This is a genomic window from Pseudomonas sp. NBRC 111124, from assembly GCF_001320245.1.
Classification (GTDB): domain Bacteria; phylum Pseudomonadota; class Gammaproteobacteria; order Pseudomonadales; family Pseudomonadaceae; genus Aquipseudomonas.
Genome location: NZ_BCBA01000107.1, coordinates 1 through 55271, shown reverse-complemented (window position 1 = coordinate 55271; position 55271 = coordinate 1). Strand labels below are relative to the sequence as shown.

General features: G+C 65.0%; 54 protein-coding genes and 1 pseudogene (1 of these 55 running past the window's edge). 26 read left to right on the top strand and 29 right to left on the bottom strand.

What is annotated here, in order from left to right; all coding sequences use genetic code 11:
- From APH28_RS26610 to APH28_RS26570, 9 genes are all read left to right on the top strand, one after another.
- A protein-coding gene (locus APH28_RS26610) for a 3-hydroxyacyl-CoA dehydrogenase (protein ID WP_060513402.1) crosses the window boundary here: on the top strand, window positions 1–533 show its final stretch. 706 nt of this gene lie to the left of the window's left edge; only the last 533 of its 1239 coding nucleotides appear in the window; its start codon lies off the left edge, out of view; its stop codon occupies window positions 531–533.
- Window positions 530–2317, top strand: coding sequence for an acyl-CoA dehydrogenase C-terminal domain-containing protein (locus APH28_RS26605; protein ID WP_060513401.1), 1788 nt, complete (start codon window positions 530–532; stop codon window positions 2315–2317). The genes APH28_RS26610 and APH28_RS26605 overlap by 4 nt, the downstream gene beginning before the upstream one ends.
- Window positions 2318–2360: 43 nt before the next feature.
- Complete coding sequence (locus tag APH28_RS26600; RefSeq protein ID WP_060513547.1) at window positions 2361–3524, top strand: iron-containing alcohol dehydrogenase; 1164 nt, start codon at window positions 2361–2363, stop codon at window positions 3522–3524.
- 1 nt (window position 3525) lies between these two features.
- A complete protein-coding gene (locus APH28_RS26595) occupies window positions 3526–3960 on the top strand; it encodes a thioesterase family protein (RefSeq protein ID WP_060513400.1) in 435 nt (144 codons plus the stop codon).
- A gap of 172 nt (window positions 3961–4132) precedes the next feature.
- Window positions 4133–5986 carry a DUF1302 domain-containing protein gene (locus APH28_RS26590; protein WP_060513399.1) on the top strand — a complete coding sequence of 618 codons (1854 nt, stop codon included), beginning with the start codon at window positions 4133–4135 and terminating at the stop codon, window positions 5984–5986.
- Window positions 5987–6006: 20 nt separating this feature from the next.
- A complete protein-coding gene (locus APH28_RS26585; RefSeq protein ID WP_060513398.1) occupies window positions 6007–7326 on the top strand; it encodes a serine hydrolase in 1320 nt (439 codons plus the stop codon).
- 142 nt (window positions 7327–7468) lie between these two features.
- Window positions 7469–8602 (top strand): sensor histidine kinase KdpD, encoded by a 1134-nt coding sequence (locus tag APH28_RS26580; RefSeq protein ID WP_060513397.1) that lies wholly within the window; start codon window positions 7469–7471, stop codon window positions 8600–8602.
- 28 nt (window positions 8603–8630) lie between these two features.
- Window positions 8631–9008, top strand: coding sequence for a hypothetical protein (locus APH28_RS26575; RefSeq protein ID WP_060513396.1), 378 nt, complete (start codon window positions 8631–8633; stop codon window positions 9006–9008).
- A 115-nt stretch (window positions 9009–9123) separates the two neighbouring features.
- Window positions 9124–9618, top strand: coding sequence for a DUF1543 domain-containing protein (locus APH28_RS26570; RefSeq protein WP_060513395.1), 495 nt, complete (start codon window positions 9124–9126; stop codon window positions 9616–9618).
- A 62-nt stretch (window positions 9619–9680) separates the two neighbouring features.
- Here APH28_RS26570 and gstA read toward each other — a convergent pair whose 3' ends face one another.
- From gstA to APH28_RS26555, 3 genes are all read right to left on the bottom strand, one after another.
- Window positions 9681–10286: a glutathione transferase GstA gene (gstA, locus tag APH28_RS26565; protein ID WP_060513394.1), complete on the bottom strand. Its 606-nt coding sequence runs from the start codon at window positions 10284–10286 to the stop codon at window positions 9681–9683.
- A 130-nt stretch (window positions 10287–10416) separates the two neighbouring features.
- On the bottom strand, window positions 10417–11718 hold the full coding sequence (locus APH28_RS26560; RefSeq protein ID WP_060513393.1) for a nitrate/sulfonate/bicarbonate ABC transporter ATP-binding protein: 1302 nt from the start codon (window positions 11716–11718) through the stop codon (window positions 10417–10419).
- 9 nt (window positions 11719–11727) lie between these two features.
- Window positions 11728–13449 carry an ABC transporter permease subunit gene (locus APH28_RS26555; protein WP_060513392.1) on the bottom strand — a complete coding sequence of 574 codons (1722 nt, stop codon included), beginning with the start codon at window positions 13447–13449 and terminating at the stop codon, window positions 11728–11730.
- A 298-nt stretch (window positions 13450–13747) separates the two neighbouring features.
- Between APH28_RS26555 and APH28_RS26550 the strand changes: the two genes are divergently transcribed.
- Window positions 13748–14197 carry a GNAT family N-acetyltransferase gene (locus APH28_RS26550; protein ID WP_060513391.1) on the top strand — a complete coding sequence of 150 codons (450 nt, stop codon included), beginning with the start codon at window positions 13748–13750 and terminating at the stop codon, window positions 14195–14197.
- A gap of 18 nt (window positions 14198–14215) precedes the next feature.
- Here APH28_RS26550 and APH28_RS26545 read toward each other — a convergent pair whose 3' ends face one another.
- On the bottom strand, window positions 14216–14986 hold the full coding sequence (locus APH28_RS26545) for an SDR family NAD(P)-dependent oxidoreductase (RefSeq protein ID WP_060513390.1): 771 nt from the start codon (window positions 14984–14986) through the stop codon (window positions 14216–14218).
- A 125-nt stretch (window positions 14987–15111) separates the two neighbouring features.
- Between APH28_RS26545 and trbK the strand changes: the two genes are divergently transcribed.
- On the top strand, window positions 15112–15291 hold the full coding sequence (trbK, locus tag APH28_RS28465; protein WP_082432402.1) for an entry exclusion lipoprotein TrbK: 180 nt from the start codon (window positions 15112–15114) through the stop codon (window positions 15289–15291).
- Window positions 15292–15317: 26 nt separating this feature from the next.
- Here trbK and APH28_RS26540 read toward each other — a convergent pair whose 3' ends face one another.
- Together APH28_RS26540 and APH28_RS26535 are read right to left on the bottom strand one after the other, a co-directional pair.
- Window positions 15318–15860 (bottom strand): AAA family ATPase, encoded by a 543-nt coding sequence (locus APH28_RS26540; RefSeq protein ID WP_060513389.1) that lies wholly within the window; start codon window positions 15858–15860, stop codon window positions 15318–15320.
- Between the two features lie 62 nt (window positions 15861–15922).
- Window positions 15923–16939: a 5'-nucleotidase gene (locus APH28_RS26535; RefSeq protein WP_060513388.1), complete on the bottom strand. Its 1017-nt coding sequence runs from the start codon at window positions 16937–16939 to the stop codon at window positions 15923–15925.
- 89 nt (window positions 16940–17028) lie between these two features.
- Between APH28_RS26535 and APH28_RS26530 the strand changes: the two genes are divergently transcribed.
- Window positions 17029–17649, top strand: coding sequence for a LysE family translocator (locus APH28_RS26530; RefSeq protein ID WP_060513387.1), 621 nt, complete (start codon window positions 17029–17031; stop codon window positions 17647–17649).
- Window positions 17650–17665: 16 nt separating this feature from the next.
- Here the strand turns inward: APH28_RS26530 and APH28_RS26525 are convergent, their stop codons facing one another.
- From APH28_RS26525 to APH28_RS26510, 4 genes are read right to left on the bottom strand one after another with little or no spacing between them, the layout of a single operon-like run.
- Window positions 17666–17989, bottom strand: coding sequence for a YceK/YidQ family lipoprotein (locus tag APH28_RS26525; RefSeq protein ID WP_256250257.1), 324 nt, complete (start codon window positions 17987–17989; stop codon window positions 17666–17668).
- The gene (locus APH28_RS26520; RefSeq protein ID WP_060513386.1) at window positions 17986–20430 is read right to left on the bottom strand and encodes a PEP-utilizing enzyme; all 2445 of its coding nucleotides are present in this window, start codon (window positions 20428–20430) and stop codon (window positions 17986–17988) included. The genes APH28_RS26525 and APH28_RS26520 overlap by 4 nt, the downstream gene beginning before the upstream one ends.
- Window positions 20431–20439: 9 nt before the next feature.
- Window positions 20440–21882, bottom strand: coding sequence for a TIGR01777 family oxidoreductase (locus APH28_RS26515; RefSeq protein WP_060513385.1), 1443 nt, complete (start codon window positions 21880–21882; stop codon window positions 20440–20442).
- Window positions 21875–22357: a hypothetical protein gene (locus tag APH28_RS26510; protein ID WP_060513384.1), complete on the bottom strand. Its 483-nt coding sequence runs from the start codon at window positions 22355–22357 to the stop codon at window positions 21875–21877. Before APH28_RS26510 ends, APH28_RS26515 begins: the two co-directional genes overlap by 8 nt.
- A gap of 169 nt (window positions 22358–22526) precedes the next feature.
- Between APH28_RS26510 and APH28_RS26505 the strand changes: the two genes are divergently transcribed.
- Window positions 22527–22871: a hypothetical protein gene (locus APH28_RS26505; RefSeq protein ID WP_060513383.1), complete on the top strand. Its 345-nt coding sequence runs from the start codon at window positions 22527–22529 to the stop codon at window positions 22869–22871.
- Window positions 22872–22878: 7 nt separating this feature from the next.
- On the opposite strand, the gene APH28_RS26500 is transcribed toward APH28_RS26505, so the two are convergent.
- Window positions 22879–23307, bottom strand: coding sequence for an Rrf2 family transcriptional regulator (locus APH28_RS26500; RefSeq protein WP_060513382.1), 429 nt, complete (start codon window positions 23305–23307; stop codon window positions 22879–22881).
- Window positions 23308–23447: 140 nt separating this feature from the next.
- On the opposite strand from APH28_RS26500, the gene APH28_RS26495 reads away from it, so the two are divergent.
- Window positions 23448–24332 (top strand): NAD(P)/FAD-dependent oxidoreductase, encoded by an 885-nt coding sequence (locus tag APH28_RS26495; RefSeq protein ID WP_060513381.1) that lies wholly within the window; start codon window positions 23448–23450, stop codon window positions 24330–24332.
- Window positions 24333–24556: 224 nt separating this feature from the next.
- A complete protein-coding gene (locus APH28_RS26490; RefSeq protein ID WP_060513380.1) occupies window positions 24557–25000 on the top strand; it encodes an acetyltransferase in 444 nt (147 codons plus the stop codon).
- Between the two features lie 52 nt (window positions 25001–25052).
- On the opposite strand, the gene APH28_RS26485 is transcribed toward APH28_RS26490, so the two are convergent.
- From APH28_RS26485 to APH28_RS26465, 5 genes are all read right to left on the bottom strand, one after another.
- Window positions 25053–27542 (bottom strand): TonB-dependent receptor, encoded by a 2490-nt coding sequence (locus APH28_RS26485; protein ID WP_060513379.1) that lies wholly within the window; start codon window positions 27540–27542, stop codon window positions 25053–25055.
- A gap of 112 nt (window positions 27543–27654) precedes the next feature.
- A complete protein-coding gene (locus APH28_RS26480; RefSeq protein ID WP_060513378.1) occupies window positions 27655–28590 on the bottom strand; it encodes a FecR domain-containing protein in 936 nt (311 codons plus the stop codon).
- A 3-nt stretch (window positions 28591–28593) separates the two neighbouring features.
- Entirely contained in the window at window positions 28594–29094 is a 501-nt protein-coding gene (locus APH28_RS26475; protein ID WP_060513377.1) for a sigma-70 family RNA polymerase sigma factor, read from the bottom strand.
- A 71-nt stretch (window positions 29095–29165) separates the two neighbouring features.
- On the bottom strand, window positions 29166–30143 hold the full coding sequence (locus APH28_RS26470; RefSeq protein WP_060513545.1) for a D-2-hydroxyacid dehydrogenase family protein: 978 nt from the start codon (window positions 30141–30143) through the stop codon (window positions 29166–29168).
- Between the two features lie 59 nt (window positions 30144–30202).
- Entirely contained in the window at window positions 30203–31114 is a 912-nt protein-coding gene (locus tag APH28_RS26465; protein WP_060513376.1) for a LysR family transcriptional regulator, read from the bottom strand.
- 94 nt (window positions 31115–31208) lie between these two features.
- Between APH28_RS26465 and APH28_RS26460 the strand changes: the two genes are divergently transcribed.
- From APH28_RS26460 to APH28_RS26440, 5 genes are all read left to right on the top strand, one after another.
- Window positions 31209–32378, top strand: a complete 1170-nt coding sequence (locus APH28_RS26460; RefSeq protein WP_060513375.1) for an MFS transporter — start codon at window positions 31209–31211, stop codon at window positions 32376–32378.
- A 66-nt stretch (window positions 32379–32444) separates the two neighbouring features.
- The gene (locus APH28_RS26455; RefSeq protein WP_060513374.1) at window positions 32445–32807 is read left to right on the top strand and encodes a DUF6508 domain-containing protein; all 363 of its coding nucleotides are present in this window, start codon (window positions 32445–32447) and stop codon (window positions 32805–32807) included.
- Between the two features lie 76 nt (window positions 32808–32883).
- Window positions 32884–33393 carry a sigma-70 family RNA polymerase sigma factor gene (locus APH28_RS26450; protein ID WP_060513373.1) on the top strand — a complete coding sequence of 170 codons (510 nt, stop codon included), beginning with the start codon at window positions 32884–32886 and terminating at the stop codon, window positions 33391–33393.
- The gene (locus APH28_RS26445; RefSeq protein ID WP_060513372.1) at window positions 33393–34337 is read left to right on the top strand and encodes a FecR domain-containing protein; all 945 of its coding nucleotides are present in this window, start codon (window positions 33393–33395) and stop codon (window positions 34335–34337) included. The genes APH28_RS26450 and APH28_RS26445 overlap by 1 nt, the downstream gene beginning before the upstream one ends.
- Window positions 34338–34402: 65 nt before the next feature.
- Complete coding sequence (locus tag APH28_RS26440) at window positions 34403–36790, top strand: TonB-dependent receptor (protein WP_060513371.1); 2388 nt, start codon at window positions 34403–34405, stop codon at window positions 36788–36790.
- Window positions 36791–36808: 18 nt separating this feature from the next.
- Here the strand turns inward: APH28_RS26440 and APH28_RS26435 are convergent, their stop codons facing one another.
- On the bottom strand, window positions 36809–37432 hold the full coding sequence (locus tag APH28_RS26435; protein WP_060513370.1) for a glutathione S-transferase family protein: 624 nt from the start codon (window positions 37430–37432) through the stop codon (window positions 36809–36811).
- Between the two features lie 187 nt (window positions 37433–37619).
- Here APH28_RS26435 and APH28_RS26430 point away from each other — a divergent pair, with 187 nt between their 5' ends.
- Both APH28_RS26430 and APH28_RS26425 read left to right on the top strand, forming a co-directional pair.
- Entirely contained in the window at window positions 37620–38429 is an 810-nt protein-coding gene (locus APH28_RS26430; RefSeq protein ID WP_256250256.1) for a sulfite exporter TauE/SafE family protein, read from the top strand.
- Between the two features lie 79 nt (window positions 38430–38508).
- Window positions 38509–39234, top strand: coding sequence for a hypothetical protein (locus APH28_RS26425; RefSeq protein ID WP_060513368.1), 726 nt, complete (start codon window positions 38509–38511; stop codon window positions 39232–39234).
- Window positions 39235–39238: 4 nt separating this feature from the next.
- On the opposite strand, the gene APH28_RS26420 is transcribed toward APH28_RS26425, so the two are convergent.
- The gene (locus APH28_RS26420; protein ID WP_060513367.1) at window positions 39239–39676 is read right to left on the bottom strand and encodes a carboxymuconolactone decarboxylase family protein; all 438 of its coding nucleotides are present in this window, start codon (window positions 39674–39676) and stop codon (window positions 39239–39241) included.
- Window positions 39677–39875: 199 nt separating this feature from the next.
- On the opposite strand from APH28_RS26420, the gene APH28_RS26415 reads away from it, so the two are divergent.
- Window positions 39876–41072 (top strand): cyanate transporter, encoded by a 1197-nt coding sequence (locus APH28_RS26415; RefSeq protein WP_060513366.1) that lies wholly within the window; start codon window positions 39876–39878, stop codon window positions 41070–41072.
- Here the strand turns inward: APH28_RS26415 and APH28_RS26410 are convergent.
- Both APH28_RS26410 and APH28_RS26405 read right to left on the bottom strand, forming a co-directional pair.
- The gene (locus tag APH28_RS26410; RefSeq protein WP_060513365.1) at window positions 41065–42498 is read right to left on the bottom strand and encodes a PLP-dependent aminotransferase family protein; all 1434 of its coding nucleotides are present in this window, start codon (window positions 42496–42498) and stop codon (window positions 41065–41067) included. The genes APH28_RS26415 and APH28_RS26410 overlap by 8 nt on opposite strands.
- 39 nt (window positions 42499–42537) lie before the next feature.
- Complete coding sequence (locus tag APH28_RS26405) at window positions 42538–42876, bottom strand: hypothetical protein (RefSeq protein WP_060513364.1); 339 nt, start codon at window positions 42874–42876, stop codon at window positions 42538–42540.
- A 171-nt stretch (window positions 42877–43047) separates the two neighbouring features.
- On the opposite strand from APH28_RS26405, the gene APH28_RS26400 reads away from it, so the two are divergent.
- Window positions 43048–43629, top strand: a complete 582-nt coding sequence (locus APH28_RS26400; RefSeq protein WP_060513363.1) for a flavin reductase family protein — start codon at window positions 43048–43050, stop codon at window positions 43627–43629.
- A 45-nt stretch (window positions 43630–43674) separates the two neighbouring features.
- Here APH28_RS26400 and APH28_RS26395 read toward each other — a convergent pair whose 3' ends face one another.
- The 5 genes from APH28_RS26395 to glcD are packed head-to-tail and all read right to left on the bottom strand — an operon-like array spanning window position 43675 to window position 50069.
- Window positions 43675–45843 carry a malate synthase G gene (locus tag APH28_RS26395; protein WP_060513362.1) on the bottom strand — a complete coding sequence of 723 codons (2169 nt, stop codon included), beginning with the start codon at window positions 45841–45843 and terminating at the stop codon, window positions 43675–43677.
- A 37-nt stretch (window positions 45844–45880) separates the two neighbouring features.
- Complete coding sequence (locus tag APH28_RS26390; protein ID WP_060513361.1) at window positions 45881–46279, bottom strand: heme-binding protein; 399 nt, start codon at window positions 46277–46279, stop codon at window positions 45881–45883.
- Complete coding sequence (gene glcF / locus APH28_RS26385; RefSeq protein ID WP_060513360.1) at window positions 46272–47507, bottom strand: glycolate oxidase subunit GlcF; 1236 nt, start codon at window positions 47505–47507, stop codon at window positions 46272–46274. The genes APH28_RS26390 and glcF overlap by 8 nt, the downstream gene beginning before the upstream one ends.
- Window positions 47508–47517: 10 nt before the next feature.
- Window positions 47518–48570 (bottom strand): glycolate oxidase subunit GlcE, encoded by a 1053-nt coding sequence (glcE, locus tag APH28_RS26380; protein ID WP_060513359.1) that lies wholly within the window; start codon window positions 48568–48570, stop codon window positions 47518–47520.
- Window positions 48570–50069, bottom strand: coding sequence for a glycolate oxidase subunit GlcD (gene glcD / locus APH28_RS26375; protein WP_060513358.1), 1500 nt, complete (start codon window positions 50067–50069; stop codon window positions 48570–48572). Before glcD ends, glcE begins: the two co-directional genes overlap by 1 nt.
- 195 nt (window positions 50070–50264) lie before the next feature.
- On the opposite strand from glcD, the gene glcC reads away from it, so the two are divergent.
- Window positions 50265–51029 (top strand): transcriptional regulator GlcC, encoded by a 765-nt coding sequence (gene glcC / locus APH28_RS26370; RefSeq protein ID WP_060513357.1) that lies wholly within the window; start codon window positions 50265–50267, stop codon window positions 51027–51029.
- A 123-nt stretch (window positions 51030–51152) separates the two neighbouring features.
- On the opposite strand, the gene APH28_RS26365 is transcribed toward glcC, so the two are convergent.
- The 4 genes from APH28_RS26365 to APH28_RS26350 form a co-directional block, all read right to left on the bottom strand.
- The gene (locus APH28_RS26365; protein WP_060513356.1) at window positions 51153–52385 is read right to left on the bottom strand and encodes a M20/M25/M40 family metallo-hydrolase; all 1233 of its coding nucleotides are present in this window, start codon (window positions 52383–52385) and stop codon (window positions 51153–51155) included.
- Between the two features lie 123 nt (window positions 52386–52508).
- Window positions 52509–52826 carry a DUF2388 domain-containing protein gene (locus APH28_RS26360; protein WP_060513355.1) on the bottom strand — a complete coding sequence of 106 codons (318 nt, stop codon included), beginning with the start codon at window positions 52824–52826 and terminating at the stop codon, window positions 52509–52511.
- Between the two features lie 107 nt (window positions 52827–52933).
- On the bottom strand, window positions 52934–53533 hold the full coding sequence (locus tag APH28_RS26355; protein WP_060513354.1) for a hypothetical protein: 600 nt from the start codon (window positions 53531–53533) through the stop codon (window positions 52934–52936).
- A gap of 101 nt (window positions 53534–53634) precedes the next feature.
- Window positions 53635–54543: a LysR family transcriptional regulator gene (locus APH28_RS26350; RefSeq protein WP_060513353.1), complete on the bottom strand. Its 909-nt coding sequence runs from the start codon at window positions 54541–54543 to the stop codon at window positions 53635–53637.
- A 348-nt stretch (window positions 54544–54891) separates the two neighbouring features.
- On the opposite strand from APH28_RS26350, the pseudogene APH28_RS26345 reads away from it, so the two are divergent.
- Window positions 54892–55271 (top strand): annotated as a pseudogene (locus tag APH28_RS26345) (peroxidase family protein); the annotation flags it as partial.

Here is a 55271-nt window from a genome sequence, read left to right as displayed (position 1 = left end):
TGATCGGCATCGACCTGGAATGGCGTGCACGCCAGCTGGCCGGTAAAAGCATGGATGCGCCTTTGCTGCAGGTCGACAATGCGCTGTGCGCGCTCGGGCGTTTCGGGCAGAAAGCTGGCCAGGGTTACTACCGTTATGCGCCCGGCAGCCGCGAAGCCGTGCACGACCCCGAGGTCGATGCGTTGGTGCTCAAGGTCGCCCAGGGCCTGGGCATGCACCGGCGCGAAATCGACGACGAGGAAATCCGTGAGCGTTGCCTGCTGGCGCTGGTCAATGAGGGCGCGAAGATTCTTGAGGCGTCGGTGGCCAGCTGCAGCGCCGACATCGACCGGGTCTACCTGCATGGGTATGGCTTCCCGGCAACAGTCGGCGGGCCGATGCGCTGGGCCGACCAGCAGGGCTTGAGCCAGCTGCTGGCACGGCTGGAGCGCCTGCAGGGCCTGTTCGGTGAACAGTGGCGCCCGGCCGGGCTGCTGATGCGCCTGGTCGCGGACGGCAAACAGCTGGCCGATGTTCGCGAGGGCCGCGCATGAACTACCGAGCCCCCTTGCGCGACATGCAGTTCGTACTGCATGAAGTGTTCGATGTGACCGCGCATTGTGCCCGCCTGGGCAACGCGCTGGACCGCGAAACCATCGATGGCGTCCTTGACCAGGGTTCGCGCTTTGCCGCCGAGGTGGTTGCGCCACTCAACCGTCAGGGCGATGAGCAGGGCTGCCGCCTTGAGCAAGGCCGCGTGCGCACCCCCGATGGCTTTCGCCAGGCCTACCGGCAGTATGTGGAGCAGGGCTGGAGTGGCATGACCGGCCCACTGGAGCACGATGGCCAAGGCCTGCCACAAATGGTTGCGGCCTGCTTTCACGAAATGCTGATGGGCGCGTCGCTGTCGTTTCGTATCTACTCCGGCCTGACCGAGGGCGCCGTGCTGGCGTTGCACCGCCATGGCAGCGCGGCACTCAAGCGCGACTACCTGGGCAAGCTGGTCAGCGGCGAATGGGCCGGTACCATGTGCCTGACCGAGCCACAGGCCGGCACCGACCTGGCACTGCTGCGCACCCGCGCCGAGCCGCACGGCGATGGCAGCTACCGCATCAGCGGCAGCAAGATCTTCATCAGTGGCGGCGACCAGGACCTGACCGACAACATCGTTCACCTGGTGCTGGCGCGCCTGCCGGATGCACCGGCAGGCGTGCGGGGCATCAGCCTGTTCCTGGTACCCAAGTTCGAATGCACGGGCGAGGGTGGGGCGGGGGCGCGCAATGCGGTCGAATGTGGCGCGCTGGAGCACAAGATGGGCATCAAGGGCGCGGCAACTTGCGTGATGAACTTCGATGGCGCCCGGGGCTGGCTGGTGGGCGAGGCCAACCAGGGCCTGGCCTGCATGTTCACCATGATGAACGATGCGCGCTTTCAGGTAGGCCTGCAGGGGCTGGGTATCGCCGAGGCAGCCTTCCAGGGTGGCCTGGCCTATGCCCGCGAGCGTTTGCAGTCGCGCAGCCTGGCCGGGCCGGTGGCGCCCGAGCGCAGTGCCGACCCGATCATCTGCCACCCTGATGTGCGGCGCATGTTGCTGACCCAGAAAACCCTCAGCGAGGGCTGCCGCATGCTGGCGGCCTTTACCGCCCAGGCGCTGGACCTGGAGCACGGCGCCGCGCAGCCAGAAGTGCGAGTGGCTGCCGGGCGCAGGGCGGCGTTGCTGATCCCCATCGTCAAGGCGCTCCTCACCGATGTCGGCCAGGAGGTCGCCAGCCTGGGGGTGCAGCTTTACGGCGGGCATGGCTACATCCGCGAATGGGGCATGGAACAACTGATGCGTGACAGCCGTATCACCCAGCTGTACGAGGGCACCAACGGCATCCAGGCCCTGGACCTGATTCGCCGCAAGCTGCTTGGCGACGGCGGCGAGCAGTTGCGCCTGCTGATCGACGAGTTGCTCGATGCGGCACGCAACTGCCGCGCCGACGCGCTGGCCGGGATGGCCCAGGCGGTGGTTCAGCGCCTGCAGGAGTGGCGAAGCCTGAGTGCCGAGGTGCTCGACGCCTGCCGCTGCGACCCCCAGGAAATCGGCGCGGTGTCAGTCGATTTTCTCGCTTACTCCGGCTACGTGTTGCTCGCCGCACTGTGGCTGCGGGCTGGCGAAACGGCCAGCGCCGCCTTGGCTGCAGGCATCGGGGACAGTGCCTTCTACCAGGCCAAGTTGCACGCCGCAGATTTCTACTGGCGGCGGGTGTTGCCGCGCGCCAGTGCTCACTGCGAGGCATTGCGCGGCGGTGCCCAGTGCCTGATGAGCCTGGATGAAGCGCACTTCGCCTTCTGACCCGGCCTGGCTGTTCACCCACAAGAACAAGAGGAACATGAACATGCAGCCTTTCAGTTTTGCCACCACCCCCCATCTGCTGTGCGAACCCGGTGCTGCCGCGCGCCTGGCCCAGCTGTGCCAGCAACGCAGCGTGCGCCGCGTGCTGATCGTGACCGACCCGGGCATCGTCAACCTCGGCATGCTCGATGACCTGCTGCCAGGGTTCACCCAGGCGCACCTGAGCGTGGCGATCTACAGCGAGGTCAGTGCCGACCCCAGCCACGCCTGTGTGCTCGCGGCGGTCAGCCGGGCGCGCTATATCGGTGCCGAGCTGATCGTCGGCTTTGGGGGCGGCAGCTCGATGGACGTTGCCAAGCTGGTGGCGCTGCTGGCCCATCCGGCCTGTGATCAGACCCTGGAAGAGGTCTACGGCATCGACCAGGCCAGGGGCCAGCGCCTGCCGCTGATCCAGGTGCCGACCACCGCCGGGACAGGTTCGGAGGTCACACCGGTTGCCGTGATCACCACCGGCGAGGCAGCCAAGATGGCGGTGATTTCACCGCTGCTGCTGCCCGACCTGGCGCTGCTCGACGCCGAGCGCACCTTGGGCCTGCCACCGGCCATCACTGCCGCCACCGGTATCGATGCCATGGTCCATGCCATCGAGGCCACCACCAGCCAGTTCAAACGCAACCCGCTGTCCAGCCTGTTGGCCCGCGAAGCGTTGGCGCTGCTGGCCGGTAACCTGGATCAGGCGGTGCACAACGGGGGCAACCTGGCGGCGCGCCAGGCCATGCTGCTGGGCGCCTGCCTGGCCGGGCAGGCATTTGCCAACGCGCCGGTGGCGGCGGTGCATGCGCTGGCCTACCCGCTGGGGGCGCGCTACCACGTGCCCCACGGGTTGGCCAACGCCCTGGTGCTGCCCCACGTGATGCGCTTCAACCGGCGCGAGGCGTTCGCCGATTACGCGGCGCTGGCGCCGGCCCTGTTGGGCGAGCGGCTGGTCCCTGGCGACCCCCACCAGCTGTGCAGCCAATTCATCGATGAGCTGGAGCAGCTGGCGCCACGCTGTGGCCTGCCCAACCGGTTGCGCGATGTTGGCGTGCCGCGGCACAGCCTGCCATTGCTGGCCGAAGACGCCTTGCAACAGCAACGGTTGCTGGTCAACAACCCGCGCAAGGTGACCCTCGCCGATGCCCTGGCCCTCTATCAGGCGGCATTCTGAAATGGCCAGGGAGCGCCCGCTGCGCGGCGCCTACCGCCACTTCCAGCCGATCACCACGCGCTGGCACGACAACGACCTGTATGGGCATGTGAACAACGTCGTCTATTACGGCTATTTCGACAGTGCCGTGAATACCTGGCTGATCGAACACGCGGGCCTGGATATCCACCACGACCCGGTGGTCGCCTATGTGGCCGGGTCCGCTTGCGACTATTTCGCCGCCATTGCCTTCCCGCAACGCATCGAAGTGGGCATCGCCGTCGAGCGGTTGGGCAACAGTTCCGTGCACTACGACCTGGCCGTGTTCGTCGAAGGCGAGCCAGAGGCCTGTGCGGCCGGGCGTTTCAGTCATGTTTTCGTCGACCGCCGCAGTCATCGCCCGGTCGCCATTCCCGCCAAGCTGCGCAGCGCCTACGAACGTCTGCTGCCGTTGTGACCGCCCAGGGAGGCCATAACGAATCGGCATGGCATTGATCTGAAGACGCTATTTGTGAGCGCCGTGAAAGCTCCCTGATACTTCTCATCACCGACACCGCCGGCCTGGGCGGCCGGCGCGTCTGCGCTGAACCCATCATTTCCCTCTCTAATAAAACAACAAGAGGTAAAGCGTGAGCGCAACCCTTCTATTCTGTCGGCGCAACGCGCCGCTGGCGGCTGTGTGCTGCCTGCTTGCCACCCCGGTTGCGGGTGTGCAGTTCGACGTAGGCGCCGTGCAAGGTCGCTTCGACTCGGCCCTGTCGTTCGGTACGGCCGTGAGCACCGCCAACCCCGACGAGCAGCAGTTGCAGGCGGCCAACGGCAACGATGGGCGGCGCAACTACCGCGCGGGCGATGTGTTTTCGGCGATCTTCAAAGGCACCCACGACCTGGAGTTGCGCCGCGACAACGTCGGCGTGTTCCTGCGTGGCACCTACTGGTATGACACCGCGCAGCGTGACCACAGCCAGCGGGCCGTCGATATCGACGACCACAACCGCCAGGAGTCGGCGAAAACGGCTGGCGCAGAGCTGCTCGATGCTTTCACCTATGCCCTCTACGATATCGACGGTGAGCCCGGTTCGGCGCGCCTGGGCAAGCAGGTGGTCAATTGGGGGGAAAGCCTGTTCATCCAGGGCGGGCTGAATGTCGTCAATCCATTCAACCAGGCCGCGCTGCGCCGGCCCGGTTCGGAGGTGAAAGACGCCTTGGCGCCGGTCAACCTGGTGTATGTCACGCAGAACCTCAACCAGGCGCTGTCATTCGACGCGTTCTATCAACTGGATTGGGAGCAGACCCGGCTGGACAACTGCGCAACGTTCTTTTCCAGCAACGACTTCATGCCTGAAGGCTGCAGCGGCCTGGATGTCGGCGGGCAGATGGTGACCAACCCGGCGGTTTCGCAGGCCCTGGCCCCGTTCGGTGTGATGTTGACGGAGGAGGGCGTGCGGGTGCCGCGAGGGGCCGACCAGGATGCGCGCAACAGTGGCCAATGGGGTTTTTCGCTGCATGGGTACGTCGAGCCGCTGGATACCGAGTTCGGCCTGTTTGCAGCCAATTACCATAGCCGCTTTCCCTACGTGGGTACGGTCAGCAGCCGCTATTACGCCAACACTGGCTTCGCCAGGGCGCTGTGCGGCAATGTCGGCGTGGCGCTGGCCAACTGCGGCGCCTTTCTGGCTTCCGGCAACGGGCAGACCCTGGCCGGCGCGCTGCGCATGGGGACTTCGCAGTATCGCGCGCAATACCCCGAAGACATCCGCCTGTACGGCATCACCTTCGCCACCACCCTGCGCAACGGTACCGCAGTGCAAGGCGAGCTGAGTTACCGGCCGAACATGCCGGTACAACTCAACGGCAACGACATCTTGCAGTCGCTGCTCAATGCCCCCGGTCGCAGCCCGCTGAACGCCGATGGCCTGCGCCCTGCGACCGACGACACACCGTACGACGGTTACCGGCGCAAGGAAGTGACCCAGGCCCAGATCTCGGCCGTGCAAGCGTTCGGCCAGGTCATGGGGGCCAACCAGCTGGTGCTGATGGGCGAGGTGGGGGCGACCTATGTCGGCGGGCTGGAGGGGCGCTTCGGCCCGCGCTACGGTCGCTCCGGTGCTTATGGCAACGGTGAACTGGCTGACAACAGCCTGTGCCTGGCGATTTCGAAAAGCCCGGGAGACTGCAACGGCGAAGGCTTTGTCACGCCCTTTTCCTGGGGCTACCGACTGCGCGCGACCTGGAGCTACTCGACCCTTGTTCCTGGCCTGGATATTCGCCCCAACCTGGCCTGGGCCCATGACGTCAAAGGTTACTCACCCGCTGACGGCTCGGCCTTCAACGAAGGCTCGCGTTCGATCAGCCTGGGCGTGGACCTCAGCCTGGCCAGCCAGTACTGGGCAAGCCTAGCCTACACCGATTATCTCGACGGCGATTACGGCACACGCGGTGACCGCGATTATGTCGCGTTCAGCGTGGGTGCCAATTTCTGATGCCACCAAGGAGCAGGACCATGTCCAAACGCAACATGCAGCAGCCAACGCCCAACCTGCCCGGAATTGCCCTGATCCTGGCCGGAGCGCTCGCCCCGGGGCTCGCGGTGGGTGCGCCGCCGGTGGGCGTGATGCAAGGGTTTCCGCCAGCGCCAGCGTTGCGTGTCACCCAGGCCAATGCGTTTCAGCCACCGTACTTGCGCTGGTCGATGCGCCACGCCCGTGAGGTGTCGCCCACCCGTGGTATCGGCCGTGCTGCCACACCGCTGGCCTTGACCGAAGGCAGCGAGGCGGCGCTCGACCAGGTGGCCTTCAGTGCTGGCGACCAACCCTTGACCCTGGCCGCCTACCTGCAGCAGACCAGCACCGACGGGCTGATCGTGCTGCACCGGGGCAAGGTGGTGTACGAGCGTTATCTGGAGGGTTTCCAACCCGGGCAGCCGCATATCTGGGCATCGATGACCAAGTCGGTCACCGGCCTGATTGCCGCCCAGCTGATCGCCGAGGGGGCGCTGGACCCGCAGCGGACCTTGGCGCACTACGTGCCGGAACTGCGCGGCACGCCATTTGGCGAAGCGACCGTGCAGGCCAACCTGGACATGCAGGTGGCGGTGCAGTATCCACCCCAGATGCCGCCGGACCTCGGCCTGTTCGCCGCCACCGGCCTGATACCGCGGGGCGAGGGCATGCCAGGGGATATCTACAGCTTCCTCCAGCAGGTGCAGCAGGCATCGAGCCCCGCTGGCAAGGCGCCGTTTTTCTACCAGAACGGCTCACCGGAAGCGCTGGCCTGGGCCTTGCGGCGCATCACCGGGCTCAACTGGGCGCAACTGGTCGAGCAGCGGTTGTGGTCTCGTTTTGCCGAGGACGATGCGTATGTGCAGGTCGACCCACTCGGAACTGAGATGGCCAGCGGTGGCATCAGTTGCAACCTTCGCGACACCGCTCGCTTCGCCGAACTGGTGCGCCGCGAACTGGCCCGCGATGCCAAGGGCGACAGCTTCAACCAGGCGGTGCGCAGCACCTTCCAGCCTGCGGACCCGGCGGTGTTCGCCCAGGGCATCCTCGGCCCAGGGCGCCCTGGCTATGGCTACCGCAACTACTGGTACCAGAAGAACGACGGTGACGGTTCGGTCGAGGCCAGCGGGCGCTTCGGTCAGAAAATTTTCATCAACCCCCGCCGCGAAGTGGTGATCGTGAAGCTGTCTGCCACCGCTGATCAGGCCCGGCGCGCCACGCGTGCCGACAGCGACGTAAACGCTGCCCCTGCGCGCGTGGTTGATTCGCCGGCAGCGTTCAGCAGCATGGTGGAAGCGGTGTTGGCAGCCCTGCCGGGTTGAGGTGCTGGGGGCGTCTGACAGGTCTTGTGCCGATATCCATGGCCCCCGAAGCATCTTCCGGAACGGGCGCCCAGCGGCCCATCGCGCCGTTCGCTTATGGGCTAGGCTCTTCGAACGTCATTCAAAACAGGGTTAGGTCCCTATGCAACTGTCCAGTTTCATCGAGAGCGGCATGGAGGAGATCCTCCAGGCTTGGGAGAACTACGCGCGTTCTGTTGAAACAGAGCTGCCCAAGCAGGACGCTGTGGGCCTGCGGGATCATGCCGAGAAGATGCTACGCACGGTCGCCGCAGACATGCGAACGCCGCAGTCCTCGCACCAGCAGTCCGAAAAGGCACAAGGCAGGGCTCCCCGGAGTTCCAGCGATACCGCCGCTGAGACCCATGCGGTTGCTCGCTTGATCGCCGGGTTTTCCATGGACCAGATGGTGTCCGAGTACCGGGCACTGCGCGCCAGCGTCCTGTCACTGTGGCTTACCGAGGAAACAGTCGCAGAAGCGAACCATATCCAGGACATGATCCGTTTCAATGAGGCCATCGACCAGGCACTGGCAGAGTCCATATCGGCCTATGGATCAGCCGTCGAGGCGACGCGCAAGATGGTCCTCGCCGTGCTCGGCCATGACTTGCGCTCGCCCTTGGGCGCCATTCTCATGGCCGGCGAGCTTATCCAGCGGCAGGCGGGGCTGGACGAGAAAGGCAAGGTGCTGGCGACCCAGGTCTGTACCAGTGCACGCCGTGCAGACAGCTTGATCAGGGACCTGCTCGATCTGGCTCGCTGCAACCTGGGGACTGGCATCCCGGTGGTCTTGCAGCAGGTGGAGCTGAATGCCATTTGCCGCGCTGTGATTGACGAACAGCGTACGGCATTCCCGCAGGCCAGGATCTTCCTGGATGAGCAGGCGCACGTCGCGGGTCAATTCGACCCAGGCCGCATCTCTCAGGTTTTCAGCAACCTGATTGGCAATGCCCTTCGTCATGGTGATGCGACGGCGCCGATCAAGGTCACGGTGCGCAAGGCACAGGGTGTGATACGGGTCAGCGTGCAAAACGCGGGCGAACCTATCCCGCCTGAAGTCATGCCCTATCTGTTCAAGCCGGAGGGCCGCTACTCGAGCTATTCAGCCGGCGAACGAGGTTCTGCGGCAGGGCTTGGCCTTGGGCTGTTCATCGCATCGGAAATCGTCGCCAGCCACGGTGGCAGAATCGAGGTGGAGTCGAGCGAAGCGCAAGGGACGACATTTGAGGTCATCCTGGCCCTGGGTGATCAGTCATAATCGGCTATCAACCCAGGAATGGAATGCCATGAACCCTTACTTTCAAGAAGTCATCGACCTGCACGAACTGATCGAGGCGCTGTTCGCCAGAGGCGAAGGCCAGGTTGAGGCGATGATCGAGCGCTTCACAGTGGACTTCTCCATGATCACGCCTACCGGCCTGCAGGTAAGCCTGCAGGATGTGGCCACCCTGTTCGCAACCCGTGCAGGTGGCCAGCCGGGGTTGACCATCGAGCTTACCGAGATGGAAGCCCTGGCGCAGTGGCCAGAGGGGGCAGCGGTCCGCTACCGCGAGACACACCGGCTGCCCGGCCAGGATGCCAAGACCCGGATCTCGACCGCACTGTTCAGCCTTCAAGGCGGTCGTGTGCTATGGCGTCACCTGCATGAAACCTGGGCGGCGTGATTTTCCGCCTGAGCCTCGGCCTTGTCCGCAGGCGGCAGGCTGGCGATGACAGGGCAGTTCTCATCCTTCTGGCGGTATTGTTCGAAGGATACGATTGTGATGACAGGGGTATCGAATGCTGTTCGTAGTGCTGCTTGGCGGTAAACATCCCCGGGCAAAAATAGAGGTGCATGACGTCGCTTTCGTCGTGGCCGATACGCTGGAGCAAGCCTACCCTCAGCTTCGTGAAAGCTGGTTCGGCAGCCCCAAGGGCATGCACATCGACGCCTGGATGGCCATCGATGGCGTAGAGGGCTGGCGCGTGGAATTCAGCACGCTGGCGCCGTTACCGGACGCGCCTCGCCTTTACTTCATCAACCTGGGTGGCTACGAGTCTCAGACGTTTGGTGAAGCGCATCATTATCTGCTGGTGGTGGCCAGGAACAGCCGCGAGGCCAGGGCCAAAGGCAAGCGGCAGATCTTGTCCCATTGGGCGCAAGCCCACACCGATGCGGTGCTGGACATTGACGACTGCTTGCCAATCGATGCCGTGGGCGGGCGATATGTGCACCTGGTTGAAGGGCCTCACGCCGCGATCGTGCAGCGCAACGATTACATCGTACTTGCCTAGCCTGGACACCCGGGCAAGCGGCTCAAACCCGTGTAGGGCAGGCCGCTTGAACGTGGCGCGGGTTAGATCAGGCCTTCCGCTTTCAGCGTTTTCTGCACGGCCGGTCGGCTGGCGACGCGTTGCTGGAATTGCACCACCGCTGGCCAAGGCGACAGGTCGATTTTCAGCATTGGCGCCCAGTTGACGATGGTGAACAGGTAAGCGTCGGCCACGCTGAAGGTCTTGCCGGTCAGGTAGTCCTTGCCTTCCAACGCCTTAGCCACGAAGCCCAGGTGTTTGCCGAAAGTCTCGAGGGTCTTGCTCTTGGCCTCTGGGCTGATGGCTGGGTTGAACAGGGCGGAGAGGGTCTTGTGCACCTCGGTGCCAATGAAGTTCAGCCATTCCTGCACCCGCGCACGCTCCAGCGAACCCGCAGGGGGCAGCAGGTTGGCCTGGGGCTTTTGCTCGGCAAGGTACTGGATGATGGCCGGGCCCTCGGTGAGGACTTCGCCGTTATCCAGTTGCAGAGCCGGCACATAACCCTTGGGATTGATCGTGTAGAAGTCCGCGCCGCTGGCAGTGGTGTGGGTCTTGAGGTCGACTTTTTCGGTGGTGTACGGCAGGTCCAGCTCGTTGAGTACGATGTGTGGCGAGAGTGAACAGGCACCTGGTGAGTAGAAGAGCTTCATTTTCGTCTCCCATTGAGTGGGTCAGCCGCGTGGCGGCTGGCGAGGTGAGGCACTTGCAGCGCTCTGGTTATGACACCAAAGCGGGATTTCACGCAACCTGGCGACCAGCGGCAAGTGACGGTCGCCGGGCTCAATGCTCATCCATGATTTCCCGCGCCAGGGTCAGGCGGCGGGTGTGGAAGTCGTACTCGAACAGTTCGGCGTAGCGCCCCCATTCGATGGCCACCTTGAGCACGCGCTCGGCTTCCTCGGCGTCCATGTACTCCGTAAGGCGGTCGAGCACGGTCTTTTCCAGCAGGCCGGCGGGCTCCATGTGGAGGCTGTCGAGGATATAGCCAATCAGCGACACGCGGCCCTTGCACTGGCGTGCGAACAGGTCCTGGCGCCGCGCCTGGCGGGCGCTGACGTAATTGCGGCCTTGACGCGTGAGGCGTATGTCGCCCTCGATCACCTGAGCGAAGCCGAGCAGGCCGAGGGCCTCGTAGATCGGGAACAACACCTCGTCGGGCAGCTCGGTTTCCTCGGCCAGGTGCGGCAGGTCGGCTTCACCGTTGAACGGCTCGCCGGCGATCAGTTCGAGCACGCTCTCCATCCGAGCGATGTCGGCATCGGGCAGCCGGTAGCCGAGCTCCACGGCCGGCGGCGCACCGGCGGCGGCGATGGCTTCGGGGCGCTGGGTCATGAGCGCGTAGACCTCGTCGACCAGTGCGCGGACCTCAGCCGAGTCGGCATTGCGCGGGCGTGGCAGGTCGATGTGCAGCTCCGAGCGCACCCGGCCTGGGTCGCTGGCGAGGATGAGGATGCGGTCGGCCATCATCACCGTCTCCTCGATGTTGTGCGACACCACCAGGATGCTGCGGGTGGTGATGCGTTGTTCTTCCCAGAGCTCGAGCATGTCGTCGCGCAGGGTTTCGCCGGTGAGCACATCGAGTGCCGAGAAGGCCTCGTCCATCAGCAGCACTTCGGGGTTCATCACCAGGGCGCGGGCGATGCCTACACGCTGGCGCATGCCGCCGGACAGTTCACGCGGCAGCGCGCCGCCAAAGCCGGACAGGCCGATCAGCTCCAGCGCCGCGTTGGCCAGGCGCTCGCGCTCGGCGGGGATCACACCTTGGGCTTCCAGGCCGAGCTCGACGTTCTGCTGCACGGTCAGCCAGGGGAACAGCGCGAAGGTCTGGAATACCATGGCCACGCCGCCCACCGGGCCATGGATCGGCCGGCCGTGGTACTTGACGGTGCCGCGGTCGGCGCCGACCAGCCCGGCGATGATCCGCAGCAGGGTCGACTTGCCCGAACCGGAACGGCCGAGCAGGGCGACGATCTCACGCTCGCGCAGGTGGAAGTCGACGCCTTCGAGGACGGTGCGCGGGGTGCCGTCGGAGGCCTGGAAGGCCTTGCTCACGCCCTTGAGTTCGATCAACAGTGGTTTCATGGCAGGTCCTCAACGACGGCTTTCGGCCAGCAGGTACAGGCGGCGCCAGAAGAAGCGGTTCAACAGCATCACGTAGATGCACATCACGCCGATGCCCAAGGCAATGCGGTGGAAGTCGCCGGCGTCGGTCATCTGCTTGATGTAGCTGCCCAGCCCGTTGGCCACCAGCGAGGTGTCGCCCCAGCTGACATACTCGGCGACGATGCTGGCGTTCCACGAGCCGCCGCTGGCGGTGATGGCGCCGGTGACGAAGCTGGGGAACACCGCTGGCAGGTACACACGCTTCCATTTCAGCCAGCCGCGCAGGCCAAGGTTGTCGGCGGCCAGGCGCAGTTCGTAGGGGATGGTCGCAGCGCCCGCGACCACGTTGAACAGGATGTACCACTGGGTACCGAACACCATCAGCGGGCTCAGCCAGATGTTCGGGCTGAGCTGGAAGTGCACCAGCGCCAGGACTACCAGCGGAAACAGCAGGTTGACCGGGAAGGCGGCGAGGAACTGCGCCAGTGCCTGAACCTTCTGCGAGTAGCGTGGGCGCAGGCCGATCCAGATCGACAGCGGCACCCACACCAGCGAGGCAAGGCCGATCAGCAGCATCACCCGGCACAGGGTGATCAGGCCCAGGCCAAGCACGTGCAGCGCTTCGCCCCAGCCGACGTCCTGGTGCACGAACATCGCCAGGCGCAAGAAGGCGAAGGCGCAGGCCAGGACCAGCAGCATGTCCCAGGCCCGTGGCCACCAGGCTGGCAGATGCAGCCATTGGCGGCGCGTCGCGGTGCCATCCTTACCCAGGGCGAACCAGCCCATGGCGCTCTGGAAGGCTTTCGCCAGCCGTTCGCCGAGGGCGCTCAGCCAGCGGCTGCGGCGGCCCCAGTCAAGCACCCAGGAGCGCTGTGCAGTGTCGCCCTGGGTGTCTTCGAAGCGGAAGCGGTCGGCCCAGGCCAGCAGCGGGCGGAAGAACAGCTGGTCGTAGAGCAGGATGCCGGTGAGCATCGCGCCGATGGCCCAGCCGATGGCCCCGAGGTTGCGCTGGTCGATGGCCACGGCGATGTACGAGCCGATGCCGGGCAGCTTGATGTCCTGCCCGGCCACCGAGATGGCCTCGGCGGCGACCAGGAAGAACCAGCCGCCGGACATCGACATCATCATGTTCCACAGCAGGCCGGGCATGGCGAACGGCAGCTCCAGGCGCCAGAAGCGTTGCCAGGCCGAGAGGCGGAAGATTCGCGCAGCCTCGTTCAGCTCCGGCGGCACGGTACGAAACGACTGATACAGGCTCAGCGCCATGTTCCACGCCTGGGAGGTGAAAATGGCGAAGATCGCCGCGCATTCCACGCCCAGCAGGTTGCCCGGGAACAGCGCGATGAAGGGCGCGATGGCGATGGCCTGGAAGCCCAGGATGGGCACCGACTGAAGCACGTCCAACAGCGGGATCATGGCCTTTTCGGCGGCGCGATACTTGGCCGCCAGCGCGGCGAAGACGAAGGCGAACAGCAGCGAGAAGCCCAGCGCGATGAACATCCGCAAGATGGTGCGCATCAGGTAGTAGGGCAGATTGACCGGATCGAGGGAAATCGGCAGTGCCTCGCCGACCACGAACGGCCTGCTCATCTGCATGGCGCCGTAGGCGGCGAGCACCAGCAGCACCAGCACCAGCGGCAGGAGGATCCAGTCCCAGCGATTGGGCGCGACGTCACGCAGGCCTGGCGACGGGGTGAACAGGCGGGCCATGATCAGGTCTCGAACGTCAGGGTGTGGAAAGGGGGGATGCCGGCACGTCAGCAGTATGGTTCAGCTGAATGACAGATCAATGTGTTCAAAGCGAATGGTCAGATGGCAGTGTCCACGCTGTTCGAATAAGGTTCGTGTGTCTGCAATGGAATGTCACGTGAAGGCACGAGGGTCATGGATAACTTTTTTGATATGTACGCACGGTTGCATAACCGTGAGGATGTGAGTCCGGTGATGTCGAGTTGATCGACTAAGCGGGACAGAGAGTAGCGTTCACTTACGTTCAAGGATGACAGCCGTGTATATACGCAAACTCACCCACGCAGACTTACCCCACGCCAGTGCCCTGTGCCTGGACGCGTTCACGCTGGCGGTCGCGCCATCGCTGTCCGCGCAGGGTGCTGAGACGTTCGCCCAAGTGGCTTGCGAGCAAGCGTTCGCCGCGCGCATGGAAGGCGATAACCTGATCCTGGTCTGCGAAGCGGATGGCCTAATCTGTGGCCTGATTGAGCTTAAGGAAGGCCGTCATGTCGCGATGCTGTTCGTGGCGCCTGCATGGCAACGCCGCGGCGTGGGGGCGCAGCTGATGAATGAGGCACTGGCGCACGCCACAAGCGAGGTCATAACCGTCAGGGCTTCCTTGTCCTCCGTGGCCGCGTACCTGAGCTACGGTTTCGTCTTGGCGGGGGATGTGGGCGAGTTTGCCGGGCTGGTCTATCAGCCGATGGAGAAACAAGCGTGGCGCTGAGTGGGTTGGGCGATGGGTTCACCATTCGATCGCTCGCCCATCCCATGCCCAGAATCCGCCGCTGTCAGCAGGCCCCAACCGTCCCACCTGCTCGATGATGCATTGCGCCGCGAACGCCGGGTCAAACAGCTTGCCCGCTGGCACGTTCCCTTGAAACGGCCGTGATAGCTGCGTGTCAGTAGTTCCGGGATGCAGCGCCAGCACGCTGGCTGCCGGGTTCAGGCGCCTCAGTTCGATACTGGCCGTGTGCAGCAGCTGATTGAGCGCCGCCTTGCTGGCCCGATAGCTGTACCAGCCACCCAGGCGGTTATCGCCGATCGACCCCACTCTGGCTGACAGCGCTGCAAAGGTGGCGGGTTCCTTGCGCAGCAACGGCAACAGATGCTTGAGTAACAGTATCGGTGCGAAGGCGTTGGTCGCGAAGCTTGCCTGCAGGCCGGCCAGATCCAGCTGCGCCAATGATTTTTCTGCCTTGGCGCCGTCCTGATGGAGGATGCCCAGGGTGCTGATGACCAGGTGCAGGTGATCGCAGGCATGCCCGAGCTCGGTTGCCAATGCGGCGAGTGCCTGTTCGTCACGCATGTCGCAATTGATCAGCACCAGGCGCTTGCCGTGATGCCTGGCGAGTGTCGCGAGGTCGTCGTTGCCCCTGGCATCGCGGGAGACGCCCCATACCGTGGCCACATCATCGCGGGCCAACATTGCCTTGCACAGCGCCAGGCCGATGCCTCGGCTTGCGCCGCCTATCAGGACATTGGCGTTGCCATTGAGGTTGGGTAGCAGGCTCATGCAGTACCTCACGTGAGTGAAATGAGTTCCAGTCTGGCATTGAACTCGCTCTGTGACGCGCTACGCTTTTGGCAAGCGTCTACACTTTTGCCAAACCTCCGCCGGTCAATGGAGTGAGTGAGCAGATGATTTGCAAATGCGTTCTTGTGCTTGTCATTACTGCGTTGCTGGCGGCCTGTGGCGACGACTCTTCACATTATGCGGTGTCCGATGAGCACTGCCAGCCCGATCGTTTGAAGACACTCCCCAGCAACGCCCATCGGGATACGTTGGTCGAGAAGTGCATGCCTCGACAGTCCCCGTGAAAGCGCCCCAGTGGCCTTGAAGATGTTCAAACGCTTTTCAGCATCGATGCCCGTTCGCCGTTGGCTGCCGGCAAGCCTTCTAGAAATGCCCTGACTTGCTGTTTTCCCCGCAAGTGCAGCACAGGCACCTGCGGCCCGACCTTCAGGCGAACGGCTTCGATACCTTGCCGATAACCGCGGTCGAAGGTCCACACGAACTTTAGAAACTCAACGTCGAGCCTCTCTTCACAGCCCTGCGCACGATCAGGGCGTGGCTGGTTGCTAAGCAGGCGCAGCAGCACCCGCCTGAAACACGTCAGGCGCGGTGTGTCGAGCCAGATGACCAGTTCAGCGCGCGGCAGGCGCAGGTCGAACGTGCGGCGGGCATAGTTGCCTTCGCACACCCAGGCATCGCCGGCCACTGCCTCGCGTACCCGTTCGCGGAACTGCTCGGCGTCTGGCTCGGCCCAGCCGGGTTCCCAGAACAGTTTGTCTAGGTGGATGACCGGGACGTTAAGGCGGTCGCCGAGCAGGCGGGCGAGGGTGGACTTGCCGCTGCCGCCGTTACCGAGGATGACGATGCGTTGCATGGGGACTTCCTGTCGCAAGCAAACCGGCGATTGTATCCCCGTGCGCACTGGCCAACAATTGCTCACGCCCCTCCAGCGAAACGGTTTTCAGGTGTTGCCTTTTCGAGTGGCTCTTCATTCACGGTTTCTTTCTTCGCGGCCTGCGCTTCATAGACTCTGTTCGCTATGCCAAACGGTACATGCACCATCGGCAGATCGCCCGCAGCCGAGAACAAGTGACTGCGCTGGTCGTCGAAGAACATATGCGGTTTGAGAATCGACAGCACCCGGTCTTTCTCCATCCCGCCGAGGAAGAACGACTCATCCGGCGAAACCCCCCAATTCTTCAACGTCGTCACCACCCGTTCATGGGCAGGCGCATTGCGTGCCGTGACGATCGCGATCCGCAAGATCCGCTTGTATGTCGGGTCTTGCACCAGCTTGCGGTCTTCCAGTTTGCGAATCAGCGAAAGCTTGCGATACAGGTCTGCCAGTGGCCCCGGCTGGTGCGGGATGGCCTTGCGATCCCGCTCATGGGCCTGGAACGCATCCAGATCCAGGCGCTGCTTGTACACACTCTCTGCCTCGTCATCGGCAATCACGCCATCGAAGTCGAAGGCCACCCGCAGCTCGGTGTCGATCTCGTCGTCGTAGATCTTCGTCGGTAGCACCAGCCCGGCCGGGTAGTCGGCATCGATCGCTCGCTGCACGTCACCTTCATGGGCGCTGAGGAACAGCGAGGCATTGAACGCAGGGATGTATTCATACGGCGAGCGACCGGACATGAACGCTGCGCGGGTAATGTCCAGGTTGTAGTGGTTGATCGAGCGGAACACCCGCAGCCCGGTTTCCGGCGAGTTGCGCGAGAGCAGCACCACTTCCACCGGCAGTTGCTCGGGGAAGGCCTTGTTGATGCTCAGGAAGCGACGGATGAACGGGAAGGCCACGCCCTTGGGGAAGGGCACATCGAGGTTTTCTTCCTGGTGCAGGCGATACGCTTCGACGCCTTCTGACTGGTAGATGTTGTCGGAGACGGTCAGGTCGAACAGGGCGCTGGAGGCGACGCCGACGACGAGTTTCTGTTCGATGGGGTAGGGCATGGGCTGTCCTGGTAAGGCGGGGACCAACCACCATCATAGGCTAACGCCATGCTAATCTGCGCCCCAGTTCCATCAAGGCCCGAATCCGCATGCCCATCGCCGACAACCTGATCGCCTTCACCCTGGCAGCCACGTTGCTGACCCTGACTCCCGGGCTGGACACTGCCCTGATTCTCAGGACGGCCACGGTAGAAGGCCGTAAGCAGGGCATGCGCGCCGCCCTGGGCATCAACGCCGGCTGCCTGTTGTGGGGCGCAGCCGTGGCCTTTGGCCTGGGCGCATTGATTGCGGTGTCAGAGCTTGCCTACAACGTCCTCAAATACTGCGGCGCTGGCTACCTGGCCTGGCTGGGCATCAACATGCTCCTGCGTCCACGCCAATCGCTGGCACCCGCCGGGGCGGATGGCCAGCGCGCGGCCAGCTGGTTCCTCAAGGGCATGATGGGTAACCTGCTCAACCCCAAGGTGGGCATCTTCTACGTGTCGTTCCTGCCGCAGTTCATCCCCCAAGGCCAGCCCCTGGTGGCCTGGACATTTGGCCTGGTCAGCATCCATGTGCTGCTCGGCCTGCTGTGGGCGATGCTGCTGATTGGCGCGACACGGCCGCTGGCGGGGCTGTTGCGTCGGGACAAGGTCATCCAGTGGATGGACCGTGCGACCGGGCTGGTATTCGTGCTGTTTGCGGCTCGGCTGGCGCTGGCAAAGCGTTAAGTGGCGAGCGCATTGGCTACATCACCTTGATCGAACCCTCCAGATTGCACGCGTGGTCATCGCCACCCATGTCCTCGGGGAGGAACGCCGTCAGGTCATAAGGTAGCAGCACCGTGTCCAACGCCAGTGAGAAGGGCACGTCGATCAGGCCAATCAAGCCACTCGGAGCGTTCTCCGTGGCAAAGTTCCAGCCAAAGCGCGTGCCCGGATACACACAGCGCTCCCCATCGAGATGGATGAGCGTACTCCAGCAACCGCTCACCATCAGCGGCAGGGTGAGCACCAGGCACTGGGCGATCCTTTTCATAAGCTTTGTCACACGCTCCTTGTCGTTGATCATGGTTGCCCTTCGACCAGCCGCAGTTCTCCATCCCGATACTGCACCTCGCGCCCTAGCCACTCACTGCTCACTTGCGGCAGCACGGCCGACGGTTTGCGCAATTCGCGCAGCAACGTCGAACCATGGGACAACCGCCCACCCATCCGCGCAATCACTGCTCGCGCAGCCTGGTATTGGGCGTGGCGGCCGGGGTCGAGGCTGTCTTCGAGAAGGATGTCCTGGCCCAGAATGCCCTGCACCTGGCCGGGGTAGATCATGAAGCCGGTGGCCTGTTCGCTGCCCTGGCTGCCGTCCTGCCAGAAGCTGCCGTCGCGATTGCGCACGTCCGGGTGCGGGGCGAACCAGTCGGCACGCTGGGCCTCAGGCATGGCGTGGTGCACGCGGAAGAAGATCCGCATCAGGTTGTCCCGGTACCACTCGCGCACCTGCAGGTAGTAACCGCGCAAGCCGGGCAGACCGAGGCGGTGCGCCAGGGTGACGGCGTGGGGCCAGGCCGGCATCGGCTGAAGGGGTAGCTCGGTGGGTGCCGGGCGCGGGGTGCCGGGGTCGGTTTCCCATGGCAGGCGGTGGGGGCTGTGCTGCAGGTCGTCGTAGGCGGTCGGCGGCCGGCCAAGCCAGGCGCCACCGCTGCTGGCCAGGGTCGTGGCGATGCACAGGTTGCCTTGCACCACAAAAACGTAAAAGCGGCTGAACCAGTCCGCCAGTTGCTGGCCGTCGGCAGCGGCGGCCTGGAGCTGTGCCAGTTCTTTGTCGAAGCGTTGCAGCCCCGGGGCCAGGGCTTGCAGGTGGCTGCGCGCGGCGTGCTGCATGCGCCACAGGCGCGGCAGCGAACGCAGCAGGCGCAGCGGGCGCCAGGGCAGGGCGGGCGTGGCGCCGCCGACTTCGCCGGCATAGTTGGCGGCGCTGATGCCCCAGTCGGCCAGGCGAGCGAGGAACAGGTCGTTATTGATGTAGGAAGCACCGCCAAACACGGCGGTGAAAGGTTCGTTGTCCTGCAGCACACGGCTGTCCCAGCGCGCCATGATCGCCGGTATGCTCGCGGCGGCGCGGCGCTGGGCATATTCGACGAAGCGGCTGGGCTGGGGCGGCAGGATCTCGGCGATGTTGGCCGAGGTCAGGTGGCGGCGCCAGCCGTGTTCGCTGATCGGGCGATACTGCAGCAGCCACAGTTGTTGGCCATCCCAGGCCCATTCGATGTCGCCGGGCACATAGTGGAACACCTTCAGCACAGCTTGCAGGAAGTCCCAGACCGCTTTGGCTGTCAGGCCATGCAGGCCGGTGAACTGGCCGCTTTGCCAGGCGGTGCCCAGGCGTGACAGCGTCGCACGCTGGGGGGTGGCCTGGCCGTCGGCCAGGGCTTCCAGATGGCCTTCGAGCCACTCCAGTTCCACCGAGAGGTGGCGTACGAAGGCGATGCCGGACACGGTTGGCGTGATGAAGCGCTGCACCACTACTTCCTCGACGCCGGCGTCGCGCAGTTCGCTGACACGGCCCGCAACGGCGTGACCGGGCACGCGCAGGTAGGTGGTGCTCAGGCCGGCGTTGGCGGCATCGGCCTGGTCTTCACCGTAGCTGGAGGAACGCACCGCCCATAGGGCATTCGGGGCCGAGGCGAGCAGTCTGGCCAGGCGAGGGTCGTTGCTGTCGTCGAGGCTGAGGGCTTCGGGCACGGCTTGGCCGGCGAGCGCCGCCAGTTGCAGGCGGCCGCCCTTGGTATGGGCAACGAAACCTTGAGCGCCAGACTCCAGCCAGGCGGCGAATTCGGCGGGCGCGTCAATCCACGGGTAGTGGCCCCAGCCGGGTTGCAGGCTGATGCGCAGGTCGGCACGGGCGAGGATCGCTGACCAGGCCGCGGCCTGGGCGATGCCCAGCAGGCGGTCGTGGTCGCCCCACACCAGTTCGACCGGGTCGGTGACCCATTCCAGCAGCGGCAGCGCGGTATCGGCGCGCAACTGCTCCCAGGAAGGCACGAAGGCCCGGCAACGGGCATATCCGCCGCCCATGCGCTGGTATTGTGCGGGCGTCCAGCGCTGGCTGGAGAACTTGCCGGCAAACCAATGCGGCTTGTGACTGAGCAGCCAATGGATGGCCTTGCGCAGTGGCAGCGGCGACATCAGTGCCGGCAGGCGCCGCTGCCAGAGGAAGGCGCCGACCGGGGCCAGCAGCACGCTGCGGCTGAAGTGCCCGGGGCTGCGCTGCAGGGCATGCAGCACAATCAGCGCATTGACGCCCACGGCCATGATTGCGTGGCCGCGTTCAGTCAGGCTGAGCAGGGCATGCGCGTACTCGTCCAGGCTGGCGCAGGGCGGCGCGGGGTTATCGCCGAAGCCGGGCAGCTCCAGGGCCTGCACCCGGTAGTGCCGGAAGTGCGGCAGGGCATCGTCCCACCAGTCGACGGCGCTGCCGTTGCCGGCCAGCAGGTACAACAGGGGCTTGCTCATCGAGGCTCCTCAGGCCAGGTCGCGCAGCGCGCTGTCCAGGGTTGGGTACTGGAAGCGGTAGCCCGCTGCTTGCAGGCGGCTGGGCAGCACGTGTTGGCCGTCGAAGAACAGCTCGGCCATTTCTCCGGCCAGGGCGCGTACCGGTGCGGCCGGGATATGCAGCCATACCGGGCGCTTGAGCCGTTGGCCGGCCGTCTGGGCGAAGGTGGCCTGGCTGACCGCTTCGGGCGCGACCAGGTTGTAGGTGCCCTGCATCTCGCCGTCAGCCATGGCGCGCGCCATCACCGCCAGCACATCGTCGCGGTGCACCCAGCTCATGATCTGCCGGCCATCGCCCATGCGCCCGCCCAGGCCCAGGCGGAACGGCATCAGCAGGGGCGTCAGCGCACCGCCCGGACCAAACACCACGCCCAGGCGCAGCACCACCTGGCGGGCACCTAGGGCGCTGGCCGGGCTGGCAGAAGCTTCCCAGCGATCGCACAGTTCGGCCATGAAACCGCCGCCTTTGCTGGCGCTTTCGTCCAGCTGCTGGCTGGCGTCGCGCACGCCGTAATAACCGATGGCCGAAGCCTGGATCCACAGCGCTGGCTTGTGCCGGGCCTGGCGCATCCAGCGCAGCAAGGCCTCGGTGGTGCCGACCCGGCTGGCGAGCAGCTGGGCCTGGCGGCGCGCAGACCAGCGTGGCCCGGCGACCGGAGCGCCGGCGAGGTTGATGACCACGTCGAATCGCTCGTCATGGCCGAGCTTGTCGAGGCTGCGCAGGCAGCGGGCGCGGCCGTCGAACAGGTAGGCGGCGCGCAGCGGGTCGCGGGCCAGCACGCTGACGCTGTGGCCGGCATCGAGCAGCTGGTTGACCAGGGTCTCGCCGATGAAGCCGGTACCACCAGTGACCAGTACCTGCTTGTAAGCCCCACCGGCAAACGGGTTGGCCGGCTGCCCTTGGCGTTGCATGCGCAGCGTGGCCAGCGCATCGCGGATGCCCGACGCGGTCACGCCGAGGGCGAACACTGTCAGCAGCCAGCCGCGCCAGCCGAGGTCGATGGCCACCAGCCCGCTGGGCAGGCTCGACCACTGCAGCAACTGCAGGCCGTACAAGGCAAAGAAGGCGCCGGCGTTGATCGCCAGCACGGTGTGCATGATGCGCTCGATCGCCGGCAGCTTGCGGCTGCGGTCTTCGACCACGAAGTCCCACAGGGTGAGGCCGATTTCCAGGGTGAAGACCGCCGCCACGATGATCGCCCAGACGCCCTGGAAGGCTACATGGGCAATGCCCAGGAACAGGATGCCGTAACAGCATGAGCGCACCGCATGGATCGCCAGCTCCAGCCGTGCGCTGTAGCGCTGGGGCAGGGCCACGGTCAGTTCATGGTGGTAAATAGTGTCCAGCGCGCCCAGCAAGCCTTGGATCAGCAGCAGGTTGAGGGCCCAGGTCAGGATCGGCAGTTCAGCCACGTTCAAGTCCTTTCAAGGTGGAGGTAGGGCGGTCGTGGCGGTACAGCCACAGCAACGGCGGCAGCAGGGCGAGCAGGGCCAGGCCATCGATGATCAGGTGCGACCACATGCCGGCCTGCAGCGACACCAGCATGTCCTGCGGCGCCCACAGCACGATGCCAGACGCCAGCCAGGCCCAGGCGCTGTGGCTGCGCAGGCGGTCGCCCAAATGGATCAGGCCGAGCATGTACAGTGCGTAGCTTTGCAAGGTGGCGCCGAACAGCGCGAGCCACCAGACCTGCTGCTCGCGGGCAGGCGCTGGGGCAACCTGGCCCCAGAAGGCCTGTTCGATGCTCAGTTGGTAGTCGCCCAGCAGCGGGCTATGGCCGGCCCAGGTCAGGCCCAGGCCAATCAGCAGGTGCATCAGCGCCGCGGCTTGCAGCCAGCGCACCAGTGCGCGGCGCACAGCGGGTTGCGCTTCAGAAGAGGCGAGCATTCCTTGTCCTGTCGGCTTCCATGACGGCGGGCAGTGTACCTCGATTTGCGCAAGTGGTCGTAGGTGCTGGCTTTTTGCGCCACCTGTCGCGGCCGAGGCACTCTGGCCGATCGTTTCTTCTCTGAATAGGCAAGTGCAGATCAACTGCACCGCAGACCGGAGAAAAACCATGGCTATCGATCACAACGGCCCTGACGCTGCCTACCCAGGCCCCGTCGGAGCAAACCCGGAAGCTGGCAGCGAGCACGGTTCCGGGCTTGAGAACGCACAGTCCGAGCCCAAGCAGGGTGTGGGTGAAGCCTGGTCGCAGCAACGGCCCGAGGACTGGAACCCGCCGCCGGGTAATCCAGGCTCCGATCAGGACGCTCAGCAGGAGCGCAAGAACGGCACTGCCCGGACCAACGAGAATGTCGAAGTACCGCTGCAGGGCGACGACGAGGCGCCGGTCGAGGAAGACATGAAGGATGTGGAGGCCAACAATTCGGTGTCCAGCGAGCATCCGCAGCCGCGTTGAGCGTGGTTCACAACGCCTGATAACGCCCCTCGAAATCGCTGGCGAGCTGCTCCAGCGTTACGCTGCCCAAGCGCTCAAGCAATAACGCCTGCGCCGCATCGAAGGCATCGGTCAGTGCAGCGTTCACCGCCTGCTCCACCAGGCATTGCGGGTGGTCCGTCGACAGCCCGATAGCGAAGATCGACGCCCCTCCCAGTGCCTCATGGATATCCAGCAAGGTGATGTCGGCCAACGGCCTGGCCAGCGTCCAACCACCACGGTGCCCCTTGACCGAGCTTACGTAGCCTTGCTCCTTGAGCAGGGCCATGGTCCGGCGCACCACCACCGGGTTGGTCCCGAGCATCTGCGCGATGGTTTCCGAGGTGGCGGGTGTGTCGTGCCGGGCCATGTGGATCAGTACGTGCAGCATGCGGGACAGGCGGGTGTCGTTTCTCATGGGCAATGGGCAGCAGGGAGATAGCGGCAGCCTCACACGAAACAACAAAAGTTACAAGATCATTGACGTATCGCCATCATGTAACTTACGTTGTGTCGTGAGTTTCATGTGCGGGTCTTCGGCCCTGGGAGAGTGGGAAAATGTTTGACGTGATCATTGTAGGCGGCAGCTATGCCGGTATTTCCGCGGGTTTACAGCTGGCGCGGGCGCGTCGCAAGGTGTTGGTGATCGATGCTGGCGTGCGACGCAACCGGTTTGCCCAGCGTTCTCATGGCTTCCTCGGCCAAGATGGACGTAGCCCCGGAGCGATTGCCGAAGAGGCGCGTGGCCAACTGCTGGCTTACCCGACGGTGCAATGGCTGGCGCAGTTAGCAGTTTCGGCCGCCCAGGAGGGCGATGGATTCGTGGTGGGCACTGATGACGGAAAGTACTTCAGCGGGCGGCGCTTGATCCTTGCATCGGGCGTGGTGGACGAATTGCCCGCGATTCCCGGCCTGGCGGAGCGCTGGGGGCGAAGCGTGTTCCACTGTCCGTATTGCCATGGCTACGAGCTCGATGGCGGGCCGATTGGCGTGTTGGCGGCGTCGCCCGTCGCGATCCATCACGCCATGATGCTGCCCGACTGGGGGCCGACCACGTTCTTCCTCAATGGCGTGTTCGAGCCCGATGCCGAGCAACTGGCGCAACTGCAGCGGCGCGGTGTGCAACTGGAGCGTGAAGGCGTTGTGGCCGTGGCGGGGGAGCGCGCCGATGTAACCCTCGCCAGCGGCCGGGTGGTCGAGTTGGCAGGGCTGTTCACTCAACCGCGTACACGCATGGCCAGCCTATTACCGGCGATGCTGGGGTGTGTGTTTGAAGACGGTTCGATGGGGCAGTTCATCAAGGTCGATGCAGTGCGTGAAACCAGTGTGCCCGGGGTGTTTGCCTGCGGCGATGCGGCGGTGGCGGCAGGTAATGTGGCGATTGCGGTGGGAGAGGGGGCCAGGACAGGGGGCGCTGCTCATCATTCCCTGATCTTTCGTTAGTGTGAAGGCTGACAGGCGCAGATGCCCCCTGCGGAAGAACCCTGGCCGCCTTTACCTCGTCGTCAAGACTGGGTAGCATAGGCGGCTCCTCCCTTTCCGGCTGTTCTGCCGTGCACCGCCCAGGCGTTGATTCGCGAAGCGGGCATACATGATGCCGACATGAGTACGGTCGCCTTGCCAAGGCGCACCGATAATCCGTCATCAGAAACTATCAGGATGATTCCATGATCATTCGCCAAGCGCTTGCTGCCGATCACCCTCGGCTGCTCGATATCTGGCTGCGCGCCGTGCGCGCAACACATCACTTCCTGCAGCCGTCCGACATCGACGCACTGCTGCCACAACTGCGCGATGTCTACCTGCCTGCCGTCGAGCTGTGGGTGGCTGTTGACCCTGAAGACAAGCCGCTGGGCTTTATCGGGCTCAATGAAAACCACGTGGAAATGCTCTTCGTCGACCCCGACCTGCACGGTCAGGGTATTGGCCGGGCGCTGCTGGACTACTGCCGTAACGCGCGCGATACCCTGAGCGTCGATGTGAACGAACAGAATCCGCAGGCCGTGGGCTTCTACCTCCACTACGGCTTCGTGCAGACCGGGCGTTCGCCGCTGGACGGCGAAGGCCGGCCGTTCCCGTTGTTGCACATGGCCTTGCCTGACAAGGCTTGAGCCGCGCTCCCTCTTGCCCTGCGCGGCCACTCCTACAGAGCCTCGCAAACGCTTAGAACGTCCCCTGTAGCGTGACCATGAAGTTGCGTGGCTCGCCATAGAAGTTCCCCCACGCCGGCGCGCCAATGGTGGCGTAGTACTTCTTGTCGAACAGGTTGTTGCCATTGAGTGCGACCGTCCAGTGCGGGTCGATGCGGTACTGTACGCGGCCATTCCACAAGGTGTAGCCCGGCTGGACCACCTTGGTGCTGCCGGTCTTGCGGAAGTTCTCGCTCTGGCTGTTCAGACCCGCACCCAGCGTCCAGCGGTCCAGCGCGCCATCCAGCTGGTAATCACCCCAGACCTTGAGCATGTGGCGCGCAATGAAGCTGGAGGTGAAGGTCAGCTCGGTCGGGTCGGTGTCGTTGAGGGTCTTCAGGTACTTGGTCTGGGTATAGGTGTATCCCGCCAGCAATTGCAGGCGTTCGATCGGCGCACCGCTGACCTCGGCCTCGAAGCCCTGGGCGCGGACCTTGCCACTGTCGGTGTAGCAATAGCCGTCACCGGAGCCCAGGCAGCTGTCGGCATAGTCGGTTTCGGCACGGTGTTCCTCGACGGTGCGGAACAGGTTGAACGAGGTGTTCAGCGCGCCTTCGAGCAGTTCACCCTTGATGCCGATTTCGTAGTTGGCGCCGGTTTTCGGCTGCAACGCCTGGCCTTGGGCATCTACCAGGTTGCTTTGCGGCTGGAAGATGTCGGCGTAGCTGGCATAGGCGGTCCATTGCGGGTTGAGGTCGTAGAGCACGGCGGCGAACGGCGTGACCTGGCCGTTTTCCTCGCTGCGGTTGTGCACCCAGTAATCGTAGGCCTGGGTATAGGAGTCGCTCTTGTTGCGGTACCAGCTCACCCGTGCGCCCAGCACCAAGGTCAACGGTTCGGCCAGCTTCAGGCGCAGGTTCGCGTAGGTGCCGTACTGGGTGGTGGTGGAGTCGGTCGGCTCGCTGCCACCGCGGATCGGGTTGACCAGGTAGTCGGTCGAGGACGGGTGTGGGAAGTTCGCCGACGGGTCGAATGGGTTCTGACTGCCGCTAAGTGACATCAGGGCAAAGTAATCGTGGGTTTTCTGGCGGCTGGCGTTGGCGCCGATGATCACTTCGTGCTGCAGGCCAAAGGCCTCGAACTTGCCATCCACATAGCTATCGAAGCCGTAGTCGGTCTGGTCGTAGTCGAAGTTGCCGGCATAGCGCTTCATGCTGGCGCTGGTGGCGCCAACCGGGACCGTGCCTTCGGAATAGCCGTATTCGATGTCCTGATCATTATGGGTGTAGACCGATGCGAAGTTCAGCGACCAGTCGTCATTGAAGTCATGCTTGAGGTCGGCGAAGCCGGTGACCCGCTGGCTTTGCTGGCTGTTCCAGCGGGCGCCCAGGCAAGTGGAGCGCGACAGCTTGAGGTCGCTGCCGTCGGCGTAGCGCGGCAGGCCGTGGTAGCACGGCGCGGCATCGACATCCTCGTAGGCCAGCCCGACACCCAGGGTGGTGTCGGGTGTCACGTCCCAGTCGAGGGCGCCGTAGTACACCTGGTCCTGGCGGTCGGCATGGTCGTAGAAGTACCGGCGGTCCTGCACGGCGGCCACGGCGCGGCCGCGCACGCTGCCCGAGTCGTTCAACGGGCCGCCCACATCCACCTGGCTGCGGTAGTTGTCCCAGGTTCCGGCGGACAGGGCCAGGTGGGTGGTGGCCTTGTCCTGGCCGCGCTTGCGTACGAAGTTCACGCCGCCTGCCGATGAGCCGGAGCCTTTCATCATGCCGGCCGCTCCCTTGAGCACTTCGACACGGTCATAGAACGCCATGTCGCTGGAGAAACTGTTGGCCTGCACGTAGTTGCCGCCCACGTCCAGCGGCACGCCGTCGTACTGGTACTGGCCGTCGAGGTTGAAACCTCGGGAATAGAAGTACTTGCCGCCCATGGGCGAGTCGTACACGGTGATGCCCGGGGTCTTGTCCAACACTTGCTCAAGGGTATTGAGGTTCTGGTCGTCGAGCATCTTGCGGGTCATCACGGTGACCGACTGAGGTGTTTCCTTCAGCGTGTGCACGCCTTTGCCGATGGTCACGGCGCTGGCGGTGTACGACTGGGTGCCTTCGCTGGTTGCATCGAGCCGGTTGGCATCGATGTTCAAGGGACCCAGTACCATCGCGGCGTCATTTCTGGTCGGTAGCAGGACGTAGCCGCCGTTGCCCAGGCGCTGGGCTTGCAGTCCACTGTTGCCGAGCAGGCGAGCCAGGCCCTGGTCGACGCTGTAGCTGCCCTCCAGGCCATTGCTGTTCAGGTGACGGGTTTGTTCAGTATCGAATGAGATAGTAACGCCGGCCTGCACGCCGAACTGGGTGATCGCATTGCCCAGGGGCCCGGCGGCCACATGGTAGGTGGTCTGGCTCTGGGCCATGGCATCGCCTGGCATCAGCAGCAGGCCGGGGGCGCTGGCAAGGGTCAGGCCGAGCACCGCCCGGCGTACGGCCTGGCGCAGGGGGCTGGCGGGTGTGGGGTGAACATGGGGCATTGCGTGATCCTTCCGTGTCATGGCAGAAAGTCGCTGTCGTCGCGGCTTGTGTCAGGGACGGACGAGAATCGAAATCAGCAAGGTTCGCAGTGAAGTTTTTTCCACCGGCGATTCAGGCGGGTTCTACGCTGACCCAGTAACGGCTCAGGTAACGCACCCGTACCGGCAGGGTCTGGTCGAGGTTGGCCAGGGCAATGTCGGTATCGTCGATGCGGAATGCCCCAGAGATGCTCAGCGAGCGAATCGACGCGGCACAGCGCAGCACGCCAGGCCGGTAACGCCCCAGTTCCTCGATGAAGTCAGCCAGGCGCCAATCGTTGACGCTCAGCATGCCGTGTTGCCAGGCAGTCGAGTCGGCGGGCAGGCGCTCTGTGGGGCTGATGTGGTCCCCGTCGAAGCTGGCCTGTTGCCCCGCGTGCAATGGCAGCAGGCGCTCAAGGTGGTGCTGGGGGCGCACCTCGACGGCAGCCTGCAGCACGCCGACGCGGGTTTGCCTTGGCAGTTTGCGTACGCTGAACTCAGCTTCCCGGGCGTGGATGCTGCCGTCATCGGTGTGCACGATGAAAGGCCGCTGCCGAGGGTCGTGGGTGGCCTTGAGCAGCATCTCGCCGCTGTATAGCCTGATCGTTCGCAGTTTCTGGTCAAGGCGAACGTCGAGCGCGGTGTCCACGTTCAATTCCAGTTGCGAGCCGTCTTCCAATTGCAGCGAACGCCGTTCGCCCGTTGCGGTGCGCTGCTGGGCGAGCAGGGCGCGACCAGGCACCTGATCGACGGCCAGCCAGCTGCCGCCGCCCAGGGTCAGCAGCAGGCCCAGCACTTTCAGCACGTCGCGGCGCTGCGCCTGGGCGGCACCGAGGCCATTGAGCGCTGCCTGCGCCGGCATCAGTGCCCACTGTTGCTGAAGCTTCTCTACCCGCGCCCAGGCGGCGGTGTGCGCTGGGCTGGCCTCCAGCCATTGGCGCCAGGCGTGGGTGCGCGCCACGTCGGCGGTACCGTCGTTGAGTTGCACATACCAGGTGGCGGCGGCTTCGAGGGTCTTGAGCTCCAAGGGTCAGTCCTCGACCAGCAGCAGGCAGCGGGTCATGGCGCGGATCAGGTGGTTTTTCACCGTGGTCACCGACACCTCGAAACGTTGCGCCGCAGCCGCATAGGTCAGCCCTTCCAGTTGTACCGCAAGGAAGATATCGCGGGTGCGCGCCCCCAGTTCATCGAGCAGGCTGTCGATCGCGACCAGCATTTCGATGATGGACAGGCGGGTTTCCGGTGATACTTCGACGGGCTCCGGGCGCAATGCCAGCGCTTGCAGGTAGGCCTGCTCGATGGCGCGGCGGCGTACCTTGTCGATCAGCAGCGAGCGGGCGATGGCGCTGAGGTAGCTGCGCGGTTCACGGATCGGCAGTTGGCTGCGCGCCGTCATCACGCGCAGGAAAGTATCGTGGGCCAGGTCGGACGCATCGGCGGCGTTGCCAAGGCGCATGCGCAGCCAATGCTTCAGCCAGCCGCTGTTTTCGCTGTACAGCCGGTGAATAGCCGCGTCATCGAGCGCCGACATAGAGATCAATCCATAATCTAACTGGGAATTGTTCGCATTGTTGCGGCGCAGGCCGGCAATTGCAAGTGCTCTCAGCGGGTTACTTTCAAGGCTAGCGGGTTGGCGACGTTTTTCGGCGCACCTTCGGAAAATGCCAGCACATTGTCGAAAGCATCGCCGAAGTACAGCTCGTAGCCGTTCTTTTCCACATAGCCAAGGTGCGGCGTGCTCAGAATCCGTGGGTGAGTGAGCAGGGGGTGGTTCGGTTCGAGTATCGGCTCCTGTTCGAACACATCCACCGCAGCGAAGCCCGGCCTGCCGGCGTCGAGCGCCTGCAGCAGGGCCTCGGGGGCAATCAGCTCGGCGCGGCTGACGTTCACCAGCAAGGCATCAGGTTTCATCCGCGACAGGTCGTTCAAGGTTACGCGATGGCGCGTTGTTTCTGACAGCCGCAGGTTCAGGCTGACGATATCTGCCTCGGCAAAAAATGCTTCGCGCGATGTTGCGGCCCGGTGCCCGTCCGCTTCGGCCGCCGCCCGACTGTCTTCGCTGCCCCACACCAGCACGGGCATGTCGAACGCCTGGGCATAACGCGCTAGGCGCTGGCCAATCTTGCCGTAGCCCCAGATCCCCAGCAGCTGGCCAGCCACTGCCTGGCCCAGGTTGACCTGCCACTGGCCTTGCTTGAACGCTTCGATCGCCGGCACCAGCTGGCGTCGGGCGTTGAGCATCAGCGTCCAGGCAAGCTCCGCCGGTGCCACTGGTGAGCCGCGGCCCTCGGTGACCACGATGCCACGCGCCGTGCAGGCTTCAAGGTCCAGATGGCCGGCGACCTTGCCGGTCTGGCTGATCAGCTTGAGGTTGGGCAGCCGGTCGAGCAGGGCGGCATCGATGCGCGTGCGCTCACGGGTGAGAACCAGAGCGTCGGCCATGGCGAAGCGCGCGGCCAGTTCGTCCAGCGAGGCGGGTTGCTTGTCGTGGAACACGCTCACATCGTGCCCGGCCAGGCGCTTGAAGCAGTCGAGTGAGCGGATTACATTCTGGTAGTCATCGGGAATGGCAATGCGCATCATGTTCGGTCCTGAAGGTGAGTTGCCCCTAAGCATAACGCGCGTTCTGAGCGGCGGTGTCAGGCTGAAGTCACTGGCCAGCCTTGGTGATGCTCCACCAGAAAATCCACAAACACCCGCACCCGCGCCGGCATGGCCGGCCCGCCGACGAACACCGCATGCAGCGGCTCGCGGTCGCCCGGGTTGTAGTCCTCCAGCAGCGCCACCAGCTGCCCGTTTTTCAGCTCATCGGCCACGGTAAAGGTCCCTATCCGTGCAATTCCCGCCCCCAGCCTGGCCAGTTGCGCCAGTGCCTCTCCACTGCTGCACTCGATATTCCCCGTTACCTTGAGTGAAAAATCCTCCCCCGCCCGGCGAAACGGCCAGTCCGGTGCTGCCCGCCGGAAGTTGAAGCGCAGGCAGTTGTGCTGCGCCAGATCCTCCGGCACCTGCGGCGTACCACAGCGTGCAAGGTATTCGGGCGAGGCCACCACCACCTGGCCGGTATGGCCGATGCAGCGCGCGCTCAGCGAGCTGTCCGGCAACAGGCCAAAGCGCAGCGCCACATCGGCCTGGCCACCATGGATATCGGCGATTTCGTCGCTCAGCGTCAGGTCGACCAGCACCTGCGGATACCGCGCGCTGAACGCCGTTAGCAACGGCACCACCGTCAACCGCCCATGCCCGAGCGCTGCACTGACCCGCAACCGACCGCGCGGTACGCCCTGATCGGTGATCGCCTCTTCCACTTCCAGCATGTCGGCCAAGATGCGCCGCGCCCCGCGCAGGTAAGCCTCGCCCTCGGTGGTGAGGTTGATTGCACGGGTGGTGCGCAGCAACAGGCGTGTGCCCAGGCGCTGTTCGGCGCGGGCGATGATGCGGCTCACCGCCGAGGGCGTCAGGCCCAGTTCGCGCGCAGCGGCAGACAGGCTGCCGGCATCCACCACCCTGGCAAACACCTCCATTTCCCCGGATCGCCCGTTGTAGTCCATCTGTGCCTCCAGCGCAAAGGTGGTTGCCGTAAAACCGGTCTAGTGGGTTTGAAAGCTTGATCGTAGCATTCTCGTCATAGATAAGGAGCCTTGTATGCGTATCAATCCCCCTCTCGTGGCACTCGCCATCGGCGCCTTCGGCATCGGTGTCACCGAGTTCGCCCCCATGGGCATGCTGCCCGGTATCGCCGCCGACCTCGGCGTGTCGATCCCGGCGGCAGGCCTGCTGGTCAGTGCCTACGCGCTAGGCGTGCTGATCGGTGCCCCACTGATGACCCTGGCCACCGGCAGAGTCCCGCGGCGTTACCTGCTGATCGGGCTGATGGCCATCTTTACCCTGGGCAACTTGTTGTCGGCCCTGGCCACCGATTATCAGAGCCTGCTCATTGCACGGGTGGTGACCTCGCTGAACCATGGCGCGTTCTTTGGCGTCGGCTCGGTGGTGGCGGCCAGCGTGGTACCGCCCGAGAAGCGGGCAGGGGCGGTGGCCGCCATGTTCATGGGCCTCACCTTGGCCACCATTGGCGGAGTGCCGCTGGCCACCTGGTTCGGTGAGCTGCTTGGCTGGCGCACGGCGTTCTGGGGCATCGCCGGCCTGGGCCTGGTGGCGATGGCTTCGCTGTGGTTCGCGCTGCCTGATATGCCGCTGCCGAAAAGCGCCGGGTTGATGGCCGAGATTCGCGTGCTGGGGCGTGGGCCAGTGCTGGCGGCGTTGACGCTGACCGTGGTCGGCTCCAGCGCGATGTTCACCGTGTTCACCTACATTGCGCCGATCCTGCACGCCCAGGCACAGGCGTCGACGACCTTCATCACGGCCATGCTGGTGCTGTTCGGCATCGGTTTGACCTTGGGTAACATGTGGGGTGGCAAGGCGGCGGACCGCTCGATCGAGCGGACCTTGATGGTGTCGCTGGCGGTACTGATTGCCGTGCTGCTGTTGTTCCCGGCCACGTTGGGCTGGTCGCTGCCGACCGCGGTGGCGATTCTGGTGTGGGGTATCGCCAGCTTCGCCCTGGTACCGCCGCTGCAGATGCGCGTGATGGAAGCCGCCAAGGACGCGCCAAACCTGGCGTCGGCGGTGAACATCGGTGCGTTCAACCTGGGCAACGCGATCGGTGCGGCGTTGGGGGGGGCGGTGATCAATGCGGGGCTGGGGTATCCGGCGGTGTCGTATGCCGGGGCAGGGATGGCGGTGCTGGGGCTGGTGCTGACCATCGCCTGGCGGGCGCGGCCAGTGGTGCCGGTGCAGCACACGGCGGTATAACTGACAGTGGGCTGCAAGGCAGCCCGTTTCTGTAGACTTGCCCAGCCCCGCGATAAGGAAATCACCATGCATCCCTCTCCGGCCGACATCGAAGCCCTGCTGTCATACCAACCCCAGCTCTACCCCAATGGCGTGGCGATCAAGACTTACACCCTCCAGCAAGGCAGCCGTTGGCCCGACTATGAAACAGTGGTCAGTGCCTTTTATGAAGAGGCCGGAAAGGACTGCTGGACCGACATCAACTACCGGCCTGTCGCCGACCACCTGCTCAGCGCCCCCGACACCATCGCCCAGGCCACCTTGCCCCAACTGCAGAGCCTGCTGACCTACTGCGTGCGTGGTGAACGCTTCTGTGACGGCCATTGGGCGGCAATGATCGAAAAGGGCCACGTGCTGCACATCCTCACCCGTTTGGCCGCGTTTGCCTGAGCGCACACAAATGGCTTGGCTCGACGCCTTGGCGTAAATTAGAATCGGTCGCATTTACGCCTTTCCAGAGCCTCCCATGATCGACATCGCGCCGCCCCCGGAGCCCAGCCTGCCTACCCTCTACCGCGAACACCGCGGCTGGCTGGAAGCCTGGCTGCGCCGGCGCCTGGGCAACGCCTGGGATGCCGCTGACCTCAGCCAGGACACCTTCCTGCGCGTGCTTGCCAGCGCCCAGCCGCTGGCGGACATTCGCGAACCGCGTGCTTACCTGCTGACCGTGGGCAAGCGCCTGCTGAGCAACTTCCATCAGCGCCGCAACCTCGAACAGGCCTACATCGACGCGCTGGCACAACTGCCCGAACAGAGCCTGCCATCCCTCGAGCAGCGTTGGATCCTGCTGGAAACCCTACAAGCCCTGGATGAGTTGCTCGAGGGCCTCAAAGCGCCCGTGCGCAGGGCCTTTCTCTGGAGCCAACTGGAGGGCCTGGGCTACGCCGAAATCGCCGTGCGTCTCAATATTTCCGAGCGCACGGTCAAACGCTACATGGCCCAAGCATACGAGCACTGTCTGTTGGCGGAGTTGTAATGGCCGCGCATTGCGCCGAAGCCCGCGAAGTGGTGCGCGCCGCCGCCCGCTGGCTGGCACTGCTCGAGTCTGGCGAGGCGAGCCAGGCCGACCTCCAGCGCCTGGCGCGCTGGCGCGCCAGCGATGGCCTGCACGAGAGCGCCTGGCAAAAGGCCCAGCTGCTGCGCCAACGGTTCTCGCAATTGCCCGCTGAACTGGCCATGGCCACCCTTGACCGCCCGGAAGCTAGTCGACGGGCGTTGCTCAAGCAAGCCCTGGGCATCGCCGCACTGATGCCGACGGCCTGGTTGTTAAGCCGTCAGTTGCCGTTGGAAGCCTGGACCGCCGATGTGCACACTGCCGTTGGCGAACGCAGGCAGCTGACCTTGAGCGACGGCACCACGTTGCAGCTGAACACCGACAGTGCCGTCAACATCAACCTCAAGGCGGGGCGCATCAGGCTCGTGCGCGGGGAGGTGGCGGTCAACGTACCCGAAGCAGTCAACCTGAGCCTTCAAGTACCGTTTGGCCAGGTCGGTATCAGCGGTGCCGAGGTCTGCGTGCGCCTGTTCGATAAGGCTTGCCGCGTGCTGGTCTCCCGCGGGGTTGCGACCTTGCAGCCGTTGCGCGGCACTGCCATCACCCTGCAGGCCGGCCACCAGGCCAGCCTGCAGGCAACCGGCCTGGGGCCGATCTCGGCCGTTGACGACCTGCTGCTGGGTTGGCGCGACGGCATGTTGCGCCTGGACGACCGGCCTTTGGGCGACCTGCTGCACGAACTGCGCAGGTACCGCGCCGGCCTGCTGCGTTGGGCGCCGGAGCTGGAACGCCTGCGGGTCACCGGCACCTTTCGCCTCGACGACACCGACCGAGTGCTGGCGCTGCTCGCCGCCAGCCTGCCCCTGGTTGTGCATGCCCGCACCCGTTACTGGGTGACGCTGGCCCCGCGAGAAAATCGTGCCTGAGGCTGTCCCCTTTTTTTCCCTCGCCGGTCATTACCGGTAAGAGAACGCAAAGGGAGCCTGTTTCAATGCCAGCCGTAACGCCATACCGCCTCATTCCGCTGGGGTTCGCCATGAGCCTGTTGCTGAACGTGCCTGCCTGGGCCGACGAGCCCGCCCGCCGCAGCTACCAAGTGCCTGCCGGCAACCTGGGCGCCGCGCTGACCCGCTTCGCCGACCAAGCCGGCATCAGCCTGTCGCTCGACCCTGGGCTGGTCAGTGGCCGCCAGAGCGGCGGCCTGTCCGGCAGCTACAGCGTCGACGAAGGCTTCCTGCAACTGCTGCGCGGCAGCGGCCTGCGTTTGCAGCCGGTGGGCGAGGGCGCCTTCACCCTGGTGCCCGCACCCCAGGGCGCCGATGCCCTGGAGATCGCCCCCACCACCATCGTCGGCGGCCAGGCTGCGCCCAGCGACGGCCAGCCTTATGCTGGCGGCCAGGTCGCGCGCAAGGGCTCGCAAGGCCTGCTCGGCTCGCGGGACTTCATGGAAACACCGTTCAGCATCACTACCTATACCAGCGACCTGGTGAAAAACCAGCAGGCCCGCACTCTGGGCGACCTGGTGGCCAGCGACCCGTCGGTGCGTGCCACCAACCCGGCAGGCGGGCGTTTCGAGCAGTTCACCATTCGCGGCTTTAGCCTGTTCAACAGCGATGTGTCTTACAACGGCCTGTACGGCATCTTGCCGACCTATTCCATCGACATGGAAATGGCCGACCGTGTCGATATCATCAAGGGCCCCAGCCAGCTGATCAACGGCATCTCGCCGCGGGGCAGTGTCGGCGGCGGCATCAACGTGGTGCCCAAGCGCGCCGGCGACAAGCCGATCACCGAGTTCACCGGCAGCTACGCCTCGGGCAGCCAGGCCGGTGGCGCAGTGGATGTCGGCCGCCGCTTCGGCGAAGGCGAGCAATTCGGCCTGCGTTTCAATGGCGTGAAGCAATCCGGCGACACCGAATGGGACCACCAGAGCGTCGACCGCGAAATGGCCGTGCTCGGCCTGGACTTTCGTGGCGAGCGCCTGCGCCTGTCGGCCGACTTCGGCCACACCGAGCGCGACACCGACGCCCCGCAGGAGCGCGTACTGGTCGGCGCCAATGCCCAGGTGCCGAGTGCCAACCACGTGCGCCACAACTATGCCCAGGCCTGGAGCAAAGCGCGTACCGAAGACACCTTCGGCGCGCTGAATGCCGAGTACGACATCAGCGATTCGCTCATGGCCTATGGCGCGGTCGGCGCGCGCAAGAGCAACCATGACTTCCTTCGCCACAACGTGTCGATCATCAACGACGCCGGTGACTTCACCGTACAGCCGCGCGACTTCACCCGCGACGAGTCGGTGCGCACCGCCATGGCCGGGCTGCGCAGCTGGTTCCACACCGGTCCCGTCAGCCACGAACTCAACCTCGCCGCCAGCTACTTCTACATGGACTTCACCAACGGCGGCGCGCGCTATGCATCGGCGCCAAGCAACCTGTACAACCCTGTCGCCACGCCAACGCCCAGCACGCCGACCCGCACCGACGCCGAGGTGTACACCGAGAACCGCTTTTCCGGCGTCGCCCTTGCCGACACCCTGGGCTTTTTCGACGATCGCCTGCTGCTGACCCTCGGCGCCCGCTGGCAACGGGTCCAGGTCGATGACTGGAGCGATGGCGTGAAGGGTGACACCGCCTATGACGAGGAAAAGGTCTCGCCCTCGGGCGGTGTGCTGCTCAAGGTCACCGACCAGCTGTCGCTGTACGCCAACTATATGGAAGGCCTGAGCCAAGGCAAGATCGCGCCGTCGACCTCGATCAACGAAGACCAGATCTTCCCACCGTTCACCAGCCGTCAGGTCGAGGTCGGCGCCAAGTACGACTTCGGTCGCGTCGCGGTCACCGCCAGCGCCTTCCGCATCCGCCAACCGGCCTACGAGACCAACGCCACTTCACGGGTGTTCGGCCTCAATGGCAAACGCGACAATCGTGGCATTGAACTCAGCGTGTTCGGCGAGCCACTCGACGGCGTGCGGGTACTGGGCGGAGTGATGTACATCGACAGCGAACTGACTGACACCGTGAATGGCACCTTCGACGGCAACCGCGCCCCGGCGACACCCGAATACAACGTCAATCTCGGCGCGGAATGGGATGTGCCCGGGGTGAGCGGGCTGACGCTGACGGCGCGGGGTATTCATTCCAGCTCGCAGTACCTGGATCAGGACAACAGCAAGCAGATCGATGGCTGGGAGCGTTTCGACCTAGGCGCGCGCTATGCCTTCCAGGTCGACACCACCGAGGTTACCTTGCGCGCCAGTGTCGAGAACGTGATGGACGAGCGCTACTGGGCATCGGCGGGAGCGTCGGATGACAGCGAGCCAGGGCTCACCCTCTCCACGCCGCGCACTTACCTGCTATCCGCTACCCTCGGGTTCTGACCTGTGGGAGCGGGCTGCTCAAGGCAGGCCGTTGCGCCCGTGGGCGAGGTAGCCAGGGCGCTGACTGAGGCGCTTGTAATAGGCACTCACGGCGGGCAGTTCAGGGTGTGCCAGCGGCGTGGAAAACCAGCGCTGCACCGACAGGCCGATGGGGATGTCGGCCAGGGTGAAGTGCTCGCCGGCAACGAAGGCGCCAGTGTTGGCCAGCTGCTGTTCGAGGATGCCCATGTATCGGGCCCATTCGGCACAGCCGGCGGCCAAGGCCTTGGCATCCTGGTGCGCGGGCGACTGGCGCACCAGTGACATGAACGGGTAGCTCCAGGCGCGGTTCAGGTCCGAGGCCTGCCAGTCTATCCACTGATCGACACGGGCCCGTGCCTGCGCTTCGGTGGGGTAAAGGACCGCATCGCCGTAACGGTTTGCCAGGTAGCGGATGATGCTGTTGGATTCCCACAGCGTGAAGTCGCCGTCCTGGATCACCGGGACCATGGCGTTGGGGTTGAGCGCGAGGAACTCGGGCGCGCCAGTGGGCTGAAAACCGCTGCCCCAATCCTCGCGGGCGAAAGGGATGTTGAATTCGGCGCAGGCCCACAGCACCTTGCGCACGTTGATCGAAGAGGCTCTGCCGAGTATCCGTAACATGCCGTCATCCTTGATGGAGGGAGCGCTGATCGTCGATCAGCCGGCGCCCTGCGGTCAAGCGGGGTGAAGGCATCACCAGCACCCCGGCCTCACGCAGCCAAGTGCAGGAGGGCCTTGACGGCATACCTTGGAACTCGGCGCTGCGGCGGCATAGCGGGTGTGACGAAGGTTCATGGTTCAGGCGCTCATGGCAGACATTCGCCCCCGGTTCTGGCAAGGTGGAACGCCGATCAAACCAGGCTTGCATTGCCCCATGGATGCCTTCTACCTCATCGCCCTCGGCGCCATCGTCGCCGGTTTCGTTCAAGGCCTTTCCGGCTTTGCCTTCGGCATGGTCGCCATGTCGTTCTGGGCCTGGGGCCTGGAACCGCGGCTGGCGGCGTCGCTGACCGTGTTTGGCAGCCTGACCGGGCAGCTCATCGCCGTGTTCAGCGTACGCCGCGGTTTCAGCTGGTCACTGCTGTGGCCGTTCGTGCTCGGTGGCCTGGCCGGCATCCCGCTGGGCGTGTGGGTGTTGCCTTACCTGGACATGCTCTGGTTCAAGGCGGTGTTCGGCACGCTGCTGGTGCTGTGGTGCCCGCTGATGCTGGTGGCGCCACGCCTGCCACGGCTGCCGGGCAACCGCCTGGCCGATGGCGCGGTGGGCCTGGTGGGCGGGGCGTTGGGCGGGATCGGTGGCTTTACCGGCACAGTGCCTACACTGTGGTGTACCTTGCGTGGCTTCGAGCGCGATACCCAGCGGGCGGTGATTCAGAACTTCAACCTGTCGATGCTGCTGGTGACCCTGCTCACCTATCTCGGTACCGGGGTGGTGACCCGCGACATGCTGCCGGCGTTCGGCGTGGTGCTGCTGGCCATGGCGCTGCCGGCGCTGCTGGGCACGCGGGTATACCTGGGCATCAGCGAACTGGCGTTTCGCCGCGTGGTACTGGGTTTGCTGACGGCCTCCGGGGTGGCCATGCTGATGGCGTCGTTACCGGCCTTGTTGAGCCGTTGAGCGCTTGCCTGGCGGCGCTGATCTTGGCACCCTTTGCGCCGCATCGATCTTGCGCACCGTAACAGAAGGAACCGCACCGTTGAGTTGGGACAAAGTCGGCAAACTCCTGGTCGCCATGTTGCTTGGCCTGATGGTCATGCTGGTGACTTATGTGCTGTTCAAGGACCAGCCACGGCTCGAGGCGACGCTGACTTACGCCTACCTTACCTATCCCAGCCAGTTCAGCGAGCGTATCAGCAAGGCCAACGAGCAGCTCAAGTACGAGCAGTTGCAGCCGCGCATCAACACCATCAGTGACGGTGCGTTGAACCCGTACCAGGTCGACAAGCTGATCGAACTGGCCCAGGCGCCCTATGCGCAGCTGTTCGCCAAACCTTTCGAAGCCGGGTTGGTGGACCACCGCACCGGTTTGCTCATCGACCTGCACAACCGTGGCGACAGCGATGTGCGTGAGGTGAAGATCCGCCTGCCGGCCAAGGGTCTGGTACAGGTACGTGATGCGACGGGCAATGACACGCTGTACGAGGCGGCGACGGCTCAGGTGGAAATACCGGCCATCGAACAGGGCAGGGAGTGCAGGGTGTGGGTCTACTTCGATGCCGACTATTCACAGATTCGCCAGGGCGGTATCAGTGTCAGTTTTGCCGGTGGCCAGGCGGACATGCGGGTCTCCCGCGAGTTCACCGGGTTCCCGGCGCTGGTGGCGCGCTACAGCCAAGAGCTGGTGGGGTTGCTGGGCGTGTTGCTGCTTGGGCTGGTGGGGATGGGGTACGCCTGCCTGGCTCGGCGGCGTACCCTCGCCTGATGACTCAGGCCGGCACCATGGCAAAGCCTACGCCAAAGCGGTTCCAGGCATTGATGGTGGCGATGGCCAACGTCAGATTGGCCACCTCGGCCGGCTCGAAGTGCAGCTGCAACGCTTCATATTCCGCTTGCGGAGCGCCTCGCTCGGGCAGCCGGGTCAGGCATTCCACCCACGCCAGCGCGGCACGTTCCCGCGGGGTGAAGTAGTTCGTCTCCTGCCAGACAGTCAGGGTCTGCAGGCGCGCCTCGGTTTCGCCGGCCTTGCGCGCATCGTTGGCATGCATGTTCACGCAATAGGCGCAGCCGTTGATCTGCGAAGCCCGCAGACGTACCAGCTCCAGCAGTGAGTTTTCCAGGCCGCTCTTGGCCAGGGCTTGTTCCAGGCCGACCATGGCCTTGTAGGCTTCCGGCGAGTGTTTGGCCCATTCGATACGGTTGTGCATGGCGTGCTCCAGGGAATGCGTTGTGGGTATGGCGCTACTTTAGCGCCGGCCCTGCGCCGCCCCGATAGCCAATCGCGCACTTTGCCGGGAGGCCAATCGGGCCATTAAGGGGGCCACTGACCTGCATCCAATCTCTTCATTTCTACCCTGACTGCCTGGCCAGGATAATGGCCGGGTCTTGCTTGGGAGTATCGATTCGATGAGAGGGGCGTTGAACCTGTTGCTGGTGATCTTGCTGGCATTGAACTTGAGGCCGATCCTCACCAGTATCGGCCCGTTGCTCGAGCCGATGCGCGCCAGCACCGGGCTGGGTTACCAGCAGGCGGCACTGCTGACCGCGTTGCCGGTGTTGTGCATGGGCCTGGTGCCGTTGTTGCAGCCTTGGTTGAGGCGCTGGATCAGCGAGCACGGCGGGATGCTCGGTGGCCTTGCCGCCATTGCCCTGGCCTGTCTGTGGCGGTTGCAGCTAGACAGCGCCTGGGCGCTGATTGCCAGTGCGGTGCTGGCCGGGTTGGGCGTGGCGGTTGTGCAGGGCATGATGCCGGGCCTGGTCAATCGCTGGTTCCCCAGCCGCCTGGCCGCGACCATGGGCCTGTACTCGGCGGCACTGATGAGTGGCGGGGGCCTGGCGGCGGTGCTCGGCCCGCATATCAGCGGGCACTTCGGCCACTGGCAGGCCGGGCTTGGCGTGTGGGCAATTCCGGCGCTGCTGGCGGTGCTGGCCTGGGCCGCGCTGCGCCCTCGAAACAGCGCGCCCAAGCTTGCCGGTGCCACCGGCGGGCACTGGTTCGGCACGCGCCGGGCCTGGTTGCTGGCGCTGTATTTCGGCCTGATCAACGGCGGCTATACCAGCATGGTCGCGTGGCTGCCCGCCTACCACCTGGAACACGGTGGCACCGCGCAAGGCGGTGGCGACCTGGTCGGTCTGATGACCGTCTTTCAAGTCTGTGGCGCCCTGGGTCTACCGCTGCTGCTGCGCGGTCTTGCCGATCGTCGCCCGGGCCTTTGGCTGGCGCTGTCGATCCAGCTGGCGGGCTTTCTTGGCTTGCTGCTGGCGCCGACGCTGGCCATGGGCGTGTGGGTCGCGATGATCGGTTTTGGCCTGGGCGCCTGCTTCAGCCTGAGCCTGACCTTGACCCTGGAGCACCTCAAGACGCCTGCCGAAGCCGGCAGCCTGGCGGCTTTCGTGCAGGGCATCGGCTTCATCATCACGGGGATCATCCCGTACATCACCGGGTGGTTGCGCGATGTCAGCGGTGACTTCCAGGCATCCTGGACGCTGCTCACCGTCACCGTGCTGGCGATGCTGCTGGTGACCGCCTGTTTCGCCCCGCGCGGCTATGCCGCAGCCATTGCCCGGCCGAAGCAGGGCGACCAGCCGGCGCTGGTCAACTGAGGCGTTGCAGGGTATCGCGGACCCGGTCCAGCGCCGGGTCGATGTCCAGCAGCTCGATAGCGCCGAAGCCCAGCAGCAACCCTTGGCGCACGGGGGCTTCGTTGAAGAACGGCGCCAGCGAGTAGAGGCCGACCTCCACCTTGCGGGCGAGGTTGGCCAGCAGCTCGATATCCACGCCTGGTTGCGCCAAGGCGCTCAGGTGGAATCCGGCGCTGGCGGGCACGGCGCTGAACCAGGGCGCGAGGTCGCCGTCCAGCCGCGCCAGGATGCGCTCGCGGCGGCCGCTGTAGATGTCGTGGCAGCGGCGGATGTGCTTGTTCAGGTGGCCTTCGCCAATGAACCGCGCCAGCGCCCACTGCAGCAAGGTCGGGCTGTGCCAGTCGCTCAGGTGCTTGGCCACGCAAGCGGCGCTGAGCACCGCCGGTGGCAGCACCGCGTAACCCAGGCGCAGTTCAGGCAGCAGCGTCTTGGAGAAGGTCCCGACATAGGCCACCAGCCCTTGCCGGTCGAGGCGTTGCAGCGCATCGGCGGCCGGGCCCTGGTAGCGGAACTCGCAGTCGTAGTCGTCCTCGATGATCAACGCGCCAAGCTCGGCGGCCCGTGCCAGCAGGGCATGGCGGCGGGCTTCGCTCATCGGCATGCCGAGGGGAAACTGGTGCGAAGGCGTCACATAGATCAGCCGGGTGCCTTCGGCGATGTGCGCAACGCACATGCCCTCATCGTCCACCGGCACTGCCTGCAGCTTTGCCCCCAGGGCCAGGAAAAGCTGGCGTGCCGGTGGGTAGCCGGGGTCTTCCATGGCCACCTGGCAGCCGGGCTCGACCAGCACCCGGGCAATCAGGTCCAGGGCCTGTTGGGCACCGTTGCACACCAGGACGTCTGCCGCACTGCAATGCACGCCGCGGGCGTAGGCAATGTGGTGGGCAATGGCCTCGCGCAATTCGGGCAGGCCTTGGGCGGCAAACTGCCGCTCGGGGTGCCGCTGGCTGCGGCGCAGGGCGTAGTTCAGGCAGCTGCGCCACTGGTCGAAGGGGAACTGCGCCTTGCTCGAAGCGCCGCCGACGAAGTCGTAGCGCGAGGGGGCTTCCTGGGTGCGCCGGGCGAGCACCGTGGCGCGCTGCTGCCAGCGCTGCAGCGAGGCGGCAGCGGCCAGGGGCACGGTTTGCGATTCACCGCTGCGCAGCGGTTGGCGCGGGGTGATGAAGGTGCCACGGCCGACCACGCCGCTGAGCAGGTTGTCGTAGGTCAGCCGTGAATAGGCTTCGGCCACAGTCTTGCGCGACACGCCCAACTGCTCGGCCAGCAGCCGGGTCGGCGGCAGCTGCGTGCCGGCGGCTAGGTGGCCGCTGTCGATGCCGGCGCGCAGCTGCTGATAGAGCTGGTCGGCCAGGCCTTTGCGGCCGTCCAGGCGAATGTGCAGTTCCATGATCACAGTCCGAAACACAGGAGTGCTGAGGATAGCGGATCAGAACCGCGCGGTGCTTATCGTGATGTAGCCCTTGAGTGCCAGGTCGATGCGGATGACCGTTTCATCCACGGCGGCCTTGCGCTTCTGCTTGATGCACACGCCCTTGACGCCGATGGCGCGCATGCGGTGGTGGATGGCTCGCCCGCAAGGATCGAAGAAGATTTCGCTGGCCAGCAGTTCAATGCGCTCGATCAGTTGCCGGGTGTGCTCGTCGGTGGCACAGAAAAACAGCACACCGGAGAGGTGCGGGTCGTTATCCGGATTGCTGACGTCATGGGCCAGCAGTTCGCGCAGGGTACTGCGCAGTTCGGCGTGGGTGCGGGAATCTGGGTACATGCGCAGTCTCCTCTGGGTCGCAGGTTTCGATCTTGTTTTCACTGGCCTAGGGCGACAAGCAAGGCGATTCTGAAACAGCTGTAGGAATTTTCGTAAGCCATGAGGAGGGTGCTTGCGCTGCGTCGATGCGGCACAATCTTTCCTCTGATATGCGTCTGACCGAGGACATCGATGAACAACCACTTCCAAGCCGTCGACCTGCAAAAGGCCTACCGCCTGCTCAACCATGGGCCGACCGTGCTGGTGTCGGCCAGCCATGGTGGCGTGGACAACGTCATGGCGGCCGCCTGGGCCTGTGCGCTGGACTTCGACCCGCCCAAGGTCACCGTGGTACTGGACAAGATCACCCGCACCCGGCAGCTGGTCGAGGGCAGTGGCTGGTTCGTGATCCAGGTGCCGACGGCCGCACAGGCGCACTTGACCCATCAGGTGGGTACCCGCAGCCTGTTCGACCAGCCGGACAAGCTGGCCAGCATCGGCGTGGAGCTGGCACGGGTGGAGGGTTATGCGGCGCCGCTGGTTCAGGGCTGCTCGGCCTGGCTGATGTGCCGGGTGATCGACGAGCCGCACAACCAGAGCACCTATGACCTGTTCATGGGTGAAGTGGTGGCGGCGTGGGCGGATGACCGGGTGTTCCGCGAGGGGCATTGGGCTTATGAAGATGCCGACCCGCAGTGGCGCAGCCTGCACTACGTGGCGGGTGGGCATTTCTATGCGATTGGTGAGCCGGTGGTGGTCGACCTGCAGGGTTGAAGATTTATGTCCCGCGAAAGGGCCGCATAGCGGCCCTCTGCCGAGTTACTGTTGAACCTCCTGCTTGAATCTCAGGCGCCATCCATGCAGCAACGGCTCGGTATATCCGCTGGGCTGTTCACGGCCTTTGAACACCAGCTCTCGCGCCGCGCGGAACGCATGCGAGCCGGCAAGGTTGGCAGCCATCGGCCGGTACGCCGGGTCCCCGGCATTCTGCTGGTCCACCACCTTGGCCATGCGCTGCAAGGTCGCCTCGACCTGATCACTGCCGACCACCCCATGGTGCAGCCAGTTGGCAATGTGCTGGGCCGAGATGCGCAAGGTGGCGCGGTCCTCCATCAGCCCCACGTCATGGATGTCCGGCACCTTCGAGCAACCCACCCCTTGCTCGACCCAGCGCACCACGTAACCCAGGATGCCCTGGCAGTTGTTGTCCAGCTCGGCCTGGATATCGGCTGCACGCCAGGGCCGGTCCGGGCTGACCGGAATGCTCAGCAGGTCGTGCAGCAGTTGTTCGCGCTCGGCGCTCAGGTCGACCTTCTCCAGCGCTGCCTGCACCGCTGGCACGTCCACCTGGTGATAATGCAGCGCATGCAAGGTCGCGGCAGTAGGCGAGGGCACCCAAGCGGTATTGGCGCCGGCACGGGGCTGGGCGATCTTCTGTTCGAGCATGGCCGCCATCAGGTCGGGCATGGCCCACATGCCCTTGCCGATCTGCGCCTTGCCCCGCAAGCCGCAGGCCAGGCCCACCAGCACGTTGCTGCGTTCGTAGGCCTGGATCCAGGCGCTGCCTTTCATGTCACCCTTGCGCAGCATGGCGCCGGCCTCCATGGCGCTGTGCATCTCGTCACCGGTGCGGTCGAGGAAGCCGGTGTTGATGAACACCACCCGCGCTGCCGCGCTGGCGATGCAGGCCGCCAGGTTGACGCTGGTACGCCGCTCTTCGTCCATGATGCCCATCTTCAAGGTGTGCCGGGGCAGGCCCAGCAGGTCCTCGACACGGCCGAACAGCTGGTCGGCGAAGGCGACTTCGGCCGGGCCGTGCATCTTTGGCTTGACGATGTACAGGCTGCCCTCACGGGAGTTGCCACGGCGCTTGAGGTCGTGCAGGCCGATCAGGCTGGTGACTACTGCGTCGAGGATGCCTTCGGGGATCTCCCGGCCCTCGCGGTCGTGGATCGCCGGGTTGGTCATCAAGTGGCCAACGTTGCGGATGAACAGCAGCGAGCGGCCGGGCAGGGTCAGTGGCTGGCCATCCGCGCCTTGGTATTCGCGGTCCTTGGCCAGCGCACGGGTGAAGGTCTTGCCAGCCTTGCTGACCTGTTCGCTGAGGTCGCCTTTCATCAGGCCCAGCCAGTTGCGATAGACGTTGACCTTGTCCTCGGCATCCACGGCTGCCACCGAGTCTTCGCAGTCGATGATGGTGGTCAGCGCGGCTTCGACGAGTATGTCCTTGACCCCGGCGTGGTCGGCCTTGCCGATGGTGCTGGCCGGGTCGATCTGGATTTCGAAGTGCAGGCGATGGTGCAGCAGCAGGATGGCCGTCGGCTGGCCGGGGTCGCCTTGATAGCCGCGCAGTTGCGCAGGCGCCGTGAGGCCGACCTGGCGACCATCGCTCAACGTCACCCGCAATTTGCCCTGATTGATCGCGTAGGCCTGGGCGTCTGCGTGAGAAGCGCCTGCAAGCGGCGCGCAGCGGTCGAGAAAGTCGCGACCGAAGGCGATCACCCGGGCGCCGCGCAGCGGGTTGTAGCCTTGGCCGCGCTCGGCGCCGTCGCTGTCCGGGATGGCGTCGGTGCCGTACAGCGCGTCATACAGCGAGCCCCAGCGGGCGTTGGCGGCGTTCAGGGCGTAGCGGGCATTGCTCAGTGGCACCACCAGCTGCGGGCCGGCTTGTTCGGCGATCTCGCGGTCGACCTGGGTGGTGCTGATGCGCACTTGCTGCGGGGCGTCGACCAGGTAACCGATGCTGCGCAAGAAGGCCTGATAGGCAGCCATGTCGCGAATCGGCCCGGGGTGCTGGCGGTGCCAGGTGTCCAGTTCGAGCTGCAGGCGGTCGCGTTCGGCGAGCAGTTCGCGGTTGCGCGGTGCGAGGTCGTGGACCAGGCTGCTGAAGCCCTGCCAGAAGCTGGCGGCGTCGATGCCGGTGCCGGGCAGCACTTCATCCTCGATGAAGCGTTGCAGGATCGGGTCGACCTTGAGGGGATGAGTCATTGTCTTCTCGCTCGAAGTTCAGTCGTTGGGATTCGATTCAAAGGGCTGCCACGCCCGCCTTGGCCACTTGGGCATCCTGCTCGGGCTTGACCCCGGATACACCGACGGCGCCCACCACCTGGCCATCGACCCGCACGGGCACACCGCCTTCCAGGCTGGTCAGCAGCGGCGCGGTGACGAAGGCAATGCGCCCGCCATTGACCATCTGTTCGAAGTCGCGGGTTTCCTTGCGCCCCAGTGCGGCGCTGCGGGCCTTTTCCATGGCGATGTAGGCGCTGGACGGGGCGCAGCCGTCCATGCGCTCCAGTGCCAGCGGGTGGCCGCCGTCATCGACCACGGCGATGGTCACGTTCCACTGTTGCGCCTGGGCTTCCTGGCGGGCGGCAGCGAGCAGGCGGGTCACTTCCGCCTGGCCGATCACGGGCTTGCTATGCATGGCTGTTCTCCTGGTTCAAGGCTGCTTCGACGATTTCGATCCAGTGCCGCACCGGTGTGCGCCCGGCCCCGTCCAGGTGGGTCTGGCAGCCGATGTTGGCGGTGGCGATGACTTGCGGTTTGCCGCTTTCCAGCGCGTTCAGGCGGTTGTCGCGCAGTTGCCGCGACAGCGCCGGCTGGGTCAGCGAATAAGTGCCGGCCGAGCCGCAGCACAGGTGGCCGTCCGGCACCGGGGTGAGGGTGAAGCCCAGACGCGTCAGCAGGCTTTCTACTTGGCCGCCGAGCTTGAGCGCATGCTGCAGGGTGCACGGGCAGTGGAAGGCCAGGCGCTGTTCGGCGCACAGGCCGAGCTGTTCGACGGGTTCGTCGCGCAGCACTTCGACCAGGTCCCGCGACAGGGCACTGACCCGTGCGGCTTTGCTGGCGTAGTGCGGGTCTTTTTCCAGCAGGTGGCCGTAGTCACGCACAAAGGCGCCGCAGCCACTGGCGGTCTGCACGATGGCTTCGGCCCCGGCCTCGATGGCAGGCCACCAGGCATCGATATTGCGCCGGGCGCGATCCAGGCCCTGTTCCTGGGCATTCAGGTGATAGTCCACCGCGCCGCAGCAGCCGGCTTCGTACGCCGGCTCCACGCTGATCCCCAGACGGTCCAGCAAGCGCGCGGTGGCGGCATTGGTGTTGGGCGACAAGGCGGCCTGCACGCAGCCTTCTAGTAGCAGGATGCGCCGGGCATGGCGGAGCGCGGGCCGTTCACCTGGCGGCGGCACCCGGGCCGGCAGCTTGCGCTTGAGGGTGGCCGGCAGCACCGGTCGCAGGGCTTGACCAGTGCGGGTCAGGGCCTTGAACAGCGCCGGGCGCGGCACCACTGCGCGCAGGCCCTGGCGCAGCAGACGCTGGCCGAGCGGGCGCGGTACCTGCTGCTCGACCACGGCGCGGCCGATGTCCAGCAGGTCGTGATACTTCACCCCAGACGGGCAGGTGGTTTCACAGTTGCGGCAGCTCAGGCAGCGGTCCAGGTGCAGTTGCGTGCTGGTGGTGACCGGCGCGCCTTCGAGCACCTGCTTGATCAGGTAGATGCGCCCCCGTGGCCCGTCCAGCTCGTCGCCGAGCAGCTGATAGGTCGGGCAGGTGGCCGTGCAGAAACCGCAGTGCACGCACGAGCGCAGGATGCTTTCGGCTTCTTCGCCGCGGGCCAGGCGCTTGGCGCTTTCGCTCAGGTTGGTTTGCATGGGCGTGGCCTCACAGGTCGGGGTACAGACGGCCAGGGTTGAACACGCCCTGGGGATCGAGTTGCTGCTTGAGCGCCTGGTGGTAGCGCATCAGTGCTGCAGGCAGCGGGGCAGTGCTGTCATCCCCCGGCGTGTAGCCGGTGGCGTGGCCGCCAACCTTGGCGGCCAGTTCACGGATCAACTGCGCGGGCGCCGACGACTTGAGCCAGCGTTGCGCGCCGCCCCAGTCGATCAGCTGTTGCCCCGGCAGGTCGAGCTCGCCGCTGGCGGTCGGCACCGACAGCCGCCACAGCGGCGCCGGGTCGTTGAAGAAGGCCAGGCGCTGTTCGCGCAGGTCGCTCCAGAAGCGGCTGTCGAGCACTTCGCCGCCCAGGCGCTGGCGGGCTGATTGCACCGAGCCTGCACCTCCTTCCAGGCGCAGGTACAAGGTTTCGCCATCGTGGCAGGCGGCGCTGATGGGCAGCGGTTGCTGGCCCCATTCGGCCAGCTCGGCCAGGGCCTGGTGGCGGGCCATCGGCAAGCGCAGGCTGAGGCATTCGCGTGGGCGTGGCAGGACCTTCAGCGACACTTCGGTCAGCAGCCCCAGGCAGCCAAAGCTGCCGGTCATCAGCCGCGAGACGTCATAGCCGGCGACGTTCTTCATCACCTCGCCGCCAAAACGCAGCAGCTTGCCGTGCCCGGTGATTACCCGCGTGCCGAGCACGTAGTCACGTACCGACCCGGCCCATGGCCGGCGCGGCCCCGACAACCCGGCCGCGACCATGCCGCCAAGGGTTGCTTCGGCGCCCAGGTGCGGCGGTTCGCAGGGCAGCATCTGCCCGGCCTCGTGCAACGCGGCTTCGATTTCCAGCAGCGGCGTGCCGGCGCGGGCGGTGAGCACCAGTTCGGTCGGGTCGTAGCTGACGATGCCGCGGTGGTTGCGGGTATCGAGGACCTCGCCGGCCATCGGGCGGCCAAGCATGGCTTTGCTGTTGCCGCCCTGGATGCGTAGCGGTGTGCCCAGGTTCAGGGCCTGGTTGACCTGTTCGAGCAGGTCCTGGCTCATGTCGCGGTCCATGCTCATCAGAAACGCTCCAGCTCGGGGAAGGGCAGTTGCCCGTGGTGCACGTGCAGGGCGCCGAACTCGGCGCAGCGGTGCAGGGTGGGGATGTTCTTGCCCGGGTTGAGCAGCCCTTGCGGGTCGAACGCGGCCTTCACGGCGTGGAACAGGGTGATCTCGTCGCTGTTGAACTGCGCGCACATCTGGTTGATCTTCTCGCGCCCCACGCCGTGCTCACCGGTGATGCTGCCGCCCACCGCCACGCACAGTTCGAGGATGCGCCCACCGATGGCCTCGGCGCGCTCCAGTTCGCCGGGCAGGTTGGCATCGAACAGGATCAGCGGGTGCATGTTGCCGTCGCCGGCATGGAACACGTTGGCCACGCGCAGGCCGTATTCCTCGCTCAGTTCGCTGATGCCCTTGAGCACCCGGGGTAACTCGCGGCGGGGGATGGTGCCGTCCATGCAGTAGTAGTCCGGCGAAATCCGCCCCACCGCCGGGAAGGCGTTCTTGCGCCCGGCCCAGAAGCGCACGCGCTCGGCTTCGTCACAGGCCAGGCGTACGTCGCGGGCGCCGGCTTGCTTCAGCACCTCGTCTACCCGCTGGCAGTCATCCTGCACATCGGCTTCGACGCCATCGAGCTCGCACAGCAGGATGGCCGCAGCGTCCACCGGGTAGCCGGCGTGGATGAAGTCCTCGGCGGCGCGGATCGCCAGGTTGTCCATCATTTCCAGACCGCCAGGGATGATGCCGGCGGCGATGATCTCGGCCACGGCACGGCCGGCGTCCTCGACACTGTCGAAACTGGCCAGCAGTACCCGCGCCACCTGAGGTTTGGGCAGCAGCTTGACGGTCACTTCGGTGACGATGCCGAGCATGCCCTCGGAGCCGGTGAACAGCGCCAGCAGGTCGAAGCCCGGGCTGTCCAGGGCGTCACTGCCCAGGGTCAGGCGTTCGCCTTCGACGGTGAGGATCTCGACCTTGAGCAGGTTGTGCACGGTCAGGCCGTATTTCAGGCAATGCACGCCACCGGCGTTTTCCGCGACGTTGCCGCCGATCGAGCAGGCGATCTGCGAAGACGGGTCGGGGGCGTAGTACAGGCCATGGGGCGCGGCGGCCTGGGAAATGGCCAGGTTGCGCACACCGGGCTGCACCCGGGCGAACCGGCCTTGCGGGTTGACTTCGAGAATGCGGTTGAAGCGCGCCATCACCAGCAGGATGCCCTTGGCCAGCGGCAGAGCGCCGCCCGACAGGCCCGTGCCGGCGCCGCGCGCCACCACCGGCACGCCCCGCTGATGGCAGAGCTTGAGCAAGGTTTGCACCTGTTCCAGGCGTTCGGGCAGCGCCACCAAAAGTGGCACGGTGCGGTAGGCCGAGAGGCCGTCGCATTCATAAGGCTTGAGATCTTCTGCGCGGTGCAGGACCTCAAGGTCGGGGAGGGCATCACGCAACGCCTGCAGCAGCGCGGGCAGATCCACGGCGGGCAGCGCTCCGTCGACACGTTCGTCGTAGAGGATGTTCATCAGGCTCACTCAGCGGCAATTTTTGTTGTTGTTGGCAACCCGGTCACCCTTGCAGACTGCGCGTTTGGGTAGGTGTGGTCGAGGTATCAGGTCACTGGTCCTACCAGTTTTTCGGCGAAGTGCTGGTTATCCATGGCTTTTACCGGCTAGATTTGAACCGTCGACAGCAGTGGTCCTACCAGTTGGAGTCTGCGCATGGGTATTGAAGGCAAGGCCAAGGTCGCGGACCAGGTGGCCGAGCGGGTCGAGCGGCTGATCGTCGAGGGGGTGCTCAAGGTCGGCCAGGCCTTGCCGTCGGAGCGGCGTCTGGTCGAGAAACTGGGCTGCTCGCGTTCGGCGCTGCGTGAAGGGCTGCGCATCCTGCGCGGGCGCGGCATCATCGATACCGAGCAGGGGCGCGGCTCGTTCGTTGCCGACCTTGCCGGGCAGGCCAGCGCAACGCCGTTGATGCATTTGTTCAGTTCGCAGCCGCGCACGCTGTTCGACCTGCTGGAGGTGCGTGCCTTGCTGGAGGCCGAGTCGGCACGCCTGGCGGCCTTGCGCGCTACCGATATCGATCGCCTGCTGATCCGCCGGCGTTACGAAGACATGCTGGACGCCCATGCTTCAGCCGAAGCGCTTGATCCTCGCGAACACGCTCGGCGTGATCATGCGTTTCACCGGGCGATCAGCGAGGCGTCGCATAACCCGGTGCTGGTGCATACCTTGCAATCACTGAGCGACCTGACCTTGAGCACGGTGTTCGCCTCGGTCAACAACCTCTACTGCCGGCCAGCGCAGAAGCGCCAGATCGACCGCCAGCATGCTCGGTTGTACCACGCGGTGATGGAGCAGTTGCCCGAGCAGGCGCAACGGGCGGCGCGTGAGCATATCAACGGGATTCGCGACAGTTTGCGCGAGATCGAGCAGGAAGAGCAGCGCTTGGTCAGGGCAACGATGCGTATGGATGGTTGGGGCTGAGTCTTGCCTTTGCCGGCCTCTTCGCGGGCACGCCCGCTCCCACAGGAATAGCACTGCCCTCAGGTTGGGCACTATCCCGGTGGGAGCGGGCGTGCCCGCGAAGAGGCCGGTACAGCTAGCCCATCACTTGGCCAGGTGCCTGATCATCGCCACGGTGAGGTAAAGCCGCGGCGCAATGCTGCCCAGTTCGATGTATTCATCGTCCCCATGCAACCCGGCCCCGACCACCCCCAACGTTTCCAGCACCGCCGGTTTGTCGCTGCCTGGCACATAGGCATACCCGGCATCGGTGCCAAAGCGCATGGCAATCGGCTCTATCTTGTGGTCCACCTGGCCATACAGCTGCTGCGCGGTTTCGGCCAGCCGGGTAGAAGCCTCGTTGCGCGCCAGCGGCGGTCGACCTTTCTCGACCACGACACTGGCCTGAGTGTCGGCCACCCGTTGCTTTTTCACGATGCGCTGGGCATCTGCCTGCACTCGGTCGGTCTCGCCCAGGTCGGAATAGCGCATGTCCGCTTCGGCGGTGGCCAGTGCCGGAATGATGTTGGCTTTTTCGCCGGCCTTGGCCAAGGTCCAGTTCACCGTGGTGCCTTTACTCGCATCGCCCAGGTCATTGAGCTGGAGCAGCTGGTGGGCCAGTTCGATCAGCGCATTGCGGCCCTCTTCGGGGGCGGAACCTGCATGAGATGCACGGCCTTTGACTTCAAGCTTGAGGCGGTTGATGCCGTTGGTGGCGACGGTCACTGCATCCTTGTCCGGCGGCTCGTAAGAGAACACGTAGTCATGCTTGCGGGCCAGTTCGGCAATGATCTGCTTCGACCCGGCAGAGCCCATTTCTTCGTCCGGGTTGAACAGCACGGTGAGCGTGCGGTAGCCCTTGAACTGCTGATCGTTGAGCAACTTCAGCGCGTGCAGGATCATCGCCACACCGCCCTTGGCATCGGCGACGCCAGGGCCGTATGCGCGCGGGCCATCGACCCGGAACGGGCGTTTGGCCACGGTGCCGGGGACGAACACGGTGTCGTAGTGCACCATCAGCAGGAAATCCTTGCTACCGGTGCCTTTGAAGGTACCGACGATATTGTCGCCGACCGACGGCTTGGCGGGGTGAGTCTGCACCTCGGCGCCCAGGGCCTTGAGGCGTTTCACCAGCTCGGCACTGACTTGCGTCAGGCCCGCTTCGGTACCCGTGCCGGTGTCTACCGAGACCAGACTCTTGAGGGTTTGCAGATACGCCGGCTGTTCGTTCTCGGCCTGCTTGAGCAGGTCCTTGGGGGTGGGTTCAGCGGCAGTTGCCTGGGTACAGGCGATCAGCAGCGCCAGGGCGATGGCGTGGGGAGGGCGAGGCAATGGCATGGGGTCTTCCTTGTTCTAGTGAGTCCCTGAGCCTGGCAGCCAAGCTCGATGTCGCGCCGGGTGAACCCGTACGCACAGCAACTCCACCGCTGTTCGAGCCGGTGGAGTCTGTGTGGCGAAGGTTCAATGATGGGCGACCGGATCGTCCTGCGACAGGATTGCCTTGGCCAGCTCTTCGTCACTGGCCTGCAGGCCAGGGTTGTCCTTGCGGGCCTGTTCCAGCGCCGACTCCACATAGGCGCCACGGATGGTTCCGCCGCTGGCGACGAATGCAGACAGGTCGTCACGGGCGGGGATGATCCGTTTGTCATCTTTGAAGGTTGAGTACAACGACGCGGAGACACCGGCCGAGGTGGCGACGTCGCCCGCATCGACGCGGGCCAGGGCAGCACCGGCAGGCAGCAGGAGCAGCAGCGCAGGGGCGAGGAGTAGGTGGCGCATGACGTGTTCTCCAGTAACGTGAAGCACAAGGAAATAAACCACTCAGTGTTTAAGATGCCGGGCGAGTGGCGGGAGTTCCCTGATTTCTGCTGGCGTTTCGTTGCGTCTTACACCTTGCTGCCCAGCAAGCGCTTCAGCGAAGCGTCGAAATCCCTCAGGGCATCGGCCTTGGCGGCCTGTTCATCGTCGAGCATCCGCGCCACATTGCTGACATCCTTGCGCGCACGGCCTTCGGCGCGGCCGATGTAGGTCAGTTGGCTGTCGAAGAAGCGCGCCACCACTCGGCTTTCGACGTCGGCTGTGGCCAGGCGGCTTTCGCTGTCCAGCAGCACGATCACGTCCGGGTGGTCGGCGAGCAGGCTGTCCAGGTCTTCATAGAACGTCACGTCGGCGAACTGCTGGGCCAGCGAATGCGCCAACCATTCGTAGGCCTGGCTGCCACCGCTGAGGGTGGCCACCGGAATGCTGCGCGGCTGCGATGTGGCCGCCGCTGCACCACGGTGCTGCTGCAGGTAGCTGAGGGTGCTCTCGGCATTGCGTCCGAGCAGTACGGCCACCTTCTGCCCCGGTGCTAGCGCGACGCTGGAAATGGCGGTGGCCGAGTAGAAGTGCCCGTACGGCTGGGCAGCCTGCTGGGTAGCTGGCGCGGCACAGCCGCCAAGGGCAGCGAACAGGGCGAGCAGGGCAGCGAGCATGCCGGTTTTCATGGGGAGAGCCTCATCGATCAGTGAATGCCGCCATTTTCCGCTTGCAGCAGCGGCGGCGGAACTTGATGGCATTCATGGTGGTTATCGATGAAGACGATGAATCAGCTCGGGCGGGCCATGAACTGCAAGATGCGCTCGCGCAGCCAGCGTTCGGCCGGGTCGTTGTCGTGGGCGCCGCTCCAGACCATCGACAGCTCGGCCTCGGTGATCTCGAAGGGCGCAGGGTCGGCGCGCAGGCTGCCATCGTCGGCCAGGGCGCAGGCGGCGTAGTCCGGCACGGTGGCGATCATTTCGGTGTTGCGCAGCAGGGCGCGCAGGCTGCCGAACTGTGGAACGGCCAGCACCACCTTGCGGCAACGGCCGATGCGGGCGAGGTCGAGGTCGATGTTGCCGCTCATGTCACCGGAGAACGACACCATCACATGGGGCCGGGCGCAGTACTCGTCGAGCGTCAGCGGGCCCGGTCGGTCGTCGGCGCGCAGCACGCGCACGCCGATATCGCGCAGCTTGCGGCGTTTGGCAGTGGCCGGCAGGTCAGTGGTGTAGCTCACGCCCACGGAGATCTCGCCGCTGGCCAGCAAGCCCGGCATCAACAGGAAGTTGGCCCGGCGCACCACCACGCTGATGTCCGGGGCTTCTTCGCGCAAGGCCTGCAGCAGGGCGGGGAACAGGCCGAACTCGGCGTCGTCCGACAGGCCCAGACGGAATTGGTTGCAGCTGCTGGCCGGGTCGAACTCGCGGGCGCGGCTGATGGCTGACGAAATCACGTCCATGGCCGGGCCCAGTTCGGCGAAGATTTGCATGGCCCGCGGGGTCGGTTCCATGGCCCGGCCGCTGCGGATCAGCAGCGGGTCGTCGAACAGTTCGCGCAGGCGGGCAAGGGCGGCGCTGACGGTGGATTGAGTGATGAACAGCTTTTCGCCGACGCGGGTCAGGTTGCGTTCGATCATCAGTGCTTCGAAAAGCACCAGCAGGTTCATGTCGACACGGCGCAGGTCGTTGCGGTTCATGGGCTCGGCTCACCGGGGCTAGAGGGGTTGGCGGTGTATTGAAGCACGACGCCGGCGGTTGCGCCTTGTATGGATGTGCCGGGGCTATCACCCCCCAAGAGTCGCTCTATTAGAAGTCTGCCCAAGCTCGGCTAGTCTTTCCCGTGGCTTGGCGAATTGCACGTGAGGGCGGCGTGGCAGCACTTGCGTGCAAGACCGCGCCGCGCCTGGCGTGACACCTTCGCAAGCCCCGTGTCGGCACATGACCGACCAGACCTGATGAGGGGTAGGCATGAGCCCATGTGCTCGGCTGAAAGAACACCTGGCATAGACCGGAAATCTGGATAACCGACCCAAAGGTAACAGCAGATGTCGAACGAATCGAAATGCCCGTTCCATCAAACCGCAGGTGGCGGCACCACCAACCGTGACTGGTGGCCTGACCAGCTCAACCTCAGAATCCTCCATCAGCACTCGTCGAAGTCCAGCCCTGACCCGGACTTCGACTATGCCAAGGCGTTCAAGAGCCTCGACTTCCAGGCCCTGAAAAAAGACCTGACCGCCTTGATGACCGACTCCCAGGACTGGTGGCCAGCCGACTTCGGCCACTATGGCCCGCTGTTCATTCGTATGGCCTGGCACAGCGCCGGCACCTACCGCATCGGCGATGGCCGTGGTGGTGCCGGTTCCGGCCAGCAGCGTTTCGCCCCGCTCAACAGCTGGCCCGACAACGTCAGCCTGGACAAGGC

Bases quoted from the DNA above. Each gene is read 5' to 3' on its own strand.
- APH28_RS26455 (WP_060513374.1), top strand. From the start codon at position 32,445: ATGCATCCCTCTCCGGCCGACATCGAAGCCCTGCTGTCATACCAACCC.
- APH28_RS26535 (WP_060513388.1), bottom strand. From the start codon at position 16,939: ATGCCCTACCCCATCGAACAGAAACTCGTCGTCGGCGTCGCCTCCAGC.
- APH28_RS26545 (WP_060513390.1), bottom strand. From the start codon at position 14,986: ATGAGCCTGCTACCCAACCTCAATGGCAACGCCAATGTCCTGATAGGC.
- APH28_RS26430 (WP_256250256.1), top strand. From the start codon at position 37,620: ATGGCAGACATTCGCCCCCGGTTCTGGCAAGGTGGAACGCCGATCAAA.
- APH28_RS26540 (WP_060513389.1), bottom strand. From the start codon at position 15,860: ATGCAACGCATCGTCATCCTCGGTAACGGCGGCAGCGGCAAGTCCACC.
- APH28_RS26400 (WP_060513363.1), top strand. From the start codon at position 43,048: ATGAACAACCACTTCCAAGCCGTCGACCTGCAAAAGGCCTACCGCCTG.
- glcF (WP_060513360.1), bottom strand. From the start codon at position 47,507: ATGCAAACCAACCTGAGCGAAAGCGCCAAGCGCCTGGCCCGCGGCGAA.
- APH28_RS26520 (WP_060513386.1), bottom strand. From the start codon at position 20,430: ATGAGCAAGCCCCTGTTGTACCTGCTGGCCGGCAACGGCAGCGCCGTC.
- APH28_RS26585 (WP_060513398.1), top strand. From the start codon at position 6,007: ATGTCCAAACGCAACATGCAGCAGCCAACGCCCAACCTGCCCGGAATT.
- APH28_RS26470 (WP_060513545.1), bottom strand. From the start codon at position 30,143: ATGCGCATTGCCATTCCCGATGACTACCAGAATGTAATCCGCTCACTC.
- APH28_RS26580 (WP_060513397.1), top strand. From the start codon at position 7,469: ATGCAACTGTCCAGTTTCATCGAGAGCGGCATGGAGGAGATCCTCCAG.
- gstA (WP_060513394.1), bottom strand. From the start codon at position 10,286: ATGAAGCTCTTCTACTCACCAGGTGCCTGTTCACTCTCGCCACACATC.
- APH28_RS26525 (WP_256250257.1), bottom strand. From the start codon at position 17,989: ATGATCAACGACAAGGAGCGTGTGACAAAGCTTATGAAAAGGATCGCC.
- APH28_RS26530 (WP_060513387.1), top strand. From the start codon at position 17,029: ATGCCCATCGCCGACAACCTGATCGCCTTCACCCTGGCAGCCACGTTG.
- APH28_RS26505 (WP_060513383.1), top strand. From the start codon at position 22,527: ATGGCTATCGATCACAACGGCCCTGACGCTGCCTACCCAGGCCCCGTC.
- APH28_RS26395 (WP_060513362.1), bottom strand. From the start codon at position 45,843: ATGACTCATCCCCTCAAGGTCGACCCGATCCTGCAACGCTTCATCGAG.
- APH28_RS26435 (WP_060513370.1), bottom strand. From the start codon at position 37,432: ATGTTACGGATACTCGGCAGAGCCTCTTCGATCAACGTGCGCAAGGTG.
- APH28_RS26600 (WP_060513547.1), top strand. From the start codon at position 2,361: ATGCAGCCTTTCAGTTTTGCCACCACCCCCCATCTGCTGTGCGAACCC.
- APH28_RS26440 (WP_060513371.1), top strand. From the start codon at position 34,403: ATGCCAGCCGTAACGCCATACCGCCTCATTCCGCTGGGGTTCGCCATG.
- APH28_RS26405 (WP_060513364.1), bottom strand. From the start codon at position 42,876: ATGTACCCAGATTCCCGCACCCACGCCGAACTGCGCAGTACCCTGCGC.
- APH28_RS26390 (WP_060513361.1), bottom strand. From the start codon at position 46,279: ATGCATAGCAAGCCCGTGATCGGCCAGGCGGAAGTGACCCGCCTGCTC.
- APH28_RS26450 (WP_060513373.1), top strand. From the start codon at position 32,884: ATGATCGACATCGCGCCGCCCCCGGAGCCCAGCCTGCCTACCCTCTAC.
- APH28_RS26350 (WP_060513353.1), bottom strand. From the start codon at position 54,543: ATGAACCGCAACGACCTGCGCCGTGTCGACATGAACCTGCTGGTGCTT.
- APH28_RS26510 (WP_060513384.1), bottom strand. From the start codon at position 22,357: ATGCTCGCCTCTTCTGAAGCGCAACCCGCTGTGCGCCGCGCACTGGTG.
- APH28_RS26595 (WP_060513400.1), top strand. From the start codon at position 3,526: ATGGCCAGGGAGCGCCCGCTGCGCGGCGCCTACCGCCACTTCCAGCCG.
- APH28_RS26485 (WP_060513379.1), bottom strand. From the start codon at position 27,542: ATGCCCCATGTTCACCCCACACCCGCCAGCCCCCTGCGCCAGGCCGTA.
- trbK (WP_082432402.1), top strand. From the start codon at position 15,112: ATGATTTGCAAATGCGTTCTTGTGCTTGTCATTACTGCGTTGCTGGCG.
- glcC (WP_060513357.1), top strand. From the start codon at position 50,265: ATGGGTATTGAAGGCAAGGCCAAGGTCGCGGACCAGGTGGCCGAGCGG.
- APH28_RS26560 (WP_060513393.1), bottom strand. From the start codon at position 11,718: ATGAAACCACTGTTGATCGAACTCAAGGGCGTGAGCAAGGCCTTCCAG.
- APH28_RS26355 (WP_060513354.1), bottom strand. From the start codon at position 53,533: ATGAAAACCGGCATGCTCGCTGCCCTGCTCGCCCTGTTCGCTGCCCTT.
- APH28_RS26570 (WP_060513395.1), top strand. From the start codon at position 9,124: ATGCTGTTCGTAGTGCTGCTTGGCGGTAAACATCCCCGGGCAAAAATA.
- APH28_RS26475 (WP_060513377.1), bottom strand. From the start codon at position 29,094: ATGTCGGCGCTCGATGACGCGGCTATTCACCGGCTGTACAGCGAAAAC.
- APH28_RS26465 (WP_060513376.1), bottom strand. From the start codon at position 31,114: ATGGACTACAACGGGCGATCCGGGGAAATGGAGGTGTTTGCCAGGGTG.
- APH28_RS26410 (WP_060513365.1), bottom strand. From the start codon at position 42,498: ATGGAACTGCACATTCGCCTGGACGGCCGCAAAGGCCTGGCCGACCAG.
- APH28_RS26420 (WP_060513367.1), bottom strand. From the start codon at position 39,676: ATGCACAACCGTATCGAATGGGCCAAACACTCGCCGGAAGCCTACAAG.
- APH28_RS26360 (WP_060513355.1), bottom strand. From the start codon at position 52,826: ATGCGCCACCTACTCCTCGCCCCTGCGCTGCTGCTCCTGCTGCCTGCC.
- APH28_RS26555 (WP_060513392.1), bottom strand. From the start codon at position 13,449: ATGGCCCGCCTGTTCACCCCGTCGCCAGGCCTGCGTGACGTCGCGCCC.
- APH28_RS26365 (WP_060513356.1), bottom strand. From the start codon at position 52,385: ATGCCATTGCCTCGCCCTCCCCACGCCATCGCCCTGGCGCTGCTGATC.
- APH28_RS26415 (WP_060513366.1), top strand. From the start codon at position 39,876: ATGAGAGGGGCGTTGAACCTGTTGCTGGTGATCTTGCTGGCATTGAAC.
- APH28_RS26460 (WP_060513375.1), top strand. From the start codon at position 31,209: ATGCGTATCAATCCCCCTCTCGTGGCACTCGCCATCGGCGCCTTCGGC.
- APH28_RS26575 (WP_060513396.1), top strand. From the start codon at position 8,631: ATGAACCCTTACTTTCAAGAAGTCATCGACCTGCACGAACTGATCGAG.
- APH28_RS26495 (WP_060513381.1), top strand. From the start codon at position 23,448: ATGTTTGACGTGATCATTGTAGGCGGCAGCTATGCCGGTATTTCCGCG.
- APH28_RS26500 (WP_060513382.1), bottom strand. From the start codon at position 23,307: ATGAGAAACGACACCCGCCTGTCCCGCATGCTGCACGTACTGATCCAC.
- glcE (WP_060513359.1), bottom strand. From the start codon at position 48,570: ATGAGCATGGACCGCGACATGAGCCAGGACCTGCTCGAACAGGTCAAC.
- APH28_RS26490 (WP_060513380.1), top strand. From the start codon at position 24,557: ATGATCATTCGCCAAGCGCTTGCTGCCGATCACCCTCGGCTGCTCGAT.
- APH28_RS26445 (WP_060513372.1), top strand. From the start codon at position 33,393: ATGGCCGCGCATTGCGCCGAAGCCCGCGAAGTGGTGCGCGCCGCCGCC.
- APH28_RS26605 (WP_060513401.1), top strand. From the start codon at position 530: ATGAACTACCGAGCCCCCTTGCGCGACATGCAGTTCGTACTGCATGAA.
- glcD (WP_060513358.1), bottom strand. From the start codon at position 50,069: ATGAACATCCTCTACGACGAACGTGTCGACGGAGCGCTGCCCGCCGTG.